This is a genomic window from Hyalangium ruber (assembly GCF_034259325.1).
Taxonomy (GTDB): Bacteria; Myxococcota; Myxococcia; order Myxococcales; family Myxococcaceae; genus Hyalangium_A; species Hyalangium_A rubrum.
Genome location: NZ_JAXIVS010000012.1, coordinates 110,459 through 166,657, shown reverse-complemented (window position 1 = coordinate 166,657; position 56,199 = coordinate 110,459). Strand labels below are relative to the sequence as shown.

The 56,199-nt window shown below is 69.2% G+C and carries 51 protein-coding genes and 1 pseudogene (2 of these 52 only partly in view); 27 read left to right on the top strand and 25 right to left on the bottom strand.

Translation table 11 applies throughout. From position 1 onward, the window contains the following. The 3 genes in view from SYV04_RS30585 to SYV04_RS30575 are tightly spaced (at most 58 nt apart) and all read left to right on the top strand, a layout consistent with a single transcriptional unit that may run on beyond the window. Window positions 1-1,281, top strand: the 3' portion of a protein-coding gene (locus SYV04_RS30585) for an AAA family ATPase (RefSeq protein WP_321549494.1). It extends 1,284 nt beyond the left edge of the window; only the last 1,281 of its 2,565 coding nucleotides appear in the window; its start codon lies off the left edge, out of view; the stop codon is at window positions 1,279-1,281. A 58-nt stretch (window positions 1,282-1,339) separates the two neighbouring features. Continuing rightward, the gene (locus SYV04_RS30580; protein ID WP_321549493.1) at window positions 1,340-3,637 is read left to right on the top strand and encodes a vWA domain-containing protein; all 2,298 of its coding nucleotides are present in this window, start codon (window positions 1,340-1,342) and stop codon (window positions 3,635-3,637) included. A gap of 15 nt (window positions 3,638-3,652) precedes the next feature. Beyond that, on the top strand, window positions 3,653-4,216 hold the full coding sequence (locus tag SYV04_RS30575; RefSeq protein ID WP_321549492.1) for a PspA/IM30 family protein: 564 nt from the start codon (window positions 3,653-3,655) through the stop codon (window positions 4,214-4,216). 1 nt (window position 4,217) lies between these two features. Here the strand turns inward: SYV04_RS30575 and SYV04_RS30570 are convergent, their stop codons facing one another. Continuing rightward, window positions 4,218-5,099, bottom strand: a complete 882-nt coding sequence (locus SYV04_RS30570; protein ID WP_321549491.1) for a DNA integrity scanning protein DisA nucleotide-binding domain protein — start codon at window positions 5,097-5,099, stop codon at window positions 4,218-4,220. Between the two features lie 133 nt (window positions 5,100-5,232). Between SYV04_RS30570 and SYV04_RS30565 the strand changes: the two genes are divergently transcribed. Continuing rightward, complete coding sequence (locus SYV04_RS30565) at window positions 5,233-5,595, top strand: TraR/DksA family transcriptional regulator (protein ID WP_321549490.1); 363 nt, start codon at window positions 5,233-5,235, stop codon at window positions 5,593-5,595. 50 nt (window positions 5,596-5,645) lie between these two features. Here SYV04_RS30565 and SYV04_RS30560 read toward each other — a convergent pair whose 3' ends face one another. Beyond that, on the bottom strand, window positions 5,646-6,401 hold the full coding sequence (locus tag SYV04_RS30560) for an FHA domain-containing protein (protein ID WP_321549489.1): 756 nt from the start codon (window positions 6,399-6,401) through the stop codon (window positions 5,646-5,648). A gap of 214 nt (window positions 6,402-6,615) precedes the next feature. Here SYV04_RS30560 and SYV04_RS30555 point away from each other — a divergent pair, with 214 nt between their 5' ends. Then, window positions 6,616-8,274, top strand: a complete 1,659-nt coding sequence (locus tag SYV04_RS30555; protein ID WP_321549645.1) for a serine/threonine-protein kinase — start codon at window positions 6,616-6,618, stop codon at window positions 8,272-8,274. Window positions 8,275-8,289: 15 nt separating this feature from the next. On the opposite strand, the gene SYV04_RS30550 is transcribed toward SYV04_RS30555, so the two are convergent. After that, window positions 8,290-9,228 (bottom strand): FHA domain-containing protein, encoded by a 939-nt coding sequence (locus SYV04_RS30550; RefSeq protein WP_321549488.1) that lies wholly within the window; start codon window positions 9,226-9,228, stop codon window positions 8,290-8,292. Between the two features lie 342 nt (window positions 9,229-9,570). On the opposite strand from SYV04_RS30550, the gene SYV04_RS30545 reads away from it, so the two are divergent. Further along, complete coding sequence (locus SYV04_RS30545) at window positions 9,571-11,778, top strand: RelA/SpoT family protein (RefSeq protein ID WP_321549487.1); 2,208 nt, start codon at window positions 9,571-9,573, stop codon at window positions 11,776-11,778. 76 nt (window positions 11,779-11,854) lie between these two features. Further along, entirely contained in the window at window positions 11,855-12,250 is a 396-nt protein-coding gene (locus tag SYV04_RS30540) for a RidA family protein (RefSeq protein WP_321549486.1), read from the top strand. Window positions 12,251-12,340: 90 nt separating this feature from the next. On the opposite strand, the gene SYV04_RS30535 is transcribed toward SYV04_RS30540, so the two are convergent. Beyond that, complete coding sequence (locus SYV04_RS30535) at window positions 12,341-14,332, bottom strand: DsbA family protein (RefSeq protein ID WP_321549485.1); 1,992 nt, start codon at window positions 14,330-14,332, stop codon at window positions 12,341-12,343. 219 nt (window positions 14,333-14,551) lie between these two features. On the opposite strand from SYV04_RS30535, the gene SYV04_RS30530 reads away from it, so the two are divergent. Next, window positions 14,552-14,803: a sulfurtransferase TusA family protein gene (locus SYV04_RS30530; protein WP_321549484.1), complete on the top strand. Its 252-nt coding sequence runs from the start codon at window positions 14,552-14,554 to the stop codon at window positions 14,801-14,803. 22 nt (window positions 14,804-14,825) lie between these two features. Here the strand turns inward: SYV04_RS30530 and SYV04_RS30525 are convergent, their stop codons facing one another. Both SYV04_RS30525 and SYV04_RS30520 read right to left on the bottom strand, forming a co-directional pair. After that, on the bottom strand, window positions 14,826-15,737 hold the full coding sequence (locus tag SYV04_RS30525) for an ABC transporter ATP-binding protein (RefSeq protein WP_321549483.1): 912 nt from the start codon (window positions 15,735-15,737) through the stop codon (window positions 14,826-14,828). Beyond that, complete coding sequence (locus SYV04_RS30520) at window positions 15,734-16,525, bottom strand: ABC transporter permease (RefSeq protein WP_321549482.1); 792 nt, start codon at window positions 16,523-16,525, stop codon at window positions 15,734-15,736. Before SYV04_RS30520 ends, SYV04_RS30525 begins: the two co-directional genes overlap by 4 nt. Before the next feature lie 105 nt (window positions 16,526-16,630). On the opposite strand from SYV04_RS30520, the gene SYV04_RS30515 reads away from it, so the two are divergent. Beyond that, window positions 16,631-18,103, top strand: a complete 1,473-nt coding sequence (locus tag SYV04_RS30515; RefSeq protein WP_321549481.1) for a penicillin-binding transpeptidase domain-containing protein — start codon at window positions 16,631-16,633, stop codon at window positions 18,101-18,103. 9 nt (window positions 18,104-18,112) lie between these two features. Here the strand turns inward: SYV04_RS30515 and SYV04_RS30510 are convergent, their stop codons facing one another. Next, on the bottom strand, window positions 18,113-19,270 hold the full coding sequence (locus SYV04_RS30510) for a DUF4388 domain-containing protein (protein WP_321549480.1): 1,158 nt from the start codon (window positions 19,268-19,270) through the stop codon (window positions 18,113-18,115). 21 nt (window positions 19,271-19,291) lie between these two features. Here SYV04_RS30510 and SYV04_RS30505 point away from each other — a divergent pair, with 21 nt between their 5' ends. From SYV04_RS30505 to SYV04_RS30485, 5 genes are all read left to right on the top strand, one after another. After that, complete coding sequence (locus SYV04_RS30505) at window positions 19,292-19,570, top strand: glutaredoxin family protein (protein ID WP_321549479.1); 279 nt, start codon at window positions 19,292-19,294, stop codon at window positions 19,568-19,570. 131 nt (window positions 19,571-19,701) lie between these two features. Next, window positions 19,702-20,655, top strand: coding sequence for a GGDEF domain-containing protein (locus SYV04_RS30500; protein WP_321549478.1), 954 nt, complete (start codon window positions 19,702-19,704; stop codon window positions 20,653-20,655). A 64-nt stretch (window positions 20,656-20,719) separates the two neighbouring features. Continuing rightward, complete coding sequence (locus SYV04_RS30495; protein ID WP_321549477.1) at window positions 20,720-22,351, top strand: sigma-54-dependent transcriptional regulator; 1,632 nt, start codon at window positions 20,720-20,722, stop codon at window positions 22,349-22,351. A gap of 231 nt (window positions 22,352-22,582) precedes the next feature. Beyond that, window positions 22,583-23,146, top strand: coding sequence for a tetratricopeptide repeat protein (locus SYV04_RS30490; RefSeq protein WP_321549476.1), 564 nt, complete (start codon window positions 22,583-22,585; stop codon window positions 23,144-23,146). A gap of 59 nt (window positions 23,147-23,205) precedes the next feature. Beyond that, complete coding sequence (locus SYV04_RS30485) at window positions 23,206-24,333, top strand: 3-deoxy-7-phosphoheptulonate synthase (protein ID WP_321549475.1); 1,128 nt, start codon at window positions 23,206-23,208, stop codon at window positions 24,331-24,333. On the opposite strand, the gene pheA is transcribed toward SYV04_RS30485, so the two are convergent. The 5 genes and pseudogenes from pheA to SYV04_RS30460 all read right to left on the bottom strand — a co-directional run bounded on the left by pheA (window position 24,315) and on the right by SYV04_RS30460 (window position 30,894). After that, entirely contained in the window at window positions 24,315-25,133 is an 819-nt protein-coding gene (gene pheA, locus SYV04_RS30480; RefSeq protein WP_321549474.1) for a prephenate dehydratase, read from the bottom strand. The genes SYV04_RS30485 and pheA overlap by 19 nt on opposite strands. Further along, a complete protein-coding gene (locus tag SYV04_RS30475; RefSeq protein WP_321549473.1) occupies window positions 25,126-26,265 on the bottom strand; it encodes a bifunctional chorismate mutase/prephenate dehydratase in 1,140 nt (379 codons plus the stop codon). Before SYV04_RS30475 ends, pheA begins: the two co-directional genes overlap by 8 nt. A 379-nt stretch (window positions 26,266-26,644) precedes the next feature. Beyond that, on the bottom strand, window positions 26,645-28,186 hold the full coding sequence (locus SYV04_RS30470) for a serine/threonine protein kinase (protein WP_321549472.1): 1,542 nt from the start codon (window positions 28,184-28,186) through the stop codon (window positions 26,645-26,647). Between the two features lie 131 nt (window positions 28,187-28,317). Beyond that, complete coding sequence (locus SYV04_RS30465; RefSeq protein WP_321549471.1) at window positions 28,318-29,808, bottom strand: serine/threonine-protein kinase; 1,491 nt, start codon at window positions 29,806-29,808, stop codon at window positions 28,318-28,320. Window positions 29,809-29,897: 89 nt separating this feature from the next. Next, window positions 29,898-30,894 (bottom strand): annotated as a pseudogene (locus SYV04_RS30460) (ROK family protein). 183 nt (window positions 30,895-31,077) lie between these two features. Between SYV04_RS30460 and SYV04_RS30455 the strand changes: the two are divergent. From SYV04_RS30455 to SYV04_RS30445, 3 genes are read left to right on the top strand one after another with little or no spacing between them, the layout of a single operon-like run. After that, window positions 31,078-31,620, top strand: a complete 543-nt coding sequence (locus SYV04_RS30455) for an RNA polymerase sigma factor (RefSeq protein ID WP_321549470.1) — start codon at window positions 31,078-31,080, stop codon at window positions 31,618-31,620. Further along, a complete protein-coding gene (locus SYV04_RS30450) occupies window positions 31,617-32,159 on the top strand; it encodes a hypothetical protein (RefSeq protein WP_321549469.1) in 543 nt (180 codons plus the stop codon). Before SYV04_RS30455 ends, SYV04_RS30450 begins: the two co-directional genes overlap by 4 nt. Continuing rightward, window positions 32,156-32,731, top strand: coding sequence for a hypothetical protein (locus SYV04_RS30445; RefSeq protein ID WP_321549468.1), 576 nt, complete (start codon window positions 32,156-32,158; stop codon window positions 32,729-32,731). Before SYV04_RS30450 ends, SYV04_RS30445 begins: the two co-directional genes overlap by 4 nt. Window positions 32,732-32,737: 6 nt before the next feature. Here the strand turns inward: SYV04_RS30445 and SYV04_RS30440 are convergent, their stop codons facing one another. The 4 genes from SYV04_RS30440 to treZ form a co-directional block, all read right to left on the bottom strand. Next, complete coding sequence (locus SYV04_RS30440; protein WP_321549467.1) at window positions 32,738-33,166, bottom strand: EVE domain-containing protein; 429 nt, start codon at window positions 33,164-33,166, stop codon at window positions 32,738-32,740. Window positions 33,167-33,216: 50 nt separating this feature from the next. Continuing rightward, window positions 33,217-33,948, bottom strand: coding sequence for a hypothetical protein (locus tag SYV04_RS30435; RefSeq protein ID WP_321549466.1), 732 nt, complete (start codon window positions 33,946-33,948; stop codon window positions 33,217-33,219). Between the two features lie 70 nt (window positions 33,949-34,018). After that, the gene (locus SYV04_RS30430; protein WP_321549465.1) at window positions 34,019-36,058 is read right to left on the bottom strand and encodes an amylo-alpha-1,6-glucosidase; all 2,040 of its coding nucleotides are present in this window, start codon (window positions 36,056-36,058) and stop codon (window positions 34,019-34,021) included. Next, window positions 36,055-37,944, bottom strand: a complete 1,890-nt coding sequence (gene treZ / locus SYV04_RS30425; protein WP_321549464.1) for a malto-oligosyltrehalose trehalohydrolase — start codon at window positions 37,942-37,944, stop codon at window positions 36,055-36,057. The genes SYV04_RS30430 and treZ overlap by 4 nt, the downstream gene beginning before the upstream one ends. Before the next feature lie 268 nt (window positions 37,945-38,212). Between treZ and SYV04_RS30420 the strand changes: the two genes are divergently transcribed. Then, window positions 38,213-38,782 (top strand): hypothetical protein, encoded by a 570-nt coding sequence (locus SYV04_RS30420; protein ID WP_321549463.1) that lies wholly within the window; start codon window positions 38,213-38,215, stop codon window positions 38,780-38,782. Between the two features lie 332 nt (window positions 38,783-39,114). Here SYV04_RS30420 and SYV04_RS30415 read toward each other — a convergent pair whose 3' ends face one another. Continuing rightward, on the bottom strand, window positions 39,115-39,309 hold the full coding sequence (locus SYV04_RS30415; RefSeq protein WP_321549462.1) for a hypothetical protein: 195 nt from the start codon (window positions 39,307-39,309) through the stop codon (window positions 39,115-39,117). 377 nt (window positions 39,310-39,686) lie between these two features. Between SYV04_RS30415 and SYV04_RS30410 the strand changes: the two genes are divergently transcribed. The 9 genes from SYV04_RS30410 to SYV04_RS30370 all read left to right on the top strand — a co-directional run bounded on the left by SYV04_RS30410 (window position 39,687) and on the right by SYV04_RS30370 (window position 49,862). Further along, a complete protein-coding gene (locus SYV04_RS30410) occupies window positions 39,687-40,259 on the top strand; it encodes a polysaccharide biosynthesis/export family protein (RefSeq protein ID WP_321549461.1) in 573 nt (190 codons plus the stop codon). 50 nt (window positions 40,260-40,309) lie between these two features. Beyond that, window positions 40,310-41,452, top strand: a complete 1,143-nt coding sequence (locus tag SYV04_RS30405; RefSeq protein ID WP_321549460.1) for a hypothetical protein — start codon at window positions 40,310-40,312, stop codon at window positions 41,450-41,452. Between the two features lie 29 nt (window positions 41,453-41,481). Further along, window positions 41,482-42,891, top strand: a complete 1,410-nt coding sequence (locus tag SYV04_RS30400) for a GumC family protein (RefSeq protein ID WP_321549459.1) — start codon at window positions 41,482-41,484, stop codon at window positions 42,889-42,891. 29 nt (window positions 42,892-42,920) lie between these two features. Continuing rightward, window positions 42,921-43,661 (top strand): CpsD/CapB family tyrosine-protein kinase, encoded by a 741-nt coding sequence (locus tag SYV04_RS30395; RefSeq protein ID WP_321549458.1) that lies wholly within the window; start codon window positions 42,921-42,923, stop codon window positions 43,659-43,661. Window positions 43,662-43,767: 106 nt separating this feature from the next. Beyond that, window positions 43,768-45,138 carry a polyisoprenyl-phosphate hexose-1-phosphate transferase ExoE gene (gene exoE, locus SYV04_RS30390; protein WP_321549457.1) on the top strand — a complete coding sequence of 457 codons (1,371 nt, stop codon included), beginning with the start codon at window positions 43,768-43,770 and terminating at the stop codon, window positions 45,136-45,138. 60 nt (window positions 45,139-45,198) lie between these two features. Continuing rightward, window positions 45,199-46,275 carry a gluconeogenesis factor YvcK family protein gene (locus SYV04_RS30385; protein ID WP_321549456.1) on the top strand — a complete coding sequence of 359 codons (1,077 nt, stop codon included), beginning with the start codon at window positions 45,199-45,201 and terminating at the stop codon, window positions 46,273-46,275. A 77-nt stretch (window positions 46,276-46,352) separates the two neighbouring features. Continuing rightward, entirely contained in the window at window positions 46,353-47,471 is a 1,119-nt protein-coding gene (locus tag SYV04_RS30380; RefSeq protein WP_321549455.1) for a GNAT family N-acetyltransferase, read from the top strand. Further along, on the top strand, window positions 47,459-48,637 hold the full coding sequence (locus SYV04_RS30375) for a DegT/DnrJ/EryC1/StrS family aminotransferase (RefSeq protein WP_321549454.1): 1,179 nt from the start codon (window positions 47,459-47,461) through the stop codon (window positions 48,635-48,637). The genes SYV04_RS30380 and SYV04_RS30375 overlap by 13 nt, the downstream gene beginning before the upstream one ends. Window positions 48,638-48,662: 25 nt before the next feature. Then, window positions 48,663-49,862 (top strand): GNAT family N-acetyltransferase, encoded by a 1,200-nt coding sequence (locus tag SYV04_RS30370; RefSeq protein ID WP_321549453.1) that lies wholly within the window; start codon window positions 48,663-48,665, stop codon window positions 49,860-49,862. A gap of 3 nt (window positions 49,863-49,865) precedes the next feature. Here the strand turns inward: SYV04_RS30370 and SYV04_RS30365 are convergent, their stop codons facing one another. The 8 genes from SYV04_RS30365 to ccsA form a co-directional block, all read right to left on the bottom strand. Continuing rightward, a complete protein-coding gene (locus SYV04_RS30365; RefSeq protein WP_321549452.1) occupies window positions 49,866-50,843 on the bottom strand; it encodes a tetratricopeptide repeat protein in 978 nt (325 codons plus the stop codon). After that, on the bottom strand, window positions 50,840-51,334 hold the full coding sequence (locus SYV04_RS30360; RefSeq protein WP_321549451.1) for a cytochrome c-type biogenesis protein: 495 nt from the start codon (window positions 51,332-51,334) through the stop codon (window positions 50,840-50,842). The genes SYV04_RS30365 and SYV04_RS30360 overlap by 4 nt, the downstream gene beginning before the upstream one ends. Before the next feature lie 142 nt (window positions 51,335-51,476). Beyond that, window positions 51,477-52,628 carry a hypothetical protein gene (locus SYV04_RS30355; protein WP_321549450.1) on the bottom strand — a complete coding sequence of 384 codons (1,152 nt, stop codon included), beginning with the start codon at window positions 52,626-52,628 and terminating at the stop codon, window positions 51,477-51,479. A 20-nt stretch (window positions 52,629-52,648) separates the two neighbouring features. Then, window positions 52,649-53,227, bottom strand: a complete 579-nt coding sequence (locus SYV04_RS30350) for a TlpA family protein disulfide reductase (protein ID WP_321549449.1) — start codon at window positions 53,225-53,227, stop codon at window positions 52,649-52,651. Continuing rightward, complete coding sequence (locus SYV04_RS30345) at window positions 53,224-55,251, bottom strand: heme lyase CcmF/NrfE family subunit (RefSeq protein WP_321549448.1); 2,028 nt, start codon at window positions 55,249-55,251, stop codon at window positions 53,224-53,226. The genes SYV04_RS30350 and SYV04_RS30345 overlap by 4 nt, the downstream gene beginning before the upstream one ends. Beyond that, complete coding sequence (locus SYV04_RS30340) at window positions 55,248-55,736, bottom strand: cytochrome c maturation protein CcmE (RefSeq protein WP_321549447.1); 489 nt, start codon at window positions 55,734-55,736, stop codon at window positions 55,248-55,250. Before SYV04_RS30340 ends, SYV04_RS30345 begins: the two co-directional genes overlap by 4 nt. Before the next feature lie 3 nt (window positions 55,737-55,739). Then, window positions 55,740-55,928 carry a hypothetical protein gene (locus SYV04_RS30335; protein WP_321549446.1) on the bottom strand — a complete coding sequence of 63 codons (189 nt, stop codon included), beginning with the start codon at window positions 55,926-55,928 and terminating at the stop codon, window positions 55,740-55,742. Continuing rightward, window positions 55,928-56,199 carry the end of a cytochrome c biogenesis protein CcsA gene (ccsA, locus tag SYV04_RS30330; protein WP_321549445.1) on the bottom strand. It continues 436 nt past the right edge of the window, so only the last 272 of its 708 coding nucleotides appear in the window; its start codon lies beyond the right edge, outside the window; its stop codon occupies window positions 55,928-55,930. Before ccsA ends, SYV04_RS30335 begins: the two co-directional genes overlap by 1 nt.

The window sequence follows — 56,199 nt, the reverse complement described above, 5'->3', positions numbered from 1 at the left end:
GAGCAGCGGCTGGCGCGCGGCATGGTTCCCCTGCAGGGGGACGCCTCCGGGGCGCCCGCGGGTGTCGGTGGCCAGGAACGCGGCGGGCTCCAGCTGCTGTCGGCCTTCAAGGACGTGCTGGAGCTGTGCCGGAGTGTCCCTGAGCTGCGCTCCCAGCTGGCGCCCATGTGCGAGGCCACCGCGCGCCTGCTGGAGCAGATGCTCGAGATGATCGCCCTGTCGGCAGAGGGCGTGGAGTTCGAGGACGGGCTCAAGATCGAAGGGCTGGTGGGCCTGGCCGACAACCTGGAGGAGGAGATCTCCCAGGTCTCCTCGCTGTCGGGGTTGCTCTCCGAGGGTGCGCCCTCGGCCATGGAGCGGCTGCGGGTGGCGGACATGGCGGTGCGCCGCCGCGTGGTCGCCTCGCTGCGCCGGCGCGCGGCCGCGGCCTTCCAGGCGCCCCGGCCCGCACGGCGAGACCCCTTCGAGGCGCTCGCCGCCGACTCACGGCGCCTGACCCAGCTGGAGCAGTCGCTGCAGTCGCTGGATCCTTCGCAGCCCGGGTTGAAGCAGGAGCTGTTGCAGCCGCTGGGCATGGCCTATGCCCGGCAGGTGCTGAGCACCACGCCCTTCGAGCGCATCGAACAGTACGCTCGGGCCGTGCAGACGGTGGCGGAGAACCTGCGGCAGGAGGGCCTTTCCCCCGAGTCCGTGCTCCACGAGTGCCGGGAGGCCATGGAGAACCGCCTCATCGAGCACGCCCGCTCGATGTCGCGAGACGTGGCGAGCCCTCCGCCCGCGCCCTCGGCGGTGGTCAACGGTGACGCCTACGCGTTCTATCGCAACACCTTCTCGGTCCGGGCCCCCGATGGGGAGCTGGCCGCGCTGCTCGGCCTGGACAGCCAGCTGGCCTTCGCGCGGCAGGCGTCGGCGGCCTCATTCCTCTCGGACAACGTCCGGCAGGCGGTGGCCCAGGCCGAGCTGGCCTTCGCCCACACCCGCATCAAGTACCTGCGCAGCTGGCTCACGCAGTTGCTCACCGCGCTGCTGCCGGAGCTGGAGGCGCTCAAGGGGCGCACCGAGGCGGAGCGCGCCTTCGAGCGGCTGGTAAAGAGCCGCTTCCCGCTGCTGGCGCTGAAGGAGGGAGAGTTGGTGCGGCTCCGGGGCGTGCTGGGCACGCTGGGAGCGATGCAGGGAGAGCTGGGCGAGGCCGCGCGCAAGCTCGCGCAGCAGCTGCGCGGCATCGACGAGGACTTCGGGCGCTTCAGCAAGCGCGTGCTGGAGCTGCGGTCGGCCTCGTGAGCTCCGGGTCCCGCCACATTCGCGTGCCGCGTGAGGCGGCCCTCGGGAGGGCTTGAGCATGCTCGCCCCCCAGCTCACGGGGCTGCGCCAGCGGCTCGACGCGCTCCAGCAGGCCGCCGAGCGTCCGTCCGGCGTGGTCGGCTGGGCGCTCGGGCTCATGGCGCCCGGCGAGGTGGACCTGGCGTTCCCGACGATCGCGGCGCTGGACCGGGAGCTGGATCGGGTGGGCGTACACACCCTGGCGGACGCGCACCTGCTGCGCAGCCTCGGGGTGCGCAAGGGCAGGGCCGGAAAGCTCGCGGAGGCCCTGGGCGCGCGGGCCAGCGAGGCGCTCGAGGAGTTCGAGGAGCGCTTGCGCCGGGTGGAGCGGGCCCGCCGCGCGGGAGAGATGCCCCCGGGCGCCAGGACGACGCTGGAGCGCGCCTTCGTGCAGCTGGCGCGCGTGGTGAAGGTGGCGGATGTCTTCGGCTCCGCCCCCGCCGCCGCGCCGCCGCCGTTCGAGATCCTCCCGCGCACCGGCCATGTCTGGGAGGGGAGAGCGCCCGCCAGCGCTCGCATGGCCATCGCCGAGTTCCTCGCCGAGCGGGCGCGGGACAACGTGGAGGACGTGCTCCAGAAGCGCCGCGACCTGGATCTCGCCCACGAGATGCTGCTGCGCCTGGGCGCGGACCACGATCGTGACCGGGGCGTGGTGCTGCGCCGCGAGGTGGCCGAGGCGCGTGAGCGCACCCGCGCCAGCTCGCCCGTACGCTCGTTGGATGAGCTGGTGAAGCAGGTGCGCAGCACCGCCCGGCGCTCCCCGGGGGAGGCCTACTGCTCGCTCCGAGGGCTCTACGAGCGCGCCGTGGAGGCTGGAGAGTCCCAACTGGCCGCCGCGGCCCACGCCGCCCTGGAGCCCATGCTGCCCGCCACCGGCAGGATGCGCTCGCTGATGGAGAAGGCCGAGCAGCAGGAGATGGCGCGCTGGTTCGGCGAGACGCCCCGCACGCAAGGCGGGGAGGTGGACGAGGGGCTCCAAGAGGAAGACGGCCGGAAGTCTCGCGCGGACGATCTGCTGGCGGACCTGGCCTTCTCGCTCGATCCCGAGCAGCTCGCCGCCTTCGAGCTGGCGGCCGGCTGCGCGCGCTACTTCGACGTGGAGGACTCGCTCTCCGAGGAGATCGTCCAGGTGGACACCCGGGCGCTGCGGCCCATCCCCAAGCGGGTGCCGTACCCCACGCAGAAGATGCACTTCGAGACGACGGGCAGCCTCCACGAGGTTCACGACTTCGTCGTCACCGACCCTCGGCTCCTCGTCTACGACATGGCCGCGAACCGGCAGCTCGTGCGCGCCTATATGGAGGAGGAGCCGCCTCCCAAGCCCAAGAAGATGAAGCGCACCGCCGTGCGCGTCTACGTGTGTGACGCCTCCGGCTCCATGCACGGCGCCCGTGCCCGCTTCCGCGACGCCATCGTCATCGCCGAGCTCAACAACCTGCGCGCCAAGGCCCGCAGGGATCAGCCCTTCGATCCGCTGTACTTCTCCTTCTTCAACGACTCGCCCACGGAGCTGGCCCGGGTGGACACAGCCTCCGAGGCTACCCGGCAGATCGAAAAGCTCTTCCGCCACTCGCCCGCCGAGGGGCAGACGGACATCACCCTGGCGCTGATGGCGGCCTTCGACTCCATCCGGGCGGCGCAGGGCAGGGACCCCTACCTCGCCCGCGCCACCGTGGTGCTCATCACCGATGGTGAGGACCGGGTGGACATGGAGCTCATCCGCCGCACCCGCGCCCCGGTGGACTCGCTCAACATCGCCCTGAGCTTCATCTCGCTCGGCGAGGAGAACATGGACCTCAAGGCCCTGGTGCAGGAGCAGCGCTCCCAGGGCGGCCGCGCCTTCTACCACCACCTCTCCGACGAGGAGATCCAGTGGGCCCGCACCGAGTTCGACGCGCCCTGGCGCACGCTGCTGCCCCCGGACATCCACGAGACGCCGGAGATGCTCGACGCGCTCTTTCCCCACCTGGAGGCGCTCGAGGCCGTGGCGGCCAAACGCGCGGCCTCCACGGCGACCGTGGCGGTGGAGGTCTCCTTCGATGCGCTCTTTCCGGAGCAGCCCCCGGCGGCGCCGCAGCGTGAGGCTCCCGGGGCCGACGTGACGGCGCGCGTGGCGGACATCCTGGATGCCCTGGCCGAGGCAGCCTCCCTGGCGCCCGCCGACCGCCGGGCCACCGAGAGCGTGGCGCTGCTCCAGCACCTGCTCGGTGTCTACCAGATGACGCCCCCGCGCTACCTGGCGGCGCTGGCGGTGGGCGGAAAGCCCATCCAGGACAACCTCGCGCGCGTGCGCCTCCTCTGCCGTCCGTTCGGGTAGGCTCTCGCCCTGGACATGCTGTTCGGCCTCTTTCGCAAGAAGGACAAGAAGCAGAAGCCCGCGGACCCGCTCGCGGCCTTCGATCAGCTCATCGAGGACCTGGAGCGCCAGGCGGCCGAGGTACGCAAGTCCGCCGCCACGCTGCTGGCCCTCAAGGGAGAGCTGTCTCGCGCGAAGGAGCGCTACACGCGCCAGCTCGCGGACATCGCCCAGCGCCTCTCGGTGGCCGACTCCCGGGGAGACGTGAAGAGCATGTCCGTGCTCGCCCGCGACCAGGAGCAGACCGAGAGTCTGCTCAAGTCCACCCGAGAGGCCCTGGAGCGCGCCGAGGAGGATGCCCGGTTGCTGCTGGAGGCCGCCAACGAGGTAGGCCGGCGCGTCGTGGAGCTGCGCACCGAGCGCCAGAGCGCCTCGGCCCGGCTCGTCGCCGGTGGGCTCGTCACCGGCGCCATGCGCGAGCGCGTGGACCGCATCGAGAAGGTGCTCGCCGTGGACGCTGCCCGCGATGAGATCGAGCGGGCGCACGCGCTCGCGGACATCTACCGCGAGGAGCGCGGGGCAGGGGAGAAGGAGGAGTAGCTCAGGTCCGGCGCGCCGTCTGGTGCAGCTCCAGGACGATGTTGCCGCCCTTGAAGAGCCGCACCGCTCCCGAAGTCTGACTCACCACCAGCGCGATGCAGTGCGTGGAGGAGGTGATGCCCGCCGCCGCCGCGTGCCGCGCGCCCAGGCCCAGCGGAATCTTCACCGCCTCGTCCGCCGAGGACAGGTAGCGGCCCGCCGCCAGCACCACCCCGTCCTCGCGGATGACGAACGCCCCGTCCAGCACCGAGAAGTTCTTGATGGCCTCGCGGATCTTCGGGTCCAACACGTTCCGCTCCGCCTCGGAGATGCCCTGGAACGGGTTGATGGTCATCTGCCGGCTCTTCTCCAGCACGCTCGTGTGGTCCCCGATCGTCATGATCGTCCCGATGGGGTGACCCTCGAAGCCCTCCTGGCCGATCTGCAGCGCCAGCTGGATGAGCGCGTCCACCACCTGCGAGTTGAACTCCTCGCCCAGCTTTACACCCTCGATGGCGACCCGGTCGTCCAGCGAACCCCCGATGCGCATGTGCATCAGCGTGTCCGGCGCTCGCCCAACCTTCCCGGTCATGCACAGCACCAGGTCCCCCTCCTTGATCGCCCCCTGGGAGAGCGCCGAGACGAGGGCTACCTTGACCCGCTCCGTACGCGAGTAGTCATAGGCGGGAATGACCAGGGCCCGAAGCTGCCGGGCCATGTAGTCCTGGGCGATCTTGTCCAGTGTCACCGCGTAGATGATTTTCTTGCGCGCCGGCCTACCTCGCAGGTCCTCCGGTGCGATGGGCGTGTCACAGATGTACAAGAAGTGGTCTACTTCGTTCCTGGCTGCCAGAGAGAGGGCCGAGCGCAGGAACTCCCGGTCGAATTTCGTACCTTCGCTCATTACACTTCCCCTCTCTCCCACTCAGCCTTGGGCATGCGCACCTTGACACTACGGTCCATGTGAATAAAGCTTTCGGGCCTTTTTTTTAGGGGGACGGGGTCCGTTTTCTTTCTCGCCCATCGGAGCGAAGGCCGTGAACCAGAAAGATCTCAAGCGGTACAAGAAGATGCTCGAGGACAGCAAGACCGCGCTGCTCGAGAGCGCCAAGAAGACCCTGGTGGAGGAGTCCAGTTTCGATACTGACGACCTCCCGGACGAGATCGATCAGGCCTCTTCCGAGTACGCCCAGTCCATGGTCTTCCGTCTGCGGGATCGGGAGAAGTTCCTCCTGCAGAAGATCGAGAAGGCGCTGCAGCGCATCGAGGACGGCTCGTTCGGCATCTGCGAGCGCTGCGAGGAGGACATCTCTCCCAAGCGCCTGGAGGCCCGCCCCGTCACCACGCTCTGCATCCGCTGCAAGGAGGAGCAGGAGAAGAAGGAGCGCTCCTACGGCTGAGCGAAGGCCGTCCAGGGTCGCGCAAGGTTGCTTGCGCGGCCCCGGTGCGCTCAGACCGGCGCCTGGATCTCCACCCGGAGCAGCTGGCGACCGATGAGGAAGTGGTCGCCGTTGTCCACGAAGGTGGGGCCCGCCAGGCGCATGAACGTGCCGTTGGAGGAGCCCACATCCCGGACCGACAGCTGATCCTTGCGGACCGTGAGGACGGCGTGGCGCCCGGAGACGAAGCCGTCGGTGGGGAAGGTGATGTCCCCCACCTCGCGGCCCAGCATGTTGTCCCCCTCCTTGAGGGGGTAGGCGGCGCCGCGCATGCCCCCTTCGAGGAGCTGCACGAGACGCAGCCGGTAGCCCGCATCCGGAGAGCCCCAGATCTGCGCGCCCCCCGGCCCGGTGGAGGCCGTTGGAATCGGCTCGAGCACCAGCCGCTGCCGGCCCAGCCGCAGCTCACCGCCGGTGGGCAATTCCCGCTCCTGGCGCAGGCGGACGAAGACGCCGTTGGCGCCCCCCACGTCCTCCACGGCCAGGCGGATTCCCGAGAAGAAGAAGCGCGCCTGTTGCGGCATGACGAAGGGGTCATCCGGCAGCGACAGGTCCGCCTGGCCTCCGCAGGTCAGGGTGTCACGCTGCATGCGCACCACGGACTCCGGGCCACCATCGGCGCGGACCACGCGCAGCGATACCTGGGGGCGGGGGGCGATCTGCGAAACCGCCATCACGAGGGTGCCCGAACGCATGGGGGCGTTGCACGCCTGGCAGAAGGAGGCGTCGTCGGGGTTCTCGGCGTCACAGCGAGAGCAGAAGGTCATGGCAATGCACTCCGCGTCATATCAAGCCCGAAGAAGGGTTGCTCGCTTCGCGAGCATGGCTCGCACGGCTTGATGCAGACCCAAGCAACGTGTTGAAGTCGGGTTCTCATCACCCTGCACGACCTTGAAGACGGAACACCCTTTGCTCTGCCCCACTTGCGGCGCTGACGCCGGAGAGTCCTCGAAGTACTGCCCCTCCTGCGGCTCCACCCTCGTGCGCTCCCAGTCGGCGAACGAGGCCGATGAGTACATCGGCAAGACGCTGGCGAGGAAGTACCGCGTGGAGGCCCTCATCGGCGAGGGCGGCATGGGCAAGGTGTTCCGCGCGCGCCAGCTCGCCCTGGACAAGCCGGTGGTGCTCAAGGTGCTGCGCCAGTCCCTGCTGTCGGACGAGCGCACGGTGGCTCGCTTCCAGCGTGAGGCCAAGGCCGCCAGCCGCCTCAACCACCCCAACTCCATCAGCATCCTCGACTTCGGTCAGGCCGAGGACGGCGCGCTCTTCATCGCCATGGAGTTCGTGCCCGGTCAGGATCTCCACCAGATCCTCAGCCGGGAGTGGCCGCTGCAGGAGTCTCGCGTGGTGCGGATCGTCAGCCAGGTGCTCTCCGCCCTGGCCGACGCGCACGGCGCTGGCGTCATCCACCGGGACTTGAAGCCCGAGAACATCATGGTGGAGCAGCGCCGCAACGACGCGGACTTCGTGAAGGTGCTCGACTTCGGCATCGCGAAGATCACCGACTCCACGGGCGAGGACGGGCCGGCGCTCACCCGCGCGGGCTTCGTGTGCGGCACGCCCGAGTACATGTCCCCCGAGCAGGCCCGGGGCGCGGCGTTGGATCACCGCTCGGACCTGTACGCGGTGGGCGTCATCCTCTACCAGCTCACGACGGGACTCCTGCCCTTCGAGTCGGACTCGGCGGTGGGCTTCGCCACCAAGCACCTCACCGAGGAGCCGCCCCCGCCGTCGCGGCGCCGTCCCGAGGCGCGCATCTCCACGGGCCTGGAGCGGCTGATCCTCCGCGCCCTGTCCAAGAACCCGGATGACCGGCCCGCCAACGCCGAGGCGTTCAAGGCCGAGCTGGCCGCGGTGGAACGGGAGCGGCGCCGCCAGGAGTCCACGGCGCGCCGGGGCGCCTCGCTGCCTCCCGTCTCGCCGCCGGTGTCCTCGCCGGTGCTGGCGCCGCTGCCGCGCCGGGCCACGGGAGGCAACCACCTCTCCACGCAGCCCGGCACCGATCCCGGCTGGGCCGAGCCCACCGTCGAGGCCACCGTGCGCGCGGTGCCGGAGTTGATGCAGACGGCGCTCAACCCCATGCCCACCAGCGACAGGACGGAGGCCGTCGTGCCCACCGTCTCGGACGCCGAGGGCGGGTTCGGCTTCTTCAAGGCGCTCACCATCACCCTGTTCCTCGCCGCGCTGGCGATCGCCGCGTACTACTACTTCAACGTCTACCAGGGCCCGCCCCCGGAAGAGCCGTACACCCGGCCCAGCAACGCCCCCGTGCCCGGCGAGACGAGCGCCAACCCGGACGCCAACACGCCGCTCTACGACCAGGAGATCCCCGTCCAGAAGCGCAACGTGGACGAGTCTCGCAAGGCGGAGCTCGAGGGCGACCGCGTGTACCAGAAGGGGACCCTGGACCAGGCGGCCTCCCAGTACCGCAGCGCCTTCCGGCTCAACCCCAAGCCGGAGATCGCCCTCAAGCTGGGCGAGGTGTACTGGCAGCGGTACCACACCGACAAGCAGCGCCCACAGTTGGACGAGGCGCGCGCGTGGTGGGCCCGGCACCTCAAGGACGCGCCGGACTCGCGCGCCCGTGGCTACATCGAGCAGAGCCTCAAGAGCATCACCGCGGCGATCCCCACCCCCTGAGGGGCAGGGCGCCGCTCAGCCCAGCGCTTCGATCTGGAAGATGGTCTGACCGATGCGGACGCGGTCTCCGGCCCTTAGCGCCCGCTCGGTGGCCGGGGCGATCCGCACGTACGTCCCCAGGCCGCCCGACAGGTCCCTCAGCATGGCGCCGGTGGCGGTGGGGCTCAGCTCGCAGTGGCGGCTGGCCAACCCCTCGTCCTGCGGGTAGCTGAGATCGCAGTGGGCCTGGCCGATGGTGAGCAGCGCGGCGGCCGACACCACGGCGCGGCCCGCCCGTCCGCCCATGAGGACCTCTTCCACCACGTAGATGGCCTGGCCGAGTGGCACCGGAGCGCCGTAGATGACCGGCTGCCCGGGCTGGGCGATGGGGATCTCCAGGCGGCCACTGAAGCGGAACAGCCGCGAGCCCGCGCTGAAGAGGGTCCGAGGCGCGATGGCCTCCGTGCCCGGGATGGTGACGTAGACGCCCGAGGCGCTGGACTCGTCCCGGATGAAGAGCGCGCCCTCCTTCACCAGGAAGGTGGCGTGGAGCGCGGAGACGAAGGCGTCCTCCTGCAGCAGGATGGCGCCACGGCTGCGGCCCACCACGCACCCGGTGACGGGCAGCTTGTAGCGCTGGCCTCGGGTGGCTCCCGCGACCACGGTGAGCCCGAAGCGCGAGGCGGCCGGAGCGGGGCGAGTGGCCGCCGCCGGAGCAGCGGGGCGAGCGACGGCGGGCGCATCCGGAACGGGAGGCGCCGGGCGCTCGGTGGGCACGGGCGGCGGTGGCGGCGGCCGGGCGGCGGGCGCGGGCTTCGCGGCCTGGGCGGTGCCGGTCGTTGGAGCTCGAACGGGTGCCACGGCGGGCGCCGCGGGCGGGGGCCGAGCCGCGGGCTCCACGGGGATGCCGCCGGTGGCCGAGGGAGGCGGGGTCCGGGCCGAGGAGGGCTTCAGGCCGGGGGGGACGTTCTCCACGGCCCGGGGAGCGGCAGGGCCGGCCTCGACGGGGCGGGGACCTCCGGGGGCGGGTCTGGGGGCGGCCACTCCGGGAGCGGCGGGGCGGGAGCCGGTAGTCGCCCGGGGGGCAGCCGTCCGAGGGGGCGCTGCCTCGCCCAGGGCCGTCCCACACAGCGCGCAGGTGGGCGCGCGGGGCGGATTGTGGCCGTCACAGTTCGGGCAGACCACGGCTAGGGCGGACAGCAGGAGCTGTGACATGAGCAAAGTGACTTTAGGGGTGTGACAGCGCTGGTTTCAACAGAGACGACGCATGGCGTTGCCCCCTCTGGAGGCGACAGTTACGATTGCGTCTCCCTCTTCATGATTCGCCTCAACGACATCCTCCAGCGGGTCGCCTCGTATCACCCGGACCCTGATCTGGACATCATCAAGAAGGCGTACGTCTACTCGGCCAAGGTGCATCAGGGCCAGCTCCGCAAGTCTGGGGAGCCCTACCTGATCCATCCGCTCGAGGTCGCCGGCATCCTCGCCGAGCTCAAGCTCGACGAGGCTTCCATCGTCACGGGCCTTCTCCACGACACCATCGAAGACACCCTGGCCACCTCCGAGGAGCTCACCGAGCTGTTCGGCGCCGAGGTGGCTCAGCTCGTCGACGGTGTCACCAAGCTGTCCAAGTTCTCGGCCTCCGCCACGCTCTCCCAGGAGGAGAAGCAGGCGGAGAACTTCCGGAAGATGATCATCGCGATGGCGCAGGACATCCGCGTCATCCTGGTGAAGCTGGCCGACCGCACGCACAACATGCGGACGCTGGACCACATGTCCGAGGAGAAGCAGGCGCGCATTGCCCAGGAGACCCTGGACATCTACGCCCCGCTGGCCAACCGCCTGGGCATCAGCTGGATCAAGACCGAGCTGGAGGACCTGTCCTTCCGCTACGTCAAGCCGCAGGAGTACTTCGCGCTCCTGGAGAAGCTCGACAAGCGCAAGAAGGAGCGGGAGAAGTACATCGAGGACACCAGCACCCTCATCCGCTCCAAGATGGAGGAGCGTGGGCTGAAGGGCGATGTCAGCGGCCGCTTCAAGCACGTCTACAGCATCTACAAGAAGATCAAGTCGCAGGGCATCGAGTTCGACCAGATCCACGACATCATCGCCTTCCGCATGCTCATGCCCACCATGCCCGCCTGCTACGAGGCGCTGGGGCTGGTGCATCAGCTGTGGAAGCCGGTGCCGGGGCGCTTCAAGGACTTCATCGCGATCCCCAAGCCGAACATGTACCAGTCGCTGCACACCACGGTGATCGGCCCGCTGAGCGAGCGCGTGGAGGTGCAGATCCGCACCCCGGAGATGCACAAGATCGCCGAGGAAGGCATCGCGGCGCACTGGGCGTACAAAGAGGGCAAGGCCCTCATCTCCAAGGACGACGAGAAGTTCGCCTGGCTGCGCCAGCTCATGGAGTGGCAGCAGGACCTCAAGGACCCCAAGGAGTTCCTCGAGACGGTGAAGGTGGACCTCTTCACCGACGAGGTCTTCGTCTTCACGCCGAAGGGTGACGTGAAGAGCCTGCCGCGCGGGGCCACGCCGGTGGACTTCGCCTACGCCATCCACTCGGACGTGGGCGGCCGGTGCGTGGGCGCCAAGGTGAACGGGAAGATCGTCCCGCTGCGCTACAAGCTGAAGAACGGGGACATGGTGGAGGTGCTCACCAGCCCCCAGGCGCACCCCTCCAAGGACTGGCTCACCTTCGTCAAGACGAGCCGCGCGCAGCAGCGCATCCGCAACTTCATCAAGCAGCAGCAGCGCGACAAGAGCCTGCTGCTGGGGCGCGAGTTGGCCGAGCGCGAGCTCAAGCGCTTCCAGCTCAACCTCAACCGCCTGATGAAGAGCGGTCAGATGAAGAAGGCGGCCGAGGAGTTCGGCTACCGGATCGAAGACGACCTGCTGGTGGCCATCGGCTACGGCAAGGTGATGCCGCAGCAGCTCATTCAGCACTTCGTCCCGCAGGACAAGCTGGGCTCCGAGGAGCGTCCCGTCCCCGCCGGGGCCACCGTGAGTGACGGCAACGGCTCCTCCATGCTGCCCGGCCTGTCCAAGGTGACGGACCTGGCCAAGCGTCTGGTGGGGCGCCAGAGCCGCAGCGGCGTGCAGATCGGCGGCGTGGATGACGTGCTGGTCCGCTTCGGGCGCTGTTGCAACCCTGTCCCGGGCGACAAGATCGCCGGCTTCATCACCCGTGGGCACGGCGTCACCGTGCATACGGACAACTGCGAGAAGGCGCTCGCCACCGATCCCGAGCGGCGCGTGGACGTCACCTGGGACGTGCGCGGCGACTTCAAGCGCCCCGTCACCCTGCGCGTGCTCACCGCGGACCGGCCCGGCATGTTGTCGGACATCTCCAACACCTTCTCCAAGAAGGGCGTCAACATCTCCCAGGCGAACTGCCGCGCCACCGGGGATGACCGCGCGGTGAACACCTTCGAGGTGACGATCTCGGATCTCAAGCAGCTCAACGATCTGATCCGCGCCATCGAAGGGATCAAAGGTGTTCAATCCGTCGAGCGCATCTGAGCGCCCGGCCGGGGATTCGTGCTAGAGGCACCGGGGCCAACCGCGGCCCCACCTCCGGGGTCGCCCAACCCCCGAGGTGCCCCTCATGGCGCGCAAAGCCGTTCACTCCGACGACGCCCCCAAGGCCATCGGCCCCTACTCGCAGGCCATCCAGGTCGAGGCCGGGAAGATGACTTTCCTGTCCGGCCAGATTCCGCTGGACCCCAAGACGATGGAGATGGTCCAGGGCGACGTGGTGGCCCAGGCCGAGCGGGTGATGCTCAACCTCAAGGCCGTGCTCGCCGCCGGCGGGCTCGACTTCTCCCACGTGGTGCGCTGCACCATCTTCCTCACCGACCTGGGCGACTTCGCCAAGGTCAATGAGGTGTACGGCCGCCACTTCACCGGCGCGCCCCCCTCGCGCGCCACCGTGCAGGTGGCCGCGCTCCCCCGTGGCGCCAAGGTGGAGATCGACGCCATCGCCGTGTCCTGAAGTACCGAGGCGCTCAGGCGCTGAAAACACAGAGGCCGCCGGACCCGCTTCGGTCCGACGGCCTCAGGTGTTTCAGGGGTGGGGGAAGGACTACTTCGCGTCCTTGGCCACCGAGCCGCCCTTCTTCAGCTCCTCATCGATGACGCGCTTGAAGGCGTCCACCGGCTGAGCGCCCACCAGGGTGCGGCCGTTGATGAAGAACGTCGGGGTGCCGTTGGCGCCCACGCGCGAGCCCTCGGCGGAGTCCGCCTCGATCTGCGCGTTGAACTTGCCGCTGTCCAGGGCCGCCTTGAACTTGCCCATGTCCAGCTTCAGCTCCTCGGCGTACTTCTCGAGCGAGGCGCGATCCAGGGCGCGCTGATTGGCGAACAGCTTGTCGTGGTACTCCCAGAACTTGCCCTGCTCGTGCGCGGCCATGGCGGCGGCGGCGGCCGGCTTGGCGTTCGCGTGGAAGGGCAGGGGCTGGTGCTTGAAGGCCACCCGGATCTTGTTGCCGTACTGCTCCTCGAGCGCCTTGAGCGTGGGCACCACGCGACCGCAGAACGGGCACTCGAAGTCGGAGAAGGCCACGATGGTGACCGGGGCGTTGGCGGGGCCCTTCACCGGAGCCTTGCCCACCTCGATCTTCTGCACCGCCGGCTCGGCCGGAGCCTGCTCCGCGGCCGGAGGAGGCGCGTTGGCCGCGTTCTCCATCACCTTCGCGTAGAGGTTCTCGATCTTCACGCCGCTGGCCAGCAGCTTGTCGGCCTTGCCGATCTCCTCGTCGATCGCCTGCTTGAAGTTCTCGAAGGGCTGCGCGCCCACGAACTGACGGCCGTTGATGAAGAACGTCGGGGTGCCGTTGGCGCCCACCGCGCTACCGGCGCTGGAGTCGGCCTCCACCTGAGCGCGGAACTTGCCGCTGTCCAGGGCGGACTTGAACTTGCCCATGTCCAGCTTCAGCTCCTGGGCGTACTTCTCGAGCGAGGCGCGATCCAGGGCCTTCTGGTTGGAGAAGAGCTTGTCGTGGTACTCCCAGAACTTGCCCTGCTCGTGCGCGGCCATCGAGGCCTCGGCGGCCAGCTTCGCGTTGGCGTGGAAGGGCAGCGGCTGGTGACGGAACACCACCTTCACGTCCTTACCGTAGTTCTCCTTGATCTTCTGCAGCGTCGGCATGACGCGGCCGCAGAAGGGGCACTCGAAGTCGGACCACTCGACGATCGTCACCTTGGCGTGCTTCGGGCCGAAGGAGGGCGCGTCCGCGGGGAAGTCCACCTTGCGGTAGGCGGCCTGCTGCGGCTGGGCGGACGGGGGCGGCGCGGCGCGCGTGGAGCCCTTCTCGATGATGGAGGCGTAGACCTGCGAGGGCTTGATGCCGCCGTCCACCAGCTTCTGGGCCTTGGGCAGCTCCTCGTTGATGATCGCCTTGAAGTTGTCGATGGGCTGCGCGCCCGACAGCAGGCGGCCGTTGATGAAGAAGGCCGGGGTGCCGTTGGCGCCCAGCTGGCCGGCCAGGGCCTGGTCACGGTCGATGATCTGGTTGAACTTCGCGTTCGTCAGGTCCTTCTTCCAGCGGCCCATGTCGAGGCCGATCTCCTCGGCGTACTTCTCGAGATCCTTGTCCTCGAGCTGCTTGGCGTTGGCGAAGAGCTTGTCGTGGTACTCCCAGTACTTGCCCTGCTCACCGGCCGCCATGGCGGCGACGGCCGCGGGCTTGGCGCGCGGGTGGAAGGAGAGCGGGTTCTGCTTCATCACCACGCGGACCTTGTTGCCGTACTCCTCCTGGAGCTTCTGCACGGTGTTGTGGGCGCGCGAGCAGAACGGGCACTGGTAGTCGGAGAACTCGACGATGGTGATGAGCGCGTCGGCGCTGCCCTTGACGGGCGAGTCCTCGACGGGAACCTTGAAGACGGTCGGGTCGACCGCGCGGCCACCCTGACGCGAGGGCGCGGGAGCCGAAGGAGCCGCATCCGCGACCTTGCCCGCGGCAGCGGCAACCGAAGGGGTACCGCTCTCAGTGCTCTTGGAGGCGCTGCGGGCATTGCCCACCGCGAACCCGAGCACAATGCCCACTACCAGGGCAACGATGACGTTTGCTTTCATAGTCTCTGTTCTGCTCCTTGCGTCTCAGATCCGTACTGTGCGTGGCGGCCCCTGGCGGGGGAAAGAAGGCGGGCTAGATAACAGAGTGAAATCCGGCCACGCAAGCCGAGCCGCCGCTTCATCAGCGGCCTCTCTGCCTTCTCCAGATGCCCGGAAACAGGGCACTTTCCTCGAAAATTCCTCCTGCGCGGTCGCCCTCCGCGTGCCAGACTCGGCAGCATGGAAGCGGCCGTGCGCGTGGACACCTCGGGAGCCGCCTGCCCCGTTCCCATCTTGGAGATCGCCAAGGCGATCCGGCGGCTGCGGATAGGAACGCTGGTGGAGCTGATCTCCACCGATCGCGGCCTGGAGGCCGATCTGCCGGCCTGGTGCGAGGCCACCGGCCACACCCTCGTCCGCATGGAGCGGAGGGGGGCGAGCTACGTGGGCTGGGTGCGCAAGGCCGGTGAGCAGCAGGGTCACGGGGCGTAGTGACGCGAGCGCCCCGCGAGTTTCAAAGAATCTGCAGCACCCGGTTTTCCAGCGAGCGGCCCCGGCTCACCCCGAGGATCAGCACCCCCGTCTGGAGCAGGTGCCCCACGGTGCGGCTGATGACCTCCTCGGGCTTGTGGTTCTGGCCGTCGAAGCGCACCAACAGCACGCCGGGGGCCTCCATCTTCGCGTCCTTGACGCCCGGTAGCTGGGTCAGCTCCGGAGGGAGCACCTCGCCCCGGGCGATCTGCACGCGGAACTCGGCCTGCTGGCCGGTGAGCTCCGACATGGCCCCGGCCTGAGCGAGCGTGCCCCGGTCGAGGATGGCCGCCGCGTCGCACAGCTCCTCCAGTTCCTGGAGGTTGTGGCTGGAGACGACCACCGTCTGCTTGCCCTTCATGTCGCGGATGATCTGCCTCACCTGGGCGGCCACGCGTGGATCCAACCCGGCGGTGGGCTCGTCCAGGAGCACCAGCGGCGGCTGGCCCATGAGCGCCTGCGCCATGGCGGTGCGCTTGGCCATGCCGTGGGACAGCGCGGTGGTCTGCACGGCCCACGCCTCGGTGAGCCCCACCTTGTCGAGCGCCTCGCGGGCCTCTTTCTCGGGCTGGGGGAGCCCGGAGAGCCTCGCCCAGTAGGTCAGCAGCGTTCCCACCTGCCAGCCCGGCGGGAGGATGGCGTCCTGGGGCAGGGCGCCCAGCTTGCCCTTCAGCGCCCCTGGCGCCGTGGGCTCCACGCCCATCACCTTGAGCGTGCCGTCGCTGGGGTAGAGGAAGCCGCACATCATCGAGAAGGTGGTCGTCTTGCCGGCGCCGTTGGGGCCGATGAGGCCGTACACCTCGCCCTGCTGGACGGAGAAGGAGACGGCGTTGACGGCCACCTTCTGGCCGAAGCGCTTGGTCACCTGGAACAGTTCGATCGCGGGCTGGCTCACAGGTCCCTCGCGCGCAGGATGGCGTAGGCGCCGCCCAGGAAGACCAGCGTGAAGACCGCGTAGGCCAGCCCGCTGACGCCGAACTCGCTCGGATCGGAGCTCAGCAGGTTCGACGAATAGAAGGAGGGGCTCAGGTAGCGGATGTAGCGCACGGCGCTGGTGGCGAAGCCGCCCGCGAAGTCCATCAACCAGAAGATGAACAGCAGGATGAAGTTGAAGACCAGGCTCACCGCCGAGCTGCGCTCGACGCTGGAGCAGAACGTGGTCAGCGCCACGTACGCCAGCGAGAACACGGTGGTGGCTCCCCACACCTTCAGCAGGTTGAGCAGCAGCGAGGAGAAGGTGAAGCCCGGAGTGGTGATCTTCGCGTAGACGAAGATGCCGAGGTCGATGATGAGCACCAGCCCCAGCAGCAGCGTGGCCTGCACCAGGAACTTGCCGATCAGCAGCGCGGACAGGCGCGCGCGCAGGGTGAGGTAGCGGATGGAGCGCGTGCCCACCTCTCCGCTGATCTGATCGAACCCCATCAGCGCCACGTACGCCGGCAGGAAGAAGAGGTTGACCTTGAAGACCACCAGGACGATGGGGGGCATGTCCGTCAGCCCCTGCAGGTCCGGGTTTCCCTGGGTCACCTGGGAGAAGAAGGCGCCCACCACCACGAGGACGAACGCGGCGAACAGGGTGTAGAGGCCCAGGAGCACCACCGCGCGCCCGCTGCGCACGGATCGGCGCGTCTCGGCGCCCCAGATCACCGCGATTTCTTTCAAGACGTTCAAAGTGCGGCGCACCCTAGTCAAATCCCGGGGGGGCGAGCCAGTTTCCACCGCTTGGAGAGCAGTCGAGGGAGCGGACGTGGACAGGCTCCGCCAAGTCTCTAGTATCGGCCTTGCCTGATGCCTCACGCCCGCCACCTCCTCGCCGCGCTGCTCCTTCCCCTCGCTCTCCTGCTCGGAGCGATGGGCACCGCCTCGGACTCTTCCCAGGTCCTCGACGCCACCGATGCGGGGCTGTCAGACGCTGGAACCGGGGCGGACGCGGGGACCGAAGCCCCGGACGCTGGGACCGAGCTGCTGGGGCTGCTGCCGCCCGTGCCGGTCCCCTCGCGCCAGGACGCGCCCCCCATCACTCGCATGCGGACCCTGACCCGCAAGGAGGACTTGCTGGCCCAGGCCCGGGTGAACAAGCAGGGGCGCCTCGTCGTGTCGAGCAAGCAGGGCGAGCAGACGCTTACGGTGGATCCGCTGCTCCAGGGGCAGTTGACCCGCATCATGCAGGACTACCAGGTGCCCTATGGCGCCGCCGTGGTCATCGAGCCTTCCTCGGGGCGGGTGCTGGCGCTGGCGGAGCACTCCCAGGCCCAGCCCGGCATGCGCGGGCTGACGACGCGCGCGGTGTTCCCGGCCGCCAGCATCTTCAAGATCGTCACCGGCGGCGCGCTCCTGGAGGCTGGGGTGTCTCCGGACGAGGAGGCCTGCTTCCACGGCGGCAAGCGGCGGCTCACCGAGCGGCTCCTGGAGGACAGCGAGCGCGATGGGGACTGCTACTCGCTGTCGTCCGCCATGGGGAAGAGCGCCAACGTCGTCTTCGCCAAGCTCACCCAGAAGTACCTGTCCGCCGACGCGCTGCGCCGCATGGCCGCGCGCATGCGCTTCAACCGGCCCATCCCGTTCCCCATCCCCACGGACATCTCCCTGGCCTCCATCCCCGAGGAGAGCTTCGAGCTGGCCAACACCGGCGCGGGCTTCGGGGACGTGTTCCTCTCGCCGCTGCATGGCGCCGCGCTCGCCGCCGCCTCCGCCACCGGGGTGTGGCGCGATCCCGTCCTCTTCGAGCCCTCGCCCGTCGCCGAGTTCACGCCCGAGGTGACTCCACCCGCTCCCGAGCAGGTGCTGTCGCCCGAGGTGAAGCGCGCCATGGCCAACATGCTCGAGGAGACCGTCACCCGGGGCACCGCGCGCCGCATCTTCCGGGAGCGGGCCTTCCGCGTGGAGGGTGCCGTGGGGAAGACCGGCACGCTGGCCGACAAGAACCCCTTCCGCGACTACTCGTGGTTCGTGGGCTACGCGCCCAAGGACAACCCCCGCGTGGCGGTGGCGGCCCTCATCGTCAATGATCCGCTCTGGCGCATCCGTGCCACGTGGCTCGGGCGCGAGGCCATGCGTCTGGCCCTGGAGCGGGTGCCCGTGCCGTTCCCGATCCCGGCCGCCGTGGCCGAGACGGCCAGCCCGCCGTCCCCCGCGCCCACGGACGCGCCGCCTCCCACCCAGCAGGTGTCAGGGGAGGAGGGTGGGGTGGAGGAGCCGACGCTCGAGGATGCCCCGCTGAGCCTGCCGGCGACGGCCACGGGGCTCCCCGCGCCTCCGTGAAGGGGCAGCTCAGCGCGGGGTGAGCTTCACGAAGCCGCTGTCCACGAAGCCCTGGAAGTACTTCAGCGCGTCCAGCTCGTGCAGCGGCGACACACGCACGATGGCGGCCACGTCCCGCTTGCCGTCGATGCGCGACAGCAGATAGCGCTCCGGCGCGGTGAGCTGCATCGTCTTGAGCTTCGCCGAGGGCACCTGCAGCGAGGGCACCTGCGGCGGATCCATCAGCACCCAGCGCAGCGAGTCCAACAGGCCCGTCTCCGCCTGCTTCAGCAGCGCCGCCGTCTCCGGCGAGGGGGCCAGCTCGTGCGCCCGGCGCGCCAGCGCCTCGCCGTCCCGGTAGTTGCTCATGTCCAGGAACATGCGCGCCGCCTGAATCACCTCGTCCGCGGGCGACTCCGAGCCGATGATCTGCGGCTCCGACTTCGGAGGCGCGCGCACTGGCTCGGGCGGCGCGACGGGCTCCTCGCGCACCTTCACCGCGTCCTGGCGGTAGAGCGCATAGAGCCGCTGGTAGAGGTAGAAGTCCGAGGCGTGCAGCGCCAGGGCCATCTCGTCGATCGTCATGCCCTCCTTGATGTGGGCGACGATCCGATCGTCCAGGCCTCCGGACTGACGCTGCTCGGGCAGCCGGCGCTCATCCACCGTCAGCCGCGCCTGCCCCGAGGGGAACACCGCCCGGATGGCCTGCCACGCCGTCTCCCGGAACTCGCCCTCGCGGTGGACGTCCAGCAGGTCCACCCGGATGTCCAAGCCCTCGACGCTGGGCGGCGCCTCCACCGTGTCGAACTGGAACTCACCGTCCGACCACTGGAAGGCATCCAGCAGCATCTCCCGGAACTTGAGGCTGAGCATGTTGTGGACGGTGGGCTCCGGCACCAGCCCCTTCATCACCAACACCTTGCCCAGCAGGATGTCCGTGGCGCGCTGCGTCTCGAACGCCTTGCCGAGCTGATCCTCGGTCAGGTGCCCCATGTTGATGAGGAACTGGCCCAGGAACTCGCGCGGCTGGTTGGAGCTGGCGCTGATGACGCACCCCTCTCCAACCGTCATCTCCTTGAAGACGCCGCCCCGCTGGACCCTGAGGATGCCGGATATCCGACGGTTCCCAAGGTAGCTGACGACGTCCTTGAGGGGCATCGTCGCGAAGTCTCCTGACAGGCCGTGCATCGCTGAGCATCCTGCAACGCCATGAAGGTCGATATCTACTCGAAACCCGCCTGCTCCCTGTGCGACGAGGCGATCGCCGTGGTGGAGCGTGTACGTGCTCGTATCCCCTTCGAGCTGAGGATCATCAGCATTCTGGAGGATCCAGCGGCCCTGCAGGCGTGGCGCTACGACATCCCCGTGGTCTTCATCAATGACGAGCTGGCCTTCAAACACCGGGTGGAGGAGGCCGCCGTGGAGGCCTGGCTGCTGAGGGGCAAGGATGGCACAGGGGTTGCTCCTCAAGGCTCCCGAGAAGAGTAAAGCAGTACCCTTCTCCTGGAACTTCAAGGGGATGGACAGGGTGGGGCGGCGGGTAGGGCTGTAAATCTGGGGGAGCCGGCGGGGGCCAGGGTGGGGAAGAAAGTTCTGAACCAGGGGAGGAGGACGGAGCAGTGGGGTTGAAGCGCAAGCACGGTGGGAAAGCGGGGCTTCAGCCGACCGTCCTTCTGGTGGAGCCGCGGGCCGACGAGTTGGAGCGGACGCGGGCACTGCTGGCCGAGGGCGGGTTCCGGGTGGTGCCGCTCACGCGCTTCGACGCGGCCGCGCCGCTGTTCGAGGTCATCCGGCCCGATGCGGTGGTGCTCGCCGCCCAGGGCCCGGACTTCGCGGCGGTGGCGACGGTGCGCAGGCTGCGCCAGCTCGGCGGCAGCACGGTGCCGCTGCTCTATATGGTGGATCCGAACGAGCCGGAGGCCTGGCGCCACTGCCTGGAGAAGGGGCAGTGCGTGGACATGGTGTCGCGCTCGGTCTCGGGGGCGGAGCTGGCGCTCAAGCTGCATTCGCAGCTGCGGCTGCGCGCCGCGGTGCTGCGCGCCGCCGAGGGCGCGGACACGGGCACCGCGCTGGTGCTGCATGATCCGCTCACGGGCCTCTACAACAAGGCGTTCTTCATGGCGATGATCGGCCAGGAGACGCGGCGGGCGGAGCGCTATGGCGGAGGCTTCTCCGTGGTGACGTGCGCGCCGCAAAACTTCCGGGCCGTGCGAAAGCAGCACGGGGCGGCCATGGCGGACCGGCTGCTGGTCTACACCGCGGTCGTGCTGGGACAGACGGTGCGGGAGTCGGACGTGGTGGCGCGAGTGTCGGATGGCGAGTTCGCCATGATGTTGCCGGGCACGGCGGCCGAGGCGATGCCGACGGTGTTGGAGCGCGTCTCGGCGCGCTTCGAGCTGGCGCGCTTCCAGGTGGAGGGCAAGGTGCTGCGCACCTCGCTGATGCTGGGAGCGGTGAGTTTTCCGGATGTGGTGGGGGCGCCGACGGTGCTGTTGAAGGCGGCGCTCGAGGAGATGCGCCGGTCGCGCGAGGTGCGCCGGCCGGACTTCGGCGTGAGTCGGATATCGGTGTGAGTGGGGTGGCACGCGGCGAGTCGCGGTGACACCTTCTTCGGTACGGGCGAGGGGAGACGTGGGGATGGATCGGATCGCGGTGCTGGTGGTGGACGACGAGGAGTCGGTGCGGACGTTCCTGGCGGAGCTGCTGGGGAACGCGGGATACCAGGTGCGGTGCGCGGGCAATGGGGCGCAGGCGCTGGAGATGTTGGAGGGGGGCTCGTTCGACGCGGTGCTGCTGGATGTGGTGATGCCGGAGATGAGCGGTCTGGAGGTCCTGCGGCGCTACCGGAGCACGGGTGGCTCGGCGCCCGTCATCGTCCTGTCGGCCCTGGCGGGCGCGGACGACGCGGTGCGGGCGATGAAGATGGGCGCCAGCGACTACCTCTCCAAGCCGTTCAGCAATGACGAGCTGGAGGATGTGCTGGCCCGTGCGCTGGGCACTCGCGCTCCTTCCCGGCAGGCCGCCGCGCCGGGGCCGTCCCTGGCGGCGCCGCAGGTCCTGGAGAGCCCGAGCGAGGCGCGGGTGCTCATCTCCACCTCGCCGGCGATGCGCCGGGCGCGCGCGCTGGTGGAGCGCATCGCCGACACGGATGTGCCGGTGCTGCTGCTGGGCGAGTCCGGAACGGGCAAGGAAGTCATCGCCCGGGAGATCCACGCGCGCAGCCAGCGTCGCAACCGGCCCTTCATCAAGGTGAACTGCGCGGCGCTGCCCGGCGAGCTGCTGGAGAGCGAGCTGTTCGGCCACGAGCGGGGCGCCTTCACCGGCGCGACGGCGGAGAAGCCGGGCAAGTTCGAGCTGGCCGACCAGGGCACCATCTTCCTGGATGAGATTGGCGAGATGGCGATCCGCCTCCAGGCCAAGCTGCTCCAGGTGCTGCAGGACGAGGAGTTCTTCCGCGTCGGCGGCAAGAAGAGCGTGCGCGTGGACAGCCGCGTGGTGGTGGCCACCAACCGCGATCTCGAGAAGGAGATCGCGCTGGGCAACTTCCGCGAGGACCTCTACTACCGCCTCAACGTGGTGGCCATCCGCCTGCCGGCGCTGCGCGAGCGCATGGAGGATGTGGTGCCGCTGACGGATCACTTCCTCAAGAAGTACGGGCGCAACTTCATCCACGGCGTGGCCGAGCTGCCCTCCGAGGTGCTCAAGGCCTTCACCGAGTACGACTGGCCGGGCAACGTGCGCGAGCTGGAGAACATGGTGCGCCGGCTCTGCGTGCTGAAGGACCCGACGATGGTGCTGGACGAGCTGCGCGCGGGCCGCGCTCCGGCCAGCGCTCCGTCGCTGCCCACCTCGTACGCGGGTGGGGAAGAGGTGGCGCCGCCGCCCTCGCGGCCCGTGGAGCCCGAGCCGGTGCGGCCGCCCGTTACCTCCTCGGTGCAGGTGCTGGAGATGCCGCCTCGGGGTGGGGCGCCCGTGGTGCCGACGATGGACGTGCCGCTCAACCAGATGTCTCCGCGCTACGCCAACCCGTTCGACATTCCGCAGCCTCCGCCGCCGCCTCCGAGCGTGCCGCTGGGGGAGATGTCGCTCAAGGACATCGGCAAGCGGGCGGCGATGCTGGCCGAGCGCGAGGCGATCCTCGCCATGCTCCAGCGCACCGCCTGGAACAAGCGCAAGGCGGCCGGAAAGCTGCGCATCAGCTACAAGGCGCTGCTCTACAAGATCAAGGAGTGCGGCATCGTCGACCCGCGCGCCAGCGCGGAGTTCTGAGCCCTGGGCTGGGTCCCCAGATACCCGGACTTTTCGAGGGGACCTTTCCTCGTGCGCGAAGCTGAGGGAATCCCTCAGCCCCGCGCTGCGGTGTGAACACTTATTAGCGAGACTTGCGGCGGAGGCCAGCTCCCAAGGGGGGCTGGCTTTTCAGCCCGTCTCTTGCCTGTCAGGCTATTCGTGTGGCCGCGCTGTGGGTCGGGCGCGCGGCCCCTCGATGAGAGGCAACGGATGTCACACAAGCTGCTCGCGGCGTTCAACGAGGGCGTCAACCGCTCCATGTCCGGGGATCACCCCTCCGCCATCCAGGCCTTCGACAAGGTGCTGGGCGAGGATCCTCGTCACTCTCCGGCGCTGAGCGCCAAGGGGTTCTCCCTGGCCCGGCTGGGGCGGCCGGCGGAGGCGCTGCGGTGCTTCGAGCGCGCCATCGAGCTGGACCCGACCCTCGCGGACAACTACCGCAACGCCGCGCTCTGCCAGCTCGACCTGGACGAGCCCGAGGCGGCCTCCACGCTGCTGGAGCGCGCCTTCCAGCTCAACCCCGAGCCCCCGTACCGGGAGGCCGCGGCGGTCGAGATCTTCACCCTCGGGCAGGCGCTGCTGGCGCGGGGCTCGCGCCGGGCGGACAAGGCGCGCTACCGGCACGCCCGCCATGCCTTCGAGCTGGCGCTCGAGTACCACCCTGGCTTCATCGAGGCGGCGAGGGCGCTGGCGGACGTCTGGTCGCACCTCGGGGATGCCGAGCGCAGCAGCCACTACGCGCACCTGGCTGCCCGGCTGCGCCCCGCGGGCTGAGCGGCGCGGGAGGCGGTGGTTACCCTCTGGGTGACCCTTCTCCCGCCCGGAGCCTGTGAATGATCGTGATGCTGGAGCCGGACTCCTCCGAGTCCGCGGTGAACGCGGTTCTGCAGGTCGCCGCGCAGTACAAGGGGCTCACCCCGCGCACGCACCGCATCGAGGGGGCCGAGTACACGGTCACCGAGATCTACCTGCTGGGGCCCACGGCCCAGGTTCCCTCCGAGCCCTTCGAGCAGATTCCGGGCGTGCGCCAGGTGGTGCGCGTGTCCGAGAAGTACCGCGTCATCGGCCGCCACGGCGGCAAGCGGCAGACGCAGGTGGGCTTCGAGTACAACGGCGTCACCTTCGATGAGCGGAGCGTGAACCTGTTCGCGGGCCTGTGCGCGGTGGACACCCGCGAGAGCGTGGACGCGATGATGGGGGCGCTGGCCCGCTGTGGCATCCGCACCACGCGCATGGGCGCGTACAAGCCGCGCACCAGCCCCTATGAGTTCCAGGGGCTCGGCGCGGCGTGCCTGCCGTGGGTGTTTGAGCTGGCCGGCAAACACGGCATCAAGGTCGTGGCGATGGAGGTGACCAACGCCCGCCACATCGATGAGATCCGCGAGGCGCTGGAGGCGTCCGGAAACGCCACCGGGGTCATGCTGCAGGTGGGCACGCGCAACGCGCAGAACTTCGAGCTGCTCAAGCAGGTGGGCCAGCAGCGGGTGTTCCCGGTGCTGTTCAAGCGCGGCATGGGCATTACCCTGGAGGAGTCGCTCAACGCCTGTGAGTACGTGGCGAGCGAGGGCAACCCGAAGATCGTCTTCTGCCTGCGCGGGGTAAAGACGCACCTGGGGGACCCGCACCGGAACATGGTGGACTTCGCGCATGTGTCCGTGGTGCGCCGGCTCACGCGGCTGCCGGTGTGCGTGGACCCTTCTCACGCCATCGGTCGCGCGGAGGCGGGGCCGGATGGGCTGCCGGACATCTTCCACGCCATCGGCCAGGGGTTGATCGCTGGCGCGTCCATGGTGTTGGTGGACTTCCACCCGTACCCGGAGCAGGCGCTGTGCGACGGGCCTCAGGCGCTGCGGTTGGAGCAGCTGCCCGCGCTGCAGAGCTACGCGCGCATCATCCGCGAGGCGTACGAGCAGGCCGTGCGCAACGGGGACGGGCTGCGCGCTCAGCCGGCGACGCGGTAGCTGCCCAGCACCCGGAACGAGCGGCAGGAGCGCGCCGCCTCGTCGAGGGCTTCGGCCATGGCGGGTTCCTCGCGGGAACCCGCGACGTCCAGACAGAAGACGTACTCGCCTGGGCGCTTCAGGGGGCGGGGCTCCAGCCGCTGCACGCCGAGGCCTCGCGTGGCGAACGCGCCCAGGACGCGGTAGAGCGCCCCGGGGACGTTCTCCATGGTGAGCGCCAGCGCTGTCTTGCTTCGAGGGCCCTGTTGCGCGGGAACGGCGGACATCGCGACGAAGCGGGTGTGGTTGTCCGGCGCGTCCTCGATGCCCTCCTGGAGCACCGTGAGGCCATAGAGCCCCGCCGCGGTCCGGCTGGCGATGGCGGCGGTGCGGGGAGGGCGCTGCTCCGCCACCCGCCTCGCGCTGCCCGCCGTGTCCGCCTCCGCCACGGGGGTGATGCCGCGCTGGCGCAGGAAGCCAGCGCACTGGGCCAGGGCCTGGGGGTGTGAGAGGGCGCGTTCGACGTCCGCCAGCGCCGTCCCCGCCGGCGCGAGGAGGCAGTGGTGGATGGGCAGCGAGAGCTCGCCGGTGATGGACAGCGGGAACTCCAGCAGCAGGTCCACGTTCTCCGTGACCGAGCCGGCGATGGAGTTCTCCACCGGCACCACGCCGCCATCCACCCGGCCCTGGGCCACGGCTTCGAAGACGGCGCGGAAGGAGGAGAGGGGGACGGCTTCCCCCGTGGGGCCGAAGAGGGCGTTGGTGGCCTCCTCGCCGTAGGCGCCACGCTCGCCCTGGAAGGCGATCCGGAGCCTACTCACGAGGAGACTCCGCGCGTGGATAGGTGCCGAGCAGGAGCATGGAGGAGGTAAGGGGCTCGAGGTCCTTGAGCGCCGCGACGAGAGGGGCGGAGGCCGCGTGGCCCTCCACGTCCAGATAAAAGCGGTAGCGCCAGGGCTCGCCCGGGACGGGGCGGGACTCCAGCTTGGCGAGGTTCACTCCGCGATGGGCCAGTTGCATCAGCACCTGCCCGAGCGTGCCGGGGCGGTGCTCCAGCACCACCATCAGCGACGTCTTGCAGGGCACGTCCGGAGGAACGGGCGCGGCCTCGCGGGCAATCTCCACGAAGCGCGTGTAGTCGCCGGAGGCGGTCTGGATGTCGCGCGCCAGCACCACCAGCCCGAAGCGCTGGGCGGCTGACTCGCTGGCGATGGCGGCTACGGTGGGATCGTTCAGCTCGCGCACCTTGAGGGCCGCGCCGCTGGTGTCGAACTCGGGCAGGGGGCGGATCCACGGCATCTTGCGCAGGAAGGTGTCGCACTGCGCGATGGCCTGCGGGTGGGACAGCACGGTGCGCAGGTCTTCGAGCTTCGCTCCAGGCAGGCCGAGCAACCGATGGTCCACCTGGCTCACCAGCTCGCCAGTAATGACGGCGCGGCCCTCGGCGAGCAGGTCGTAGGTTTCGTTCATGCTGCCCGCGGAGGTGTTCTCGATGGGGAGCAGGGCGAGGTCGAGTTCGCCTCGGCGCAGGGCCTCCAACACCTCGCGGCCCGTCTCGAAGCCGGAGAGGAGCACGCCGCCGGGACGGCCCGCGTAGCGCTGGCGCGCGGCGAGGTGGCTGTAAGAGCCCTCGATGCCGGGGTAGCCCACCCGGAGGGGGGTGGTGTCGAGCCGGTGGATGAGCGCCTGCTGCCGGGCGACGGACATGTCCATGATGAGCCGGTAGATGCGCTCGAGCTCATGGGGATCCAGGCCCCGGGACGCGGCGGCCTCGCGCACCTTGCGGAGCACGAGGTCCTCGCGGCGAGGGTCCCGGAGAGGGGAGGCCGCAGCTAGCTTGGTCTTGGCGATGTCGTCCGCGAGATCCATCCGCCGCCGGAGGGCGTCGAGGATCTCATCATCGATACGCTCGATGGCTTTTCGGAGGGTTTCGAGGTCCGGAAGGTCCGCCATAAGGGGAGCCTTACTATAGCCACGGGAGAGTCATCGCGCTGTCGGCGGTTCCGAGGTGGGCTGCCGGACTGTGTCGTAGGCAGGGTAATAGCAAGAGCCTCTCCACGCGTATTCATCATCGTTACACGGAGGCTGCACATCGGATGCGAGTCGTTTCCAACATCCACCATTGATGGCCACCTCCCTGGATTGACATTTCCCAGCGCTGTTTGGTCGGCGTTGCCCAGGCAAAGGCTTGGGGGGCAGGTCCAGAGCAATGCTGGACCAGCCTTGTAGGGGCGCGCTCTCCTTCACAGGGCGCGTTTCCAGCGTCAGCACCAACACGGCGATGCCCGCGCTCAGCCGGGGCGTCCACACCATTGCCTGTCTCTGCGGACGTTCATTGCGTGCCATGGCTTGGTTTCGGCTGTTTCGAGGTGGGCTGCCTGAGTGGGGCATAGACCGGGCTGTAGCAACGACCCATCCATTCGTACTGACCTTCATCGCACGGAGGGCTCACGCCTGCGACCTGAACCCAGCACCCATCGTTGATGGTCATTTCACCCCTCCGCCGACATTGGCCGGTGCTATCGGGTCGACGCTGCCCGGGAAGAGGCTTGGGAGGTACGTCCAGGCTGATGCCGAACCATTCTTGAGGAAGCTCGGTCTCCTTCATGTGCGAGGTGAGGACCTCCTGGGCTAACTCCACGGTGCCGCCATCACTACTACCTCCGTCTGGTCTTTCGGTCTGTGCAACGGCGGGCGCTTCCTCCTCAGGGAGTGGCCCAGGCGCTTCCTGTCGCGTTCCCAGCATGAGCACCAGCACGGCAATGCCCGCGCCCAGCCAGGGCATCCACATCCAGCCATGAGCCGGCGGATGGGCACGCTGGGAGGAAGCCAGAGCCTGTGCAAGCTCCTCTGCCTCTCGTCGCGCCGCCGCTGCCTTTTCGGCAGCGACTTGCTGCTGGGCCACGACTCTCTCCTCTGGGCGCGGCACGTGAGCGGACAGTTGCGGCTGCCGGAGAAACAGCGGCTGGTCCGCGTTGGGACCCGCGCACTCGACTTCCTCCTCCAACAATCCAGCCAGCTCCCGAGCCGTGCCTCGGGCCTCGGGACGCACCGAGAGCATGCGCAGGATGAGGGCGCTCAGCTGGGGATCCACTCTCGAGTTGAGTGTCCAAGGAGTACGGGGGCTGGCTCCGTCCACGTACCAGAGGCGAGAGTGGGTATCGCCTGGATCCGTGGCGGGCGGGTACTCGTTGGTGACGAGTCGATAAGCGGTGACGCCCAGAGCAAAGAGGTCATCCGCTGGGTTGGCCGGGTAGTGCGCGGTGCGCAGATGGTTGAACTCGATGGCGAAGCGCCAGGCCTCGGGACTGCGGTATGCGGCAGTCCCCGGAGGCAGCGGCTCGAAGGTGAGCAGTGATGCTCCCGTGTGGTGGCTGGAGCCGAAGTCCATGAGGCAGGCCTGGCCATCGGCCCGCACCAGCAGGTTGTCTCCCTTTACGTCGCGGTGGACTCCGCCGGCCGCATGGGTGGCCTGGAGCGCGCGAGCCACCTGGGCCAGCACCCGCATGGCCTGGCGCGAGGAGGGGTTGCTGGTGGCGGCCCAGTCGTAGAGCGATGAGCCCTCTACCCATTGCATGACGAGGTAGGGGTAGATGTGTCCCGTATGCTCCCACTGGCCGTGCGCCAGCAATGCCGGCACGTGAGGGTGCTCGAGGCGCGACAGCAGCGTCACCTCTCGCTCGAAGCGGGGATCCAGTGGGGTGAGCGCCAGCTTGAGGGCTACGGGCTCGGACTGGGGCGAGTCGATGCGGACGGCGCGGTAGACGGCGCCATAGGTGCCCCGGCCGCGCCACTTGAGGATGCGCCAGTTATTCACTCGGGTGCCCGGAGGCAGGGAAGCCGGATGCAGCTCAGGTGCGCGCGAAAGGTCCATCCGATGCCTCGCGGTGAGGGGAGTGGCCACCTCGGCCGCGCACAGCCTACCTCATGAGTAGGCAGGGATCAGCACCATCCATGAGGTTGCCTGTCTGCCAGCCAATGCGCTGGCTTCAGGGGCAGTTCGTCTCAGTGTTCGCCATGGAGCGGTGCTGGGTTGTCGGACAGGGGCTGCCTGGGACTGTCCACCACGGGGTAGTAGCAAGCTCCCCCCCAGGCATAGCCATCTTCCTCGCAAGGAGGCTTCTCATTGGCGAGCTCGACCCAACATCCGCCATTGATGGCGATCTCTCGTTGCCGACGGCACTTGCCTGTCATGTCCGGCCGACGCTGCCCAGGTAGCGGCCCTCGGGGGATGTCCAGGGTGAGTCCGGGCCAATCTCGAGGGATGGAGAACTCCTTGATGGGAGCGGTGAGCGCCGCGGGTGCCAGCTCCACGGTGCCTCCGTCCTCCAACTCTCCGGCGAGACCGGGGCGCTCGGATGGGTACGCAATCGCGGGCCTGTCCTCCAGTCGCGGCGCAAGCGCCTGCCACCACAGGCAGAGCACCAGCAGCAGCACGATGGCGATGCCAGCCCCCAGCCACGGTAGCCACACCAGCCCTGGTGCAGGTGGCTCGTGTTGCTCGGGGGCGGCTGCGGCCCACACGAGCGTTTCGCTCTCCCTCTGCGTGGGTGGCACCGGAGGGGAAGGCTGCCCGGCAAACAGGGGCTGGTCCGCTTGAGGACCCGCGGACTCAGCCTCCTGCTCCAACAATCCCGCCAGCTCCCGGGCCGTGCCTCGGAACGCAGGGCGCACCGCGAGCATGCGCAGGATGAGCGTGCTCAGCTGGGGATCCACCCTCGGGTTGAGCCGCCAGGGCGCACGGGGGCCGGCGCTGTCCAGGTACCAGAGGCGGGCGCTGTGCTCTCCCGGATCCGTGGTGGGGGGATACTCCTCGGTGACGAGCCGATAGGCGGTGACGCCCAGGGCGAACAGATCATCCGCCGGGTTGGCCGGGTAGTGCGCGGTGCGCAGGTGGCTGGACTCGATGGAGAATCGCCACGCTTCAGGGCTGCGGTAGGTCGGAGTGCCCGGCGGCAGCGGCTCGAAGGTGAGCAGCGAGGCCCCCGCGTAGTGACCCGAGCCGAAGTCCATGAGACAGGCCTGGCCATCGGCCCGCACCAGCAGGTTGTCTCCCTTCACATCCCGGTGAACGCCCCCCACCGCATGGGTGGCCTGGAGCGCTCGCGCCACCTGGGCCAGCACCCGCATGGCCTGGCGCGAGGTGGGGTTATGCGTGGCGGCCCAATCGTAGAGGGGCGAGCCCTCCACCCACTGCATGACGAGGTAAGGGTAGAGGCGCCCCTCGTGTTCCCACCGGCCATGCGCCAGCACTGCCGGCACGTGGGGGTGTTTGAGACGCGACAGAAGGGTTACCTCGCGCGAGAAGCGAGGATCCAGCGGGGTGAGAGCCAGCTTCAGAGCGACGGGCTCGCCGTGAGGCAGATCCGCGCGGACTGCGCGGTAGACGGCGCCGGAAGTGCCCCGGCCGCGCCAGTCGAGAATGCGCCAGTGGCCCACCCGCGTGCCCGCGGGAAGAGACGCCGGATGCAGCTCGCATGCGCTCGGAAGGTCCATCCCCCGCGCAGCCTACTCCATGAGTAGGTACGGATCAGCCCTCTCTTTCAAGTCACCTTCCCGGCGAGCGCTCCGGCTGTCGGATGGGCTCAGTCCGGCGCGGCCACGGGCTCGGCGAGCAGCGCCGCTCCGATGGCGCCGGACAGCTCTCCCAGCTCCAGCAGGCGCAAGGCAGGAGGCCGCTGGGAGACGAAGAGGTGGGGCTGCATCGCGTGGCTGAGGCGCTCGAGGTAGGGCTGCCCCAGGCGACTCCCCAGTCCTCCTCCGATGATCACCGCCTCCACGTCGAGCAGGTTCACCGCCGACGCGATGCCCGCGCCCAGCATCCGGATCGCCCGATGGATGAGCCGCTCGGCCAGCGCGTCCTCCTCCTTGAGCGCGCGGGCCCACACGCCGCTGGTGAGCCGGTCCTTGCCCTTGGCCTCCATCAGCTCGAACAGGCGCGTCTTCTGTCCCAGCTCGACGGCCCTGCGCGCCTTGCGCTCCAGGGCCCCGCGCCCGGCATACGCCTCCAGGCACCCCTTGCGCCCGCACGAGCAGCGGGCCCCTCCGCGCCGCACCACGATGTGGCCGATCTCCCCGGCCGCGCCGCGCCCCGTCCATCGCCGCCCGTCGAGGATGATTCCTCCGCCCACCCGTGCCCCACCACACCCCCAGCAGCGAGCGGTACCCACGCCCCGCGCCCAGGCGGGCCTCGGCCGCCACCGCCACCTGCACGTCATTGCCAAGGAACACCGGCACCTTCGTCCGCTTCGAGAGCGCCTCGGCCAGCGGGTAGGGCCCCGTCCACCCGGGCAGGTTCCCCGCCTGCAGCAGCGTGCCCGAGGCCGCATCCACCGCGCCCGGCGCGCCCACCCCCACGCCCGTGAGCGCCGAGGGCTCCACGTTCAGCGGCCGCGCCGCCTCCTCTAATGTGGCGTACAGCTCCGCGACGATGGCCGGCGGCCCACCCGCCTTCGGGGTGACGCGGCGAGCCTGGCTGAGCACCTGGCCTCGCGCGTCCAGCAGCACCGCCTGGATCTTCGTTCCGCCGAGATCCAGCCCTCCGAGGATCTGCCTTCCATTGCTCCGGGCCGCTTGCGTCATCGGGTGCTCCTCCGGACCTCTCCGCACTCGGAGGACCCCAGTACACCTGGGATTCCGATGGAAACCCTAGAGGTTTCAGCCGCTTGGCGCTTTTGAAACGAGCGTGTATGCCGTTTTTCGCAGTCCTGCGTCCTCATTTCCCAGAAGCAGCTCGGGAGGAAAGGGTTGAGGGAAACCGCCGCCATGAACGAGACGTCAATCGGGACACGCGCTAGCGCCGTGCTCGACTTCGACGCGCTCGTCGAGGGCCAGCAGGCAGCGCTCCTGGGCCTCGCTCGGCGGCTCATCTGGGATCCGGAGGAGGCGAGGGACCTCGTCCAGTCCTCTCTCGCGGATGCCTACGAGAAGCGCCACACCCTGCGAGATCCCCAGGCGGGGCCTGCCTGGCTGCGGCGCATCCTCGTGTCCCGGGCCATGAGCCTGCTGCGTCGCCGGCGGGTGTGGCATGTGTTGCGCGAGGTGTTGGACCTGGGCCCCGAGCCTCCGCCCTCGCCGGAGGAGTCCTTCGCCGGGGCCGAGCGCTGGCGGGCCCTGGGGCGCGAACTGCGGAAGCTCCCCCCGCAGCAGGCTGCTGCCTTCTCCCTCCGCTACCTGGAGGGGCTCGACCTCGACGCCGTCGCCGAGGCCATGGGCATCGGGCGGGGGACCGTTCGCGTCCACCTCCACCGGGCGCTCCAGAAGCTCAAGGCTGTCGATGCGCTGGTGATGAAAGGAGAAATGCCATGACCTGCCACGATGTCGCCGCGGCGATCGTGGACGAAGGGTTGCCGCGTCCCGTGGGCTTCCAGGCCCACCTGGACCAGTGCCCGCGGTGCCGTGAGCTCGCACGCCTGCATGCCTCCGCCTCGAAGCTGAGGCTGGCCAGCCCTCCCGCCCTGGCGCCCATCCCGCGCCAGGCCGTGCTGGGCGAGGTGCGGCGCCGACACCACCGCCGCCGTGCCCTCGCCGGCGTCGCCGTGACGGGAGCGGTCGCCGCCGTGGCCCTGCTCGTCATGCCTCCACGAGTGCAGCCGGTACCTGCCTCCGAGATGGTCACCCAGGCGGAGCTCGTCTCCGAAGTGGAGCCGGCCTCGATCGGCCTGCTGATCGACGAGGTCGAGAGCTACACGCGGCGCAACCCGAGCGTTCGGGACGAGACCTACGCGCCCTTTGGAGCGCTCGCCCTCTGGGTCCGCCCGCCAGACACCGTCGCCCTGGAGGATCGCCCCTTCCGGACGGCCATCGCCCCCCTTCACGCTTCACCCACACAGGAGCCCGCACGATGACCCTGAAAGCCATGTTGTCCCTCGGACTCACCGGGGCGCTGTTCGCCCTCCCCGCCGCCGCCCAGCCGCGTGAGGACGTCGTCATCCAGCGCCACTCGGGCCATCTCCCCCCGGTTCCGCCGATGCCGCCGATGCCGCCCGTGCCCCCCGTACCGCCCGTGATGGTGGCGCTGCCGCCACCGGCCTATGGCATCCCTCCGCATCTGGTGCAGAAGCTCGGGCTGTCGAAGGAGCTCAACCAGCGAATCCAGGATCTCACCTTCGCGGCGAACGACCAGCTCATCACCCTGGAGGCGGATCTGAAGCGCGCCCAGCTCGAGCTGGACAAGCTGCTGCGCTCGGCCAACGCGAGCGAGAACGCCGTGATGCAGCAGGTGGAGGCGGTGGGGCGCGCGGAGACGGCCGTGCGCAGGAACCGCATCGGGCTGATGCTGCAGATCAAGCAGCAGCTGGGCCCGGACAACTGGCAGAAGCTCGAGGCCGAGCTGGGCGAGGTCCGGCGCGAGGTCCACATCCGGCACTTCCAGGGGCCCGATGAGGCGCCGCCGCCCCCGCGCGGCGAGAAGAAGTAGCGCCTGCTACTTCGGCAGCGCCGTCTTCCCCATCTTGAGCACGAGCTTGAATTGCTCGGCGGTGACGGACGCCACGCTGAGCCGGCTGCGGGTGAGCAGCTGGAAGTCCTTCAGCGCGGGGGTCTTCTTGATCGTCCCGAGCTCCACGGGCTGCTGGAAGGCGACCACGGGCCCCACGCTCACCGCGGCCCAGTCCTCTCCCGGCGCGGTGGGGTCCTCTCCCGGCGCGGTGAGCACCTGGGCCACGCCCACCACGGCCTTGCCCACGTTCGAGTGGTAGTAGAGGCACAGGTCTCCGGGCTTCATGGCCCGGAGGTTGTTGCGCGCCTCGAAGCTGCGCACCCCCGTCCACTCCGTCTTCCGATCCTTCTCGAGCTGGGAGTACGGATAGACGGAGGGCTCGCTCTTGATCAGCCAGTACTGGGTCTTCGCCATGGCGGCGCACTCTACCTATACAGTAGGCAGAGGCGAGCGCGGCGTGCGCCTCAGGCGGCGTGGGTGCGTCGGGCGAGCTCGCCATCCACCGCCGCGTCCTCGATGCCCAGCTTTCGCTCCAGCGTCTGCTCCAGGTAGAGCACCTGGTCCTTCTCGGTCAGGCCGCTGAGCAGCTTCACCTTGCGGCCCTCACGGTCCAGCGCGAGCAGGTCGTAGCTGTACGTCGTGGAGCCCTTGTTCGTCCTGGCCACCTCTTCCCCGTAGAGCTGGGTGAGCTGGCGTCCCGGCAGATCCTGGTTGCCTCGCCAGGGCAGGGGGCCGTGGCGGATGGTGAGCTGGTCGCGGTTCACCTCGATGCGGGTGCGGTTCACGAAGCCCGTCAGCGTGGAGTAGGTGAGCCCCACGCCCACGGCCACGTGCGCGATGGGGAAGAGGATCATGATGATCGGCTTGTCCTCCATGTTGAGCGCGATGCCGTACCAGACCACCAGGAAGCCGTCCCACGCGATGCAGAAGAAGGCCAGGAAGAGGTGGGTGAGGGGGTTGAACCACCGCCAGGAAATCCGCGTGGTGGGGCCATCCTCTTCGACCCGGAAGTTCGAGGGGAGCGCGACCTTGGGCCGCAGTGGAAGCTTCTCCGGGCGCTGGGCGCTCAGCCCTCGCGCCTTGCGCCCGGACAAGTCATAGACCGCGTTGCACGCGTGGCACTTGGCCACCGCGAGGTCCAGGCGCACGTCCTCCGCACGCAAGGGGGAGTGGCAGACTTCACAGGACAGCTGCATGGCGCGGGGACTCCGGCGGGAGAGTCCCCGAAGTCTACCGGAACCCCGCGCCGAGCGCAGGGAGGGGGGCTCAGGTGACGTGGGTCTTCAGGAAGACGCGCAGCGCCTCCGCCACGCTCCACGCCTGGGCGATGCAGCCGCGCGGCCGGTAGGGCTCGGTGGCGTCGAAGATCTCGCTGATCTGCCCCACGCCCGCGTGCTCCAGGTGGTGCTCCAGGCCCTGCAGCAGCGCGCGCGCCGCCTTGATGTCCGGGTTCACCTTCAGCGTCGCGTCGATGTAGTGCCCGATCAGCCAGCCCCACACCGTGCCCTGGTGGTACGCCGCGTCGCGCGCCCTCAGGTCTCCATCATAGTTGGCTTTGTAGTCCTGCTGCCCCGGCGCCAGGCTGCGCAGGCCCACCGGCGTCAGCAGATCCCGGCGCACCACCTCCACCACCGCCTCCCACCGCTCCCGCCGCAGCACCGGGTAGCGCAGCGAGATGGCGAAGACCTGGTTGGGCCGGATGGCCGGATCGTCTCGCCCGTTCTCTCCATCCACCACGTCGAACAGGCAGTGGGTGGCTGGGTTCCAGAAGCGCTTGTTGAAGCTGCCGTACACCCGCTCGGCGGCTCCCATGTACGGGTTCGGATCCTTGCCCAGCCGCTCGGCCCAGGTGGCCATCAGCCGCAGCGCGTTGAACCACAGCGCGTTGATCTCCACCGCCTTGCCGCGCCGGGGCGTCACCACCCAGCCGTCCACCTTGGCGTCCATCCAGGTGAGCTGGTAGCCCTCCTGGCCCTGACGCAGCAGCCCATCCGCCGGATCCACGCCGATGTTGAAGCGTGTGCCCTTCTGGTGGTGCTCCACGATGCTCGCCAGCGTGGGGAACATGTCCCGCAGCAGCTCCTCGTCACCCGTCGTCTCCAGGTACCGGTCCACCGCGTGGAAGAACCACATGGTGGCGTCGGCCGTGTGGTACACGCCCTCGTTCTCCCCGTCCGGGAAGTAGTTGGGGATGAGCCCGTTCTTCACGTAGTGCTGGAAGGTGCGCAGGATGGCCGCCGCCTCCCGGTAGCGCCCGGTACACAGCGCCAGGCCCTCGTGGGAGATCATCGTGTCCCGGCCCCAGTCCGTGAACCAGTGGTAGCCGGCGATGACGCTGCGCGCGTCCTGTCCGATGGAGCGCGCCCAGGCGTCGTCCGCGGGGCGCGTCGGGTCGATGATGAACTGGTCGGCCGCCAGCACCAGCCGCGCCGGCACTCCCCAGTGCGCCTCCTCCGGCGCGCGGTTGAGCAGCTTGCGCTCGCGCTCCCGCTCCAGCGCGAAGGTCTGCGCGACATCCCGATCCAGCAGCCACCAGTCGTCGGTCGTCACGCCCAGCGCCAGGGTCTGCTCGGGCCCCACCGTACACTCGAAGTAGCCGGGGCTGTGCTGGATCTCGGTGTGGTCGTACCCGCGCGCCCGCTCCGTGCGGTAGAGCTGCGCCTGCGACGTCTGGCTCAGGCCCACGAAGGGCGCGGCGCAGGCCGAGTGGACGCGCATCCGCATTGGCGGCGCGTCGGACGAGGCCTGGATCTCCAGCCGCGTGCCCTGGATTCGGACGATGGGCTCGAGGGACTCCTGGGGAATGGGCAGATCATGCGGGCGCACCACGGGGAAGGGGCGCAGGCGCAGGCTGACCTCCGGCCCCGACAGGTGCTCCCACATCACGAAGAGCGTGTTCTCCCCATGCACCATCATCAGCTTGCGGCGCAGCCGCGCGGGGCCCAGCTCGTATTCCCAGCTGGGGATCAACCCGTCCAGGGAGAAGCTCCGCAGCACCGCCACGCCGTCCTGGTGGCTCTGGCCGTCAGCGTGCTCCTCGGCGCCCAGCAGGTATGTCTGGCCGGCCACGCGGGCCTCTTCCACCAGACGGGCGAGCAGCACGGTGCGCCCGCGCTTCGGAAGGCTCGGGATGAAGAGGCCGTGGTAGCGGCGGGTGTTGCAGCCGGCCACGGTGCCGGAGGCGTAGCCCCCGCGCCCGTTGGTCACCAGCCATTCCCGGCCGATGACTTCGGAGAACTCCGGGCCACCAGGCCACTCGAAGCCCAGGCGGGGCAGGGTAGGGGAAGGATCCACGACTGAGGTCACGCTGTCTTCTCCTCGGTGCTCGTGAGTACGAGGGCTGTCTGTCCGGGAATGCGCACCCGCCCCTCACCGGGAAGTGCGGGTGTGCCCATACCGCCGTAGCGGGAGTGCTCTGAAGACAGCAGGAGCCGCCAGATCTTTCCCGGCTCTGGTGCCAGCAGGGGTTCCGGGCAGGGCTCCAAGTCCAACCCCGTGCCCAGGTTGAAGAGCAGCAGGCGGTCGCCCCCCTGCCCGCTGCCGAAGTAGCGCAGCACCAGGGCGTGCGGGCCGAGCACCGCCCCAGCGAGCTTGCTCGGCTCCTGCGCCGCGAACACCGGATCCTCCCGGCGCAGCCGCAGCAGATCCGCGTGCAGCGCCCGGGCTTCCGAATGCGCATCCCACTCGGACCAGTTCAGCTTGGAGGCGCGGAAGGCCTCTTCCCCGATGGGCGCCTCGTAGCCCTCCTGCTGGAGCGCCTGACAGGCGCTCGGGAACTGGCAAAGGAAGTCGTTGCGACCCTTCTGGACGAGCTTCTGCAGCTCCGACTTGTGGTCCACGAAGTAGAGGAAGGGGGAGGAGGCGAAGAACTCCTGCCCCATGAAGAGCATGGGCGTCTGAGGCAGTAGCAGGAGCAGCGTCGTCAACGCGCGCGCTCGGGCCGCCCCGGCAATCTGATGGAGCCGCTGGCCCCGGAGCATGTTGGCGAGCTGATCGTGGTTCTGCAGGTAGAAGACGACCTGCTCGGGCGGCGTGCGCAGCAGCGGCGAGCCCCGGCGCTTCTTTTGCCACTGGTAATACTGCCCTTGGTACAGCGAGTTGCGCAGCGCGCAGGACAGCAACTCCTGCGCACTGCCGCAGTAGTCCATCAGGTACGCCTCGGAGCGGCCCACCGCCGCCACCCGCGCCGTGTGGTGGAAGTCGTCCACCCACAGCCCGTCGGCTCCGTTGCCGCCTCGCTCGGGCGGGGTGACCATGCGCACGTCTTGCGGTTCGTTCTCGGCGATGAGGAGGATCTTCCGGCGCCCGGCCGCCGCGCGGGTCTTCTCCACAAGCTCCTTCACGATGTTCGTGGGCGACGCGTCGTAGAGGCTCTGCGTCGCGTCCAGCCGCAGCCCGTCGAAGTGGTACTCGGCGATCCAGAGACAGGCGTTCTGGGCGAAGAAGTCCCGCGAGGGCCCCGCCGCCTCGCCATCATCGAAGTTGGTGGGGTCGCCCCATTCGTTGGGGTACTTCGGGTTGAAGTAGCCCTGGGAGTACTGGGCCAGGTAGTTCCCGTCCGGGCCCAGGTGGTTGTAGACGACGTCCAGGATGATGCCGAGCCCCAGCCGGTGGGCCGCGTCCACCAGGCGCCGCAGATCATCCGGCTCGCCGTACACCGCGCACGGGGCGAAGAGCGTCGTCCCGTCGTAGCCCCAGTTGTAGCGGCCGGGGAAGGTGTGCAGGGGCATCAGCTCCAGCACGGTGATGCCCAGCTCCTTGAGCAGGGGCAGCTTCGCCGCGGCGGCCGCGTAGGTCCCCTCCGGCGTGAAGGTGCCCAGGTGCAGCTCGTAGAAGACCTGGCCCTTCATCGAGGACAGGCCACGCCAGTCCTTGTCCGCCCAGGCGTAGCGCCCGGGATCGATGACGCGCGAGGGCCCATGAGGTCCCTCCGGTTGGAAGCGCGAGCAGGGATCCGGGAAGGTGTCGCCCCCATCCAGCCGGTACTTGTAGAGCGCTCCCGCGGGGACGGGGTGCGTGCCCTCGAAGTAACCGCCCGCGGTTCGTTCGAGAGGCAGGTAGCGCAGCCCTCCCGGCTCATGCAGGCAGACGTCTACGGTGCGGCGCCGAGGGGCCCAGACTCGAAAGTGGCTGCGCCCATCCGCGAGAGGTTGGGCGCCCAGGGTGAGTTGGAAGTGTGTCGTGGAAGCCAAAGCAGACCCCTCCGAGTCACGACTGGCAGTGAGGAACTTGGGGGCGCCCGGGGTTGACGTGAAGCATGGAGGGACAGCCGCGCGGACCGCTCGATGGACTGCCTGCTTCCCTCCTGGAAACCGGTCCTGGCGCCTCTCCTGAATTTTCTCTGCATGATTTTCCCGCTCGCCGGCTCCCTTTATTTCGAGGGGACTTTGCCGCACCCCACGAAAGCACCCCTCCAGTGAAGCGGTACGACCGTTCCATCCTGCAAGAGAGGTTGTTCACATGGGATTCATCCGTGGTTGTCGAAATCTGGCCCTGGCTGTCTTCATGGTCTCGCTGGCCCAGGCCTGCGGTCCGATGCCCGAGGAGACCTCGGTCGAGGCGTCGCGCAGCGCGACGTTCGAACTGGCGCTCTCGGTGAATGACAAGGTCCAGACCGCGAGCATCGAGGTCTCGCCCGAGGCGCGGCGCGCGCTCGGGGCGCTCCATCAGATGAAGAGCGGTGGCCAGAAGAGCACCGGTGCGGCGCCCATCCAGAGCCTCGTCCAGGAGCGGATCCAGCGCGAGATCAACGCGGGGAAGCTCCCGGCGGCCGAGGGTGCGAAGCCCCAGATCTCCGTCAAGGCGCAGTTCGAGGCCGCTCCGGCTCGCGAGGGGACGTTGAACGCCGATCCCTGCCTCATCCCCGGGACCATCGGCCTCTGGTACACCTACGTGTACACCACCCCGACGAGCTGCAGCTATTACGATGTGGTCGATTACTACGATGGCTTCTACAACCAGTGCGATAACTCGTACATCCTGATGACCTACCTGGGCTCGGCGATCTACGGCCCCTACTCGTGCGGCTGAGATGAATCGACGGAGGTCTGGTCCACCAGACCTCCGTTTGCCGTTTGGCGTTGAGCCCGGCCAACTCCAGTGCCGTCACCCATTCGCTGTAAGGGGGAGACGGGTGGGCACTGGGGGTGCGCCGCGTGCTCGTTCCGGGGGAGTGCGGTTCAGGCTCGGGGTTCCACCCGAGGACCTGCCGCATGTCCTTCCCCTGGCCCCGGAGCATCGGGAAGGCCGCTCGGTAGGCTGTCTGCCCTCCGAAGGGGGGCCGGCAGCCGCCAGGCCCCGGCCCGCCCGTAACATTTGCTCTCAGGGGCCTGTACTTCCTACCTCTCCAGCGAGGGCGTGACTCACGCCTCCTTGGCGAGGCCGCTGGGCGGGGCCGACAGCTTGCCCTGCAGCACCGCGCTGCCCGCGTAGAGGCTCACGCCCACCAGCCCCAGCACCGCGGCCTCCGAGAGAGGGCCGAGCACCGTGCCCAGCACCGCCATTGCTCCGCCGCCCGTCATGAACGCCGCCACCATCGCCACCGCCGCCTTCCTCATCGAACGCTCACCCCTCTATATGCGGGCACCTCGCCCGCCATTGATCGTGCCTCTCTCCTCTTCAATCCGCATGCCGTGCCGAGGGACGAGGTGCGGGCACCCGAGGTGCTCCGCGTGGGCAAACCTTTTCCCAAGCTGACGCCGGATCGGCAAAAAGCGCCGGAATGATCGGGCGTCACGTGCCGGAAATTTTTCCTGAACCCGGGGGCTGAACTGCCCAGGGCACCGCGCAACCCACCGCGATCCAATGGTTTTCCTCTTCCGGGAGGCGTGGCACGCCGGCTGCTATGGCAACCCCGCCAATGGCATGTCGCTCCCAGGCGCTCGCAGAGCAAGGGAGCAAGTGGAAGCCACACCAAATGGAGGAGAAGCGAACGATGAGCAAGACGCGGGCGAGGTTCTGGGCGGTGGTGGGCGTGCTGCTCCTGGCGGGGTGTGCTCACAAGCCGGTGGCGAAGGTGGACAACTCGGATCAGCCGTATCGGATTGGTCGCGAGGACGTGCTGGATGTCGCGGTGTGGCGGGATGGAGACCTGTCTCGCACCCTGCCGGTGCGCCCCGACGGCTACATCTCCATGCCGATGACGGGCGACGTGCTGGCCGCGGGCAAGACGCCCACGGAGCTGGCCGAGGAGATCAAGGAGCGCCTCAAGCCGTACGTTCAGGAGCCGCGCGTGACGGTCATCGTCCGCGAGGTGAACAGCACGCGGATCTTCGTCACCGGTGAGGTGACCAATCCGGGCGCCTATCCGCTGCGAGGGCGCGTCTCGCTGGTGCAGGCCATCGCGCTGGCGGGCGGCTTCACGGACTTCGCCAACGCCAACCGCATCGTCGTCATCCGCAATGACGGCAACGGTGGGCAGATCCCCGTGCGCTACAGCGATCTCATCTCGCCGGATGGGGGCCAGGACGTCGTGCTGCGCCCGGGCGACACCATCGTCGTGCCGTGAGGCGAGTGAAGGGAATGCGGGTCGAGGAGCGGGGAAGGAGGGTGGCGAACATGGGTGGGGTACGAAAGCTCCTGATGGCATGTGTGCTGCTCGTCGCGCCGGGGGCGCTGGCGGCAAGCGTGCTGGACTCCTCGCTGCGGCTCACCGCCGAGGAGCGCTATGACGATGACCTGCGGCTGGCCGAGGGCGGTGAAGGTCAGTTCATGACCAAGCTGACGCCTCGCCTGGGGCTGGAGCTGAAGGATCCACGCTCCACGGGCGAGGGCTTCTACGCCGCGGACCTGCTGATGCGGCACGGCTCGGGCAAGGCGACGCTGGACCACCGGGGTGGGCTGGATCTGCGGCACACGCTGACCCGGCGGCTGCGGCTGGACTTCACCGGCCGCATCTTCCGGGTGACGGATCCGACGTCCCTGCCTCGCGATGGCCTGGCGCGCTCGCTGGAGCCCATCGTGTACGGCAAGGCGCGGCTCGGCCTGTCGGGCCGTGTCACGCAGCGGCTGGATGTGCGCGCCACCTATGCCTTCGAGGGCGCCAAGGTCTACGAGGAGGGCCGTGAGCCGGGCTTCGTTCACACGCCCACGCTGGAGGCCTGGTACCGCAGCACCCGGCGGCTCACGCTGGGGCTCGAGTACCGCTACCAGGGCTTCCTCTTCGGGGACTCCTTCTCGGACGCGCACGGTGCCTTCGCGGGCCTGCGCTACCGGCTGACGCGGCCGACGACGCTCACGCTGCGCGGTGGGCCCGTCCTCTATCGCCCCGAGCCGGGGAAGGTGGAAGTGCTGCCTCGCATCGCGGTGGAGCTGGCGCGCGAGGGGGAGCTGTTCGATGTGGGGTTCACGCTGGGGCATGACCTGGTGGGCGCCAGCGGCTTCACCAACACGTTGTGGGCGGACTACGCCTCGCTGGTTCTCGCGCGGCGCTTCAACGCCAGGTGGTCGGTGTACGGCGGGGGCAGCTTCTTCCGAAACGGCCGCGCGCCGGGGGAGGGCGCCTTCAGCCTGAAGAACACGGAGTTCGTTTCGCAAGGGTATGCAGTGGGAGGCGGCATCGAGTACCGGCTCAACCGGTACCTGACGCTGCAAGGGGCTGTGGACCGCATCGCCCAGGTGGGCGCGGACGAGGAAGCGGCCGGAGTCGATGACCTGGCACGCAACGTCGCTGCGGTTCGGTTGATGCTCTCGGCTTGGTAGTGCACCTGTGTAAGGAGGAGGAGCGGATCATGGAGCGTGGGATGACGGCGGACCAGGTGCTCGTGGCCCTGTGGCGCCGCAAGGCACTGGTGGGGGCCATCGCAGCAGCGGTTTTCGCGGTGGGAGCGGCCGTCGTAATGACCCGGCCGAGCATGTACGAGGCGTCTTCGGTGGTCCGCGTGGAGCCACAGCGGCCCGGCGAGGAGATGGTGCAGCGCACCGTGAGCGAGCTGATCGAACAGCGCCTGCTCACCGTGCGCCAGGAGCTGATGGCGCGGCCGGTGCTCCAGAAGGCCATCGAGGAGATGAACCTCTACCCGGAGATCGTCTCCGAGAAGGGGATGGAGCACGCGGTGGCGCAGATGCGCAAGGACCTCACGATTCGCGTCGAGGGTGAGAACGCCTTCGAGCTGACGTACGCGAACCGCGATCCGAACGTGGCCTCGCAGGTGGCCAACCGGCTGCCGGCCCTCTTCGCGGAGGAGACGCTCAAGCTGCGTCAGGCCCAGGCCCGGCGCGCCACCGAGCTCTTCAAGGGCGAGATGGATGCGCTGGCCCAGGACGTGTCCAAGTGGGAGCGCAGCATCGCCGAGTTCAAGATTCGCCACGGCGGTGAGCTGCCCGAGCAGATCGAGATGAACATGCGCGGCCTGGAGCGCATCAGCCACCTGATGCAGACCAAGTCCGAGGAGCTGCGCGTGGCCGAGGCCCGCCGTTCGGACCTGGCCCGTGCCCGTAACGCCGCGGACAGCGAGGCCGGTCGCCTCGAGGCCGCCGAGAACGGGCTCACCCGCGCCCTGGTCGCCGCCCGCACCTCGTGGACGGAGGACCACCCCGAGGTGAAGCGCCTCAACAGCGAGCTGGAGACCATGGCCGGCAAGCGCAAGGACGCCGAGGGCCGCATGGTGGCCGAGCGCAACGAGCGCACCCGCGTGGGCACCCTGATCGAGAACATCCAGGCGGAGATCCAGGGCCTGCAGAAGGACGCGGAGATGTACCAGAAGCGCCTGGACAACACCCCGAAGTGGGCCCACGAGCTGGCGGTGATGAACCGCGACTACGAGATCGCCCGCACCAAGTACCAGAGCGTGGTGTCGCGCAAGGTGGAGGCGGAGATCGCCGAGGAGCTGGAGGCCAAGAGCTCCAAGAGCCTCTTCAACGTCATCTCCCCGGCGGGCGTGCCCGTCACGCCTGCTCGGCCGGATCGCCTGGCCGGCATGCTGATCGCGCTGCTGGTGGCCCTGGGCCTGGGCGTGCTCACCGGCGTGGTGCTCGAGATGCGCGACGACAGCATCCGCGACGGGCACGAGCTGCGCGAGCGGCTCACCCTGCCGGTGCTGGCGGTGGTCCCGAACATGCAAGGTAAGACGGAGAAGCGGGTGTTGATGCCTTCGTCCGGTACGCGGAACGGGATTTCTTCCCCGACCACACTGAACTGAGGCTGAAAAAAGGACTGAGGGAGACGGAAATGGACAGGACGATAGAGCGGGCGGGCAACTTCCTTCCTCGGGTGGACGAATCAGCGGGAAACCCGAACGCCGTGGACCGTCGGGTGGTGACCCTGACGGCCCCGGCCTCGGCGGCGGCCGAGCAGTACCGGACGCTGTACTACCGGCTGGAGCGGATGCGGGAAGTGAAGCCGATGAAGGTGATTGCCTTCACCTCGGCGATGCCCGGTGAGGGCAAGACGGTGACGGCGGTGAACCTGGCGCTGGCGGCGGCGCGGGCCAATCCGGATCGGCGCATCCTGCTGATCGACGCGGATCTGCGGCGCTGCCAGGTGGCCACCACCCTGGGCATCCGTGCCCAGAAGGGTCTGTCGGAGCTGCTGACCGACGACGAGTGCCAGGTGCGGGACGTGGTGCGGCGCTTCCACGCCACGCGGCTGGCGGTCATCCCCGCGGGGGGGACGCCCGAGGAGCCGACGCAGGTGCTGGCCAGTGGGAAGATGAAGCAGTTCCTCAAGGCGGTGCGCGACAACTTCGAGGAGGTGTACATCGACCTGCCGCCCACGCTGCCCTTCGCGGATGCGGGCATCCTGGCCCACCAGACCGACGGGGTGATGATGGTGGTTCGCGCCAACGTCACGCCGACCAAGGCGGTGAACCAGGCGGTGGAGCAGCTCGGCGGCGCGCCGCTCCTGGGCTGCGTGCTGAACGGGGCGGAGGTGAGCACCACTCCGTACCTGAAGAACTACATCAAGAAGTAATGAGGTTGTGGTGCCCCACCGCTCTCCGCTCGCGCAGGGAGGGCGGTGGGGGTTTGTCGAGCGCGATGGGGCTGTCGATTCCGGTGGGTGGGTTGGAGGGTTGAGCGTGCTTCGGGTTTTTCACCATTATTTCTCTGCCAGGAAACTCACGTTCTTTCTCGCCGAGAGCTCGGCGATTGCCCTGGCCTGTGTGCTGGGTGCCGCGGGGTGCGCGTGGATGTTCGCGCCAGCGGGGACTCGGCCGCCGCTGATGGCGATGGGGCCGACGCTGCTGGTGCTGAGCGCGGCGTTCGTGCTCGCCTTCCAGTTCACGCTGTACCTGTTGGACCTGTATGACCTGCGCGTGGCCGCCGAGGATCGGCAGCGCGGCTATCGCTTCCTGAAGGCTGCGGGTGTCACCGCGGCGGTAGTGGGCATCGCGATGCTCGCGGTGCCGCTGGTGTACCCGGTGCAGCTGCCTCCCGGCACGCTGCTGGGTGGCGCGATGGGCGCGCTGGCCGGCACCATGGCGGTGCGCGTGTCGCTGCGCGCGGTGGTGGGGGCTCCCTCGCCGGTGCTGCTGATTGGGGACGGCTTCAAGGCGCGCGCCGTGGCCAAGGCCATCGAGGAAGGTGGCGAGGGCAGCTACCGCGTGGTGGCCATGGTGGATCCGCGCCGCGACGGCGTGGGGGCGTTGGACGAGATGGCCACGCGCCTGAAGGTCGAGTACGTGGTGCAGGCCGCCGATGACATGCGCGGCGCCAACTGGGTGGACTCGCTGCTGCGCTGCCGGTTGTCGGGCATGCGCGTGTATGACGCGGCGGGTTTCTGCGAGCGCGTGCTGCGCCGCATCCCCGTGCAGTTCCTGCGCGCCAGCGACTTCGCCTTCGCCGATGAGCTGACCGTGTCGCCGGTGCGGCGGGCCTTCAAGCGGGTGTTCGACGTGGCCGTGGCCTCGCTGCTGCTGCTCCTGGCCTCGCCCTTCCTGGTGCTGGTGGCCGTGGCCATCAAGCTCGACTCGAAGGGCCCGCTCTTCTATCGCCAGGAGCGCGTGGGCATCAGCGGCAAGTCCTACTGGCTGTGGAAGTTCCGCAGCATGCGCACCGACGCGGAGAAGGACGGCGCGGTGTGGGCGCGCACCAATGACGACCGCGTCACGCGGGTGGGTCGCTTCATCCGCAAGACGCGCATCGACGAGATTCCGCAGGTGCTCAACGTGCTGGTGGGCGACATGAGCTTCGTGGGGCCGCGGCCCGAGCGCCCGGTCTTCGTCGAGCAGCTCAAGAAGCAGATTCCCTTCTACGGGCTGCGCGAGGCGGTCAAGCCGGGCATCACCGGGTGGGCGCAGATCTGCTACCCGTACGGCGCCTCGGTGGAGGACGCGCGCAACAAGCTCGAGTTCGACCTGTATTACGTGAAGAACGGGTCGCTGTTCCTGGACATCGGCATCATCTTCCACACCGTGCGGCACGTGCTGCTCGGGAGGGGAGCGCGGTAGTCGGGCGGTTGGCGAGTGAGTGGAGTGGGCATCGTGGAGCGGGTGGGAAGGGGTCGGGGCATGTCGGCGATGGATCTGGATTCGTCTCTGCAGGAGGCATGGAGTGAGGAGGCGAGGCGCGCCCAGCAGCGGGGGCGCAATGAGCTGCTACAGCCTCAGGTGCAACGCCCCACGCGCATCGTCGCCATGGGCGGCGGCACGGGGCTCCCGGTGGTGCTCCGGGGCCTGGCGCGCAAGGCGGACCCGAAGCCCGGGGACCCGGGCGTGGACATCACCGCCGTCGTCACCATGAGCGATGACGGGGGCAGCTCCGGTCGCCTGCGCCGCTCTCAGGGCGTGCTGCCTCCGGGCGATGTCCGCAACTGCCTGGTGGCGCTGGCGGGCGGCAAGACGGCGCTGGCCGAGGTGTTCCAGTACCGCTTTGGCGGGGCCAAGGGCCTGGCTGGGCACGCGGTGGGCAACCTGCTCATCGCCGCGCTGGCGGAGCTGAAGGGCGACTTCATGGAGGCGGTGCGCGTCTCCGCGGAGATGCTCGGGGCGCGGGGCCAGGTGCTGCCGTGTACGCTGGCGCCGGTCCAGCTCGTGGCGAAGATGACGGACGCCACCGAGGTGGTGGGCGAGCGCAACATCGTCCGCGCCCAGGGCCGGGTTCACCGGGTGTCGCTCAGCCCGCGTTCGCCTCCGCCCTCCGAGGGGCTGCTGGAGGCCATCCACAGCGCGGACCTCATCGTCATCGGCCCGGGCTCGCTCTACTCGAGCGTTATTCCCAACCTGCTGGTGGACGGGGTGGCCCAGGCGCTGCAGGAGACGCGGGCGCTCAAGGTCATGGTGGCCAACCTCATGACTCAGCCCGGGGAGACGGACGGCATGACGTGCCTGGACCACGTCCGCGCCATCATCGAGCACGCCGGGCCGGTGCTGGACGCGGTGCTCATCAACGGCACGACGCCTCCTCCTGAGTCCATCCAGCGCTACGCGCGCAAGGGTGCCTACGTGATTCCCGTGGATCGCCGCGAGCTGATTACCGCGGGCGTCATCCCCGTGGAGGCGGACCTCCTCAAGGAGGGGTCCAAGATCCGACACGACGGCCGGAAGATTGCTCGCTGCCTGCTGAAGATGGCGCGCAGCGGCTTGTAGCCGGCTTCGACCATTCCCACCTTGCACGCGCGCGGCGGCCCCCGAGGGCTGTCCGCGCGTTCGGGAGTTCTGCACACATGGAAGCCAGACAGCTCACGCCCGCCCCGAGTGTCCAGGAGATATCGGACCGGGCCGGGTTCATGGCGCTGGAGCCGGAGTGGAACGCGCTCGTGGAGGCCACGGCCAACGAGCTCTTCTACCGGCACGAGTTCCTGCGCATCTGGATCGATAACTTCGCGCCTTCGGCCCAGCTGCGGGTCCTCACCCTGCGGGACGGGGAGGGGCGCCTGACGGCGGCGCTGCCGCTGATGGCCGAGCGGACGACGATGTACGGGGTGCCCGTGCGGCAGTTGTCGGGCACGGCCAACCCGCACTCGTGCCGCTTCGACTTGATTGCCCAGGAGCCGGAGGCCGCGGCGGCGATGTTCCTGGCCTGGCTGCGCACGGACAAGAGCTGGGACGTGCTCCGGCTCACCGACGTGCCAGAGGGCGGAGCGGGCTGGTACCTGCTCGAGGAGGCGCGCGCCGCGGGGCTGGGGACGGGGACGTGGGAGTCGCTCCAGTCGCCCTATGTCCCGCTGCCGGCCACACGGGAGGCCTACCAGGCCACGCTCCAGTCCAAGTTCAAGGCGAACTGCCGGCGGCGGCGCAAGAAGCTGGAGGAGAAGGGCCGGCTCACGGTCGAGCGGGTGGAGGGCGGCCTGGAGCTGGAGGCGAAGCTGGAGGAGGGCTTCGCGCTGGAGCAGAGCGGCTGGAAGGGCCAGCGCGGCACGGCGATGGCGCAGGACGCGGGCACGCGGGGCTTCTACACGGAGCTGGCGCGGGACGCGGCCTACGCGGGCCGGCTGTCGCTCTACTTCCTGCGCCTGGATGGGCGGCCGGTGGCCTTCCAGTACGGGCTCACCTACGGCGGGCGCTACTTCCTGCTCAAGCCGGGCTACGACGAGAGCCTCAAGGAGTGCAGCCCGGGCCAGCTCTTGATGGACGAGGTGCTGGCCGACTGCATCTCGCGCGGCCTGCGCGAGTTCGACTTCCTGGGGCCGGACATGGTGTGGAAGCGGGACTGGACGGACAAGGTCCGCCGCCACACCTGGGTCTCCATCTTCAATGACTCCGCATTCAGTCGCGCGCTGTGCGCGGCCAAGTTCCGCTGGGTCCCCGCGGCGAAAGAGGTGGTGGCGCGATGGAAGAAGTGACGCTTTCCCAGAAGCTGTTCGTCCCCTCCCTGCCCACGCTCTGGCCGAGCATGTTGTTGGGGCGCCCGCGGTCGAGCTCCTTCCAGCCGTTCGCCGCGTCGAACGTGCGCTATTTCTACTTCGCCCGGAACGCCGTCTGGCTCACGGTGAAGATGCTGGGGTTGGACAAGGGCGAGGTGCTGATGCCGGCCTACCACCACGGTGTGGAGGTGGGGGCCGTCGTGGACGCGGGCGCCACGCCGCGCTTCTACCGCGTGGGCAGCCGGTGGGATGTGGACCTGGAGGACGTGGAGAAGAAGATCGGCCCGAACACCAAGGCCCTCTACCTCATCCACTACGCGGGCTTCCCGGGCCCGGCGGCGGAGATGCGCCAGATCGCCGATCGCCACGGCATTCCCCTCATCGAGGACTGCGCCCTGTCGCTGCTGTCGGCGGACGGCACGGTGCCGCTGGGGACGACGGGCGATATCGGCATCTTCTGCCTGTACAAGACGCTGCCGGTGCCCAACGGGGGCGCGCTGACGATCAACGGCCCTCGGCAGTACAGCCTGCCGGAGCCGCCGCTGCCGCCCAGCGTGTCCACGTTCAGCCACACCGTGTCCGCGCTGCTCCAGAACCTGGAGCTGCGGGGTGGGGCGATGGGCAGGGGGCTGCGCAGCCTCGTCCGGAGCGTGGGCCACGGCACGGTGAAGGCGGCCAACATCGAGCGCGTGGCCACGGGGACGCAGCACTTCAACCGGGACCACGTGGACCTGGGCATGAGCCCGCTGACCAAGCGCATCGCCCTGGCGCAGGACATGGAGGCGATCGTCGAGAAGCGGCGGCGCAACTACTTCTTCCTGCTCGGGCGGCTGCGGGACATCTCGACGCCGCTGTTCAACCAGTTGCCGCCGGGAGTGAGCCCGCTCTTCTATCCGCTGGTGGTGCAGGACAAGGCGGAGGTGATGGGGAGCCTGCACGCGCAGGGCATCGACGCCATCGACTTCTGGCGGCGCTTCCACCCGGCGTGTGACGCGACGGCCTTCCCGGAGGTGGCGCAGTTGCGGCGCTCCATCGTGGAGATTCCGTGCCACCAGGACCTGTCGCCCGAGGTGATGGCAGCGGTGGCCGCGGCGGTGCGCGAGGCGGTGAAGTCGGACCGTCGCACGCGCAAGCGCACCGGCTGAAGCCCCGATTGATGAGGTCGACACGATGATTCGTGAATCCGAGGTGACGCCCGAGCCACAGCTCTCGCAGTGGCTGCGGGTGGATGTCGTCCACGAGCTCTCCACGCTGGCCCGGATGCGCGCCGAGTGGGACGCGCTGCTCGACGCGAGCGACGCGGGGCCCTTCAACGCCTGGGAGTGGCTCTATCCCTGGTGTCGCCGGATCGCTCCGGACCGCCGGCCGTTGATCTTCACGGCCCGTGACCGCACCGGCGCGCTGGTCGGGTTGATGCCGCTGGGCTTCGAGCTGCGCCGGGTCATGGGCCGGCTGGTGGGCCGGCTCGCGTTCCTGGGCGAGACGCACATCGGCAGCGACTACCTGGACGTGGTGGCCCGCCGGGGCCAGGAGGAGGCCGTCACCCGCGCCTTCGCCAACGCCCTGCGCGAGACGCACGGGAGCTGGGACGTGCTGGACCTCACGGACCTGCGCGAGGACTCGCTCACCGTGAAGGTGCTGCGCGAGACCTTCCCGGACCTGGAGGTCGGCGTCACCGACCGCTACGTGTGCCCGTACGAGACGTTCACGCCGGGCGAGCCCTTCGATGCCTTCCTCAAGCGCACGGGCCGGCGGGACAACTACCTGCGCCGGCGCAAGTGGCTGGAGAAGCAGGAGGGCTACCGCATTGAGCGCACCGAGGCGCCCGGAGCGCTGGCGGCGCCGATGACGGACTTCTTCCGCCTGCACGCGGCGCGCTGGGCCGCGGACGGCGGCTCCCAGGGCATCAAGGGCAAGGGCGTGGAGTCCTTCCACCGCGACGCCACGCAGCTGTTGGCCGAGCGGGGCCGGCTGCGCCTGTACACGATGAAGGTGGGCAGCCAGGCCGTGGCCTCCGTGTACGGCATCGTCCACCGCGACACGTTCATCTACTTCCAGTCCGGCTATGACCCGGCCTGGCGCAACAAGAGCGTGGGGCTGGTGCTCGTGGGCGAGACCTTCAAGGACGCGCTCGAGGCGGGGCTCACCGAGTACGACTTCCTGCGCGGCACCGAGACGTACAAGTCCGACTGGACGACGAAGCAGCGGCGCACGGTGTCGGTGCGCGTCCACGCCTCCACGGGGGCGGGAGCGTGGTTCACCCGCCACGAGTCGGCGGCGCGCTCGGCCCGCGAGGTGCTCAAGCGCGTGCTGCCGGAGGACACGGTGGAGCGCATCCGCCGGCTGCGGCGGCGCCGGGCCGCCGTGTAGGGCTCAGGGCTGCTGGCCGGCGACTTCCTGGCGGAGCTGCGCGATGGCGGCCTCGAGCTGCGGCGGCTGCATGTTGCGCGGCACCTCCACGGCGAAGCGCTCGAAGTACGCCAGCGCCTTGGCCCGGTTGCCGGACTGGATGTGGATGAAGCCCAGGAACAGCAGGGCCTCCTGGGCGCCGGGGTAGGTGTCCGCCAGCGTCTCCAGCTCCTGCTCCGCGCCCGGCACATCGCCGCGAATGGCGCGCAGCACGCCGCGGTGGACCCGCGACTCGATGTGGAACGGATCCAGGGCGAGCGTCCGGTTCGTCAGCCGCTCGGCCTCCTCGGGGCTCTGGCGCCGGATCATCTCGTGCGCCACCAGCGCCGCGGACTCCAGATCGTTCGGGTTGGCCTTCAGGCGCTCCTGGGCCTCGGCGAGCTCCTGGTCCTCCTGGCTCATGCCCTGCGGCTGGCCCGGGGCGCCCTCGGCACCCGGAGGCACCCGGCCCGTGGCCTCCATGCCCTCGTCGCGCGGGCGCTGCTCGGAGACGAGCAGATAGCCCAGGGCCCCGAAGAACGTGACGATGGCCGCGCCCCACAGCGCGCCCATGAGCTGCGGGTGGGTCGCGGCGAAGCCCGTGGGCGCCGGGGCCGTGGGGGCGGGCGCCGTGGAGCCGGAAGTCCCCGGAGCGGGGCTCTTGCGCTGCTTCACGTACTCATCCCGGGCGCGCAGGGCGGCGGCGGCCTCGAGCTCCAGCCGGGACTTCTCGGCGGCGAACTGCTCGGGGGAGAGGTTGTGCTTGTCGGCCACCAGCTCCTTGAGCTGCTCGATGAGCGACTGCGCGCGCCGGTCCAGGTCGTCCAGCACGCCGTCGCGCTGCGCCTCGGGCGCGGGGGCGGCGCGGTTCTTTCCCCGCTGCAGCAGCAGGTAGGCGACTCCGCAGAGCAGGGAGATCGCCAGGGCGATGAGTCCCGGCCACCAGTTGGTCGGCTGCGTCATTGATCCAGCTCCCGGCGAATGGCCTGCAGGTACGGGTCCTCCGCCTCGGCGGACGCGGGCGGTGTGGCGGCAGGCGTGGCCTGGGCGGAGGCGGGCGCCGGCTCACGTTTGACCTGCTTCAGGATGATGAGGAGTCCGCCCACGAGGAGGAGGAGGGGGCCCGCCCAGACGAGCCAGTTGAAACCCTCCTTGGTGGGCTCCAGCAGCACCCACTCTCCGTAGCGCTCCACGAAGTACGTGATGATCTCCTCGTCACTCTTCCCCTCGGCGACGAGCTCGCGCACGGTGTCGAGCTGGGCGCGGGCCATGGAGGCCGGGCTGTCGGCGATGGAGACGCCCTGGCACACGGCGCAGCGCAGCTCCTTGCCGAGCTTCTGGACGCGCGCCTCCAGGACGGGGTCCGCGAGAGGATCGCTCCCGGCCTGCTGGGGAGCGAACTGGCCGGTGACGAGACCGGCGGCGAGAGCGAGGGAGAGGAGGGCGGCAGTCATACGGGGTACCCGGGCGCGGATTACCTAGCGCCGCGGCGCAGTGTTGCACAGCGAAACCTTCAGGAGTGGACCGGCCTGCCCAGCGTGCCCCCCGCCCGCCAGGCTGGGAGAGGAGCGCGAAGGAGCCTCCGGCGCCAAGGACTCAGCCCGGCATGTCCTCGTCGTTCGGGTTGGTCGGAGGGCCATAGTCGTCCTCCGTGGGGTAGTCGTCCTCGGGGGGATAGTCCTCGGCGTAGGCGGGGGCGGGCTCGTCGCGCCCCAGGGCCGTCATGACCGCCATGAGGCCCACGGGGATGAGCCCCGCCAGGAACATGATGGGCCCCACCTTCAGACGCATGTTCATCAGCACCCAGGCCAGGGCGATGACCGTGAGCCCCGCGGGCACGAAGCGCAGCCACTCGGGACGGTCCTCCTCGGGCCGCAGCATGGTGATGACCAGCACCGCCAGCAGCGCGAGCTGAATCGTGGACGCCACCGGCCGGCTGGCGCCCGTGGTGTGGACGTCCTCCAAGCCGCTGTAGACCACGTCCCCGAAGGGCCGGGGCGAGGTGTCCACGCGCCCCGCGATGGAGGAGGCAGCGGCGCCTGCGCGGCCGAAGTCGATGTTGATCCACGGGAAGAGGAGCGCCAGCATGCACACCGCCACACCGGCCAGCGCCAGCACCCGAGGCACGCGCAGCAGTGAGCGCGGATCGAAGCGCTGGGCATAGCCCTGGGGCCCCAGGAACACCTTGCGCCACTGGTCCCGGGCCAGCAGCACCGTGCCGCCGATCCACAGCAACGGCTGGACGCTGAACTCCAGCATGGGCAGGCACAGCCCCACCGACAGCGCCGTGTACAGCGCCGGCACCAGGGGAGGGTGGAGCGACTCAGGGATCCACGCCATCGCCGTCTCGCCGGCGGCGCGCAGCTCCCGCGCCACCACGAGGATGCTGCCCAGCAGCATCGCGAAGGACCAGAACGGACCCACGCCGGCCAGGGCGGGGATGATGGAGAGCCCCAGCGCCACCAACTGCAGCGCGATGCCCAGCACCGTGGGCGAGTGCCCCGGCACATGCGCCAGCCACTTGGGCCCGTGGTAGGGCGGCTTCTTCGGCTCGTCCGAGAACGGGTCCTCGGTGCCTTCGCCCCCTTCGCCCACGGCGGCGATCATCCCCGTGGGAGGCTTGTACTCGGGCATCCGCCCGCCACAGTTCTCGCAGTAGCGCAGCCGCGGCTCCGCGGCGACCTCGCCGCAGTCCGGGCACTTGGGCAGGGGCGGGGCAACAACGCTTCGGGGAACCTTGGGGGGCACGGGCCTGGCTCCTTACCGCTTCACGGCCGGGCCGTCGGCGGGGAGCCCCCACCGGTGGTCAGCAGGCGGATACGGTCGGCGAGCGTCTGAGGATCGATGGGCCCCACGTGCTTGCCCAGGGCGTTGCCCCGGGAGTCCTTGCCCGGGAGGATGACCCCGTTGGTGTCGATGAAGTACGTCTCCGGCACGCCGGCCACGCCGTAGTCCACCGCCACGCGCGAGCGCGGATCCACCAGCTGCGGGAAGCTGGCGCCCATCTGCTGGAGGAACTGCACCGCGTTCTCCTCGGAGTCCTCGAAGACGATGCCGAGGAACTGCACCTGGTCGCCGAACTTGTCCTGGCCCCACTCGAGCACCGGGTGCTCCTGCCGGCAGGGTCCGCACCACGAGGCCCAGAAGTTGATGACCACCGGGCGACCGCGGAACTCGTCCAGCGTCACCTTCTTGCCGCTGTCCATGGCCCGCAGGGTGAAGGCCGGCGCCGGCTTGCCCGCCATCATGAAGGGCACCTCGTGCGGGTTTCGCCCGAAGCCCATCAGCAGCACGACGAGCAGCGCCGCGGCGAGCACGACGGCGGCAATGGTGATTCCCCACTTCATGCGGCACCCCGGTTCATGTCACTGCCGGCCACGGGAGGCGCCGAGGCGCCCGCATCCGGAGCGTTGGCCGACACCGCCACGCGCCGCCGGGACGGCCAGATCGCGATCAGCGATCCCAGCACCAGGATGGGGATGCTCCACCAGATCCACCCCACCAGCGGGAAGACCCATACGTTGAGGCTCGCCGTGCCGTTCTCCGGAGAGATGGCCATCAGCGACATATAGAGGTCCTCCTTCGGCGACTCGCGCACCGCGGGCGTGCCGATGGGGTCCGTGCTGCGCTCGTAGTAGTTCAGCCGGGGCATGAACTCGCTCACCTTGCCGCCGGGCGTCGTGACTTCCACCTGCGCGGCGATGAAGGTGCGGTGCGGCTCCTGGCCTTCCTTCACGCCCAGGAACTTCATCTGGTAGCCGTCCAGCTTGAGCACCTCGCCCATGCGCAGCGTGCCGGAGGTGTGCTTCACGTACGCGGAGGAAGCCGCCACCGCCACGATGATGATGATGATGCCCAGGTGGACGACGTAGCCACCGAAGCGCCGGCGAGCCTTGGAGGCGCTCTGCAGCACGGCGGTGACGAGCCCCTCCTTGCGCTCGCTCATGCGCACGCGCACCGGCGCCACCAGCTCGCGCAGCGTAATCACGGTGACGAAGCCGGCCAGCCCGAAGGTGAGCAGCGGGTACACGCCGCGCATGCCCGACGCATAGCAGGCGATCGCCACCACCAGCCCCACGGCGGCGGGGATGATGAACTGGCGCCGCACGGCCGCCTTGTCCGGAGTACCCCAGGGCAGCATGGGGCCCACGCCCATGAGGAAGAGCACGGCGATGCCGCCGGGCACCGCCATCTTGTTGAAGTACGGCTCGCCCACGCTGACCCGTACCCCGCGCACCGCCTCGGAGATGAGCGGGTACACCGTGCCCAGGAGCACCGTGAAGGTGATGGCCACGAACACCAGGTTGTTGATCAGGATGCTCGTCTCGCGCGACAGCGGCGAGGTGATGCGGCCCTCGGGCACCAGCAGGTGCCCGCGCGTGGCCATCAGCACGATGGAGCCCACGATGAGGAACGCGAGGAAGGCCAGGAACGTGGGGCCGATGTCCGACTGGGTGAAGGAGTGGACCGAGTTGAAGATGCCCGAGCGCGTCATGAACGTGCCCAGGATGGTGAGGATGAAGCTGGCCAGGGCCAGGCTCATGGTCCACAGCTTGAGCATCCGCTTGCGCTCCTGGACCATGGTGGAGTGCATGAAGGCGGTGGCCGTCAGCCACGGCAGGAACGAGGCGTTCTCCACCGGATCCCACGCCCAGTAGCCGCCCCAGCCCAGCACCGCGTACGCCCACCACGAGCCGAGGATGATTCCCACGGACAGGAACATCCACGCCAGCAGCGTCCAGCGCCGCAGGGGCGCCATCCACGCGTCGCCAATCTCCCCGCGCAGCAGCGCCGCCACGGCCAGGCCGAAGGGCACCGTCATGCCCACGTAGCCCAGGTAGAGCATGGGCGGGTGGATGACCATGAGGATGTGGTTCTGCAGCAGCGGGTTGGGACCCGGGCCGTCCGGCGGAACCACCGGCAGGGTGTGCCAGGGGTTGGCGGGACCGGCGATGAGGAAGGCGAAGAAGACGCCCACGCCCAGCATGGTGCCCAGCGCCAGCGACATGTAGCGCCGGTGCTCGTTGCGGTGCGCCAGCGCGAAGGCCAGCACGAAGGAGCCCATGATGAGGCCCCAGAAGAGGATGGAGCCCTCGAGGGCGCTCCACAGCGAGACGATCTTGAAGAGCGTCGGCGTGGCGCGGCTGCCCACCTGTGCCACGTACTTGATGCTGAAGTCGTTGCTGAGCAGCGCGTAGACCATCAGCAGGTTGGAGCCCGCCATACAGGCGAAGAAGCCCCACACCGCGCGCATCACCCAGGGGAAGCCGGCCTCACTGCGGCGCATGCCGCTGACCAGGCCCACCAGGGCTCCGAACGTGGCGCAGACCAGCGCCCCGAGCACGAGCCCGTATCCAATCGTTGCGTTCACTTCGCCCCCGTCGTCGACGCGGTGGTGGAGCCCTCGGAGACGGTCTCCTGCCACTTGCGCGGCTCTTCACCCGGCTTGGGCGCGCGGTACTCGTTGGAGTGGTTCACCATCAGCCGGTTGGAGGTGAAGACCTGCGACTGGTCGAAGGTGCCCTCCACCACCACGCCGATGCCCTCGCGGAACATCTGCGGCGGCACCTCGGTGGAGCTCACCAGCACGCTGGGCGAGCCCGGGTTGTGGTCGGTGGTGACGTGGAACTTCAGGCTGGTGTGCGCCTCGTTCCACTGGATGGAGCCGGGCTTCACCACTCCGCCCAGGCGGATGGTGGGGCCATAGGCCTTCTCGCCCTGGGAGAGCATCTCCTGGGGGCTCCAGTAGTAGACGAGGTTCTCGCCGATGTTGCCGAAGGCCACGAAGGCCAGGCCGGCACCGGCCACCAGCAGGGCCCCCAGGGCGATGAGGCGGTTACGCGCGACGGGCGTCATGGCTCAGGACTCCTTCATGCCGGGCGAGGTTTTGGGCCGCCGCAGCCACAGGGACAGTGAATAAAGGGCGAGAGAGCCCCAGGCGATACCGTAGCTGACCCAGACGTAGCCCCAGCCACCCTGGATCCGGCCGCTGCCCACTTCTCCAGCGGCCACCTGCGCCAGCACTCCCAACGATGCGAGCGCGTTCATCACGCCACCCCCGCGGTGCGACGCGCCTCGGGCGAGTCCGTGGGCAGCGAGTCGGGAAGGGCCACCTCCGCCTGCCGCTCGCTCAGGGCGATGCGGTAGCGGTGGATGATGAAGAGGATCATGAAGGCCAGGAAGGCGAAGGCGCTGATGCGCAGCGGCGTCACCATGGCCGGGTCCACCGTACGGGGCGAGGACTGCACCTGGTGCAGGCTGCGCCACCACTTCACCGAGAACCAGATGATGGGCAGGTCCACCGCGGCGATGATGCCCA

Excerpts from the sequence above, each read along its gene's own strand:
- SYV04_RS30435 (WP_321549466.1), bottom strand. The coding sequence starts at position 33,948 with ATGCAGCTGTCCTGTGAAGTCTGCCACTCCCCCTTGCGTGCGGAGGAC.
- SYV04_RS30515 (WP_321549481.1), top strand. The coding sequence starts at position 16,631 with ATGCCTCACGCCCGCCACCTCCTCGCCGCGCTGCTCCTTCCCCTCGCT.
- SYV04_RS30375 (WP_321549454.1), top strand. The coding sequence starts at position 47,459 with ATGGAAGAAGTGACGCTTTCCCAGAAGCTGTTCGTCCCCTCCCTGCCC.
- SYV04_RS30510 (WP_321549480.1), bottom strand. The coding sequence starts at position 19,270 with ATGCACGGCCTGTCAGGAGACTTCGCGACGATGCCCCTCAAGGACGTC.
- SYV04_RS30335 (WP_321549446.1), bottom strand. The coding sequence starts at position 55,928 with ATGAACGCGCTCGCATCGTTGGGAGTGCTGGCGCAGGTGGCCGCTGGA.
- SYV04_RS30365 (WP_321549452.1), bottom strand. The coding sequence starts at position 50,843 with ATGACGCAGCCGACCAACTGGTGGCCGGGACTCATCGCCCTGGCGATC.
- SYV04_RS30560 (WP_321549489.1), bottom strand. The coding sequence starts at position 6,401 with ATGACCTTCTGCTCTCGCTGTGACGCCGAGAACCCCGACGACGCCTCC.
- SYV04_RS30475 (WP_321549473.1), bottom strand. The coding sequence starts at position 26,265 with ATGGCGGACCTTCCGGACCTCGAAACCCTCCGAAAAGCCATCGAGCGT.
- SYV04_RS30530 (WP_321549484.1), top strand. The coding sequence starts at position 14,552 with ATGGAAGCGGCCGTGCGCGTGGACACCTCGGGAGCCGCCTGCCCCGTT.
- SYV04_RS30350 (WP_321549449.1), bottom strand. The coding sequence starts at position 53,227 with ATGAAGTGGGGAATCACCATTGCCGCCGTCGTGCTCGCCGCGGCGCTG.
- SYV04_RS30545 (WP_321549487.1), top strand. The coding sequence starts at position 9,571 with ATGATTCGCCTCAACGACATCCTCCAGCGGGTCGCCTCGTATCACCCG.
- SYV04_RS30340 (WP_321549447.1), bottom strand. The coding sequence starts at position 55,736 with ATGACGCCCGTCGCGCGTAACCGCCTCATCGCCCTGGGGGCCCTGCTG.
- SYV04_RS30400 (WP_321549459.1), top strand. The coding sequence starts at position 41,482 with ATGGAGCGTGGGATGACGGCGGACCAGGTGCTCGTGGCCCTGTGGCGC.
- SYV04_RS30470 (WP_321549472.1), bottom strand. The coding sequence starts at position 28,186 with ATGGACCTTTCGCGCGCACCTGAGCTGCATCCGGCTTCCCTGCCTCCG.
- SYV04_RS30455 (WP_321549470.1), top strand. The coding sequence starts at position 31,078 with ATGAACGAGACGTCAATCGGGACACGCGCTAGCGCCGTGCTCGACTTC.
- SYV04_RS30445 (WP_321549468.1), top strand. The coding sequence starts at position 32,156 with ATGACCCTGAAAGCCATGTTGTCCCTCGGACTCACCGGGGCGCTGTTC.
- SYV04_RS30420 (WP_321549463.1), top strand. The coding sequence starts at position 38,213 with ATGGGATTCATCCGTGGTTGTCGAAATCTGGCCCTGGCTGTCTTCATG.
- SYV04_RS30440 (WP_321549467.1), bottom strand. The coding sequence starts at position 33,166 with ATGGCGAAGACCCAGTACTGGCTGATCAAGAGCGAGCCCTCCGTCTAT.
- SYV04_RS30410 (WP_321549461.1), top strand. The coding sequence starts at position 39,687 with ATGAGCAAGACGCGGGCGAGGTTCTGGGCGGTGGTGGGCGTGCTGCTC.
- SYV04_RS30580 (WP_321549493.1), top strand. The coding sequence starts at position 1,340 with ATGCTCGCCCCCCAGCTCACGGGGCTGCGCCAGCGGCTCGACGCGCTC.
- SYV04_RS30490 (WP_321549476.1), top strand. The coding sequence starts at position 22,583 with ATGTCACACAAGCTGCTCGCGGCGTTCAACGAGGGCGTCAACCGCTCC.
- SYV04_RS30395 (WP_321549458.1), top strand. The coding sequence starts at position 42,921 with ATGGACAGGACGATAGAGCGGGCGGGCAACTTCCTTCCTCGGGTGGAC.
- SYV04_RS30575 (WP_321549492.1), top strand. The coding sequence starts at position 3,653 with ATGCTGTTCGGCCTCTTTCGCAAGAAGGACAAGAAGCAGAAGCCCGCG.
- SYV04_RS30570 (WP_321549491.1), bottom strand. The coding sequence starts at position 5,099 with ATGAGCGAAGGTACGAAATTCGACCGGGAGTTCCTGCGCTCGGCCCTC.
- SYV04_RS30465 (WP_321549471.1), bottom strand. The coding sequence starts at position 29,808 with ATGGACCTTCCGAGCGCATGCGAGCTGCATCCGGCGTCTCTTCCCGCG.
- SYV04_RS30415 (WP_321549462.1), bottom strand. The coding sequence starts at position 39,309 with ATGAGGAAGGCGGCGGTGGCGATGGTGGCGGCGTTCATGACGGGCGGC.
- SYV04_RS30385 (WP_321549456.1), top strand. The coding sequence starts at position 45,199 with ATGTCGGCGATGGATCTGGATTCGTCTCTGCAGGAGGCATGGAGTGAG.
- SYV04_RS30495 (WP_321549477.1), top strand. The coding sequence starts at position 20,720 with ATGGATCGGATCGCGGTGCTGGTGGTGGACGACGAGGAGTCGGTGCGG.
- SYV04_RS30360 (WP_321549451.1), bottom strand. The coding sequence starts at position 51,334 with ATGACTGCCGCCCTCCTCTCCCTCGCTCTCGCCGCCGGTCTCGTCACC.
- SYV04_RS30370 (WP_321549453.1), top strand. The coding sequence starts at position 48,663 with ATGATTCGTGAATCCGAGGTGACGCCCGAGCCACAGCTCTCGCAGTGG.
- SYV04_RS30405 (WP_321549460.1), top strand. The coding sequence starts at position 40,310 with ATGGGTGGGGTACGAAAGCTCCTGATGGCATGTGTGCTGCTCGTCGCG.
- SYV04_RS30450 (WP_321549469.1), top strand. The coding sequence starts at position 31,617 with ATGACCTGCCACGATGTCGCCGCGGCGATCGTGGACGAAGGGTTGCCG.
- SYV04_RS30485 (WP_321549475.1), top strand. The coding sequence starts at position 23,206 with ATGATCGTGATGCTGGAGCCGGACTCCTCCGAGTCCGCGGTGAACGCG.
- SYV04_RS30505 (WP_321549479.1), top strand. The coding sequence starts at position 19,292 with ATGAAGGTCGATATCTACTCGAAACCCGCCTGCTCCCTGTGCGACGAG.
- SYV04_RS30380 (WP_321549455.1), top strand. The coding sequence starts at position 46,353 with ATGGAAGCCAGACAGCTCACGCCCGCCCCGAGTGTCCAGGAGATATCG.
- SYV04_RS30535 (WP_321549485.1), bottom strand. The coding sequence starts at position 14,332 with ATGAAAGCAAACGTCATCGTTGCCCTGGTAGTGGGCATTGTGCTCGGG.